The following is a 55,621-nucleotide window of genomic DNA, read 5'->3' as shown; positions in this document are numbered from 1 at the left end:
CCCCGACGGGGTGGCGGACGGAACGGCTAGCCGCGGAAGCCGAGCAGCCCGTGCAGGGTCGAACCGCGCGAGGACGTCGAAGCCGCCTTGGACTCCAGCGGCTTCGGGTCCGGCAGCGCCGGGCACACCGCGTCCGCCGCGCCGCCGTCGCCGTGCGGCACGGTGCCGTCGGCCAGGTAGGCGGCCAGGTGCTCGTCCAGGCAGTCGTTCCCGCTCAGCGTGATGCCGTGGTTCCCGCCGCCCTCCTCCACGACGAGGCCGGAGCCGCGCAGCAGGCGGTGCGCGGTGACACCGCCCTCGTACGGGGTGGCCGCGTCGCCGGTCGCCTGGAACAGCAGTACCGGGGGCAGCTCGCCGTTGGCGACGTCCACCGGCTGCCGGGACGCCGTGGGCCAGAACGCGCACGGTGCGTTGTACCAGGCGTTGTTCCACACCATGAAGGGCGCCTTCTCGTACAGGTCCCAGCTGTCGTCGCGCCACTCGTCCCAGTCGCGCGGCCAGCTCGCGTCGCGGCACTCGACGGCGGTGTAGACGCTGTACCCGTTGTCCCCGGAGGCGTCCAGGGCACCGAAGTTCTCGTACGCCTCGACGAGCGGGCCGGTGTCCTCGTCGTTGACGTACGCGGCGAACGCCTCGGCCAGGTAGGGCCAGTAGCCGTTGTAGTACCCGCCGGGCATGTAGGTGTCCTCCAGCTCGGAGGCGCCGACCTTCCCCGCGGCGGGCCGTTTCGCCAGCGCCGCCCGCATGGCGTACCAGGCGGCCTCGACCCGCTCGGGATCGGTGCCCAGCCCGTACGCCGCGTCGTGCTCGGCGATCCAGGCCAGGAACGCCCGGTGGCGGTCGTTGAAGGCGAGGTCCTGGTTGAGGTTGGCGTCGTACCAGACGTCGTCCGGGCCGACGACCGAGTCCAGGACCAGCCTCCGCACCCGGCCCGGGTAGAGCTTGGCGTAGACGGCGCCCAGGTAGGTGCCGTACGAGTAGCCGAAGTAGTTGACCTTCTCCGAGCCGAGCGCCGCGCGGATCGCGTCCACGTCCCGCGCGGCGCTGACCGTGTCGATGTACGGCAGTACGTCCGCGTACTTGTCGCCGCAGGCGTCGGCGAATGACTTGGCGCGCGTCAGGTTGGCCTGCTCGACGTCCGGCGTGTCCGGCAGCGAGTCGGGACGCACGGGGTCGAAGTGCCCCGGCAGGCAGTCCAGCGCGGGAGTGCTCCTGCCGACGCCGCGCGGGTCGAAGCCGACGACGTCGTACTGGGCGGCCACCTCCGCGGGCAGCGACGACGCCACGAACCCGGCGAGTGTCAGCCCGCTGCCGCCAGGACCGCCGGGATTCACCAGCAAGGGGCCCTGGTACGTCCCGGCGGTGTGCGGCACGCGGGACAGCGCCAGCGTGATCTGCCTCCCGCGCGGACGCGCGTGGTCGAGCGGCACCTCGAGGGACGCGCACTGGAGCGTCGGGTAGTCCTCCGTGGCGCACGTCTTCCAGTGCAGGTCCGCGGCGGGCGCGGCGGGCGGAGCGGGGCGCGCGGGCCAGGGGGTGCTCGCGTCGGCGGGGACGGCCGTGACGGTCCCGGCGGCGATGACGGCGGCGCCGCACAGCACGGCTGCGCGTTGTCTCATGGCGTTCTCCCAGGACTCCCAGGACGGAGAGGCTGCGGTCCGCGCGGGTCGCGGTCCTCGCCGGATCGTCCCGGGGAGCGCCTTCGGAAGAACGCGAGCTGTCCATAGTTGACCCAATTGGGCCGGAAGATGCCCTCCAATGCCCTTGCTCCGACGCTCCTGGTGGGCTCACGGTGCCGTCAGAGCCCCAGCCCGCCCGCGACCGACACCTCCTGCCTGGTGAACTCTCCCGTCAGCATCGGCCTGGCCCTGCCGATGGCGTCCCTCGCCTCGGGCAGTTCCAGCGAAGCGTCGTGATGTTCCCGGGTCCGCCATACCTCGGTCACCCAGATCGTCGTCTCGTCGTCGTCGGACAGACCCACGAGACAGAGGTCGCACCCGGCTTCCCGCAGCCCGCCGGCGGCGCTCAGGAGAAGGGTGACGACCTCGTCGCGGAAGCCGGGACGGGTCTTCATGGAGGCGATGCAGCCGTAGGTCACGGAGGATCCTTTCACCGGGGCGGGACCGACTTCTTCGACCGGAACTCGTACCCGCAGGCTGTCAGATGAGGGAAAGCTGCACCGGCTCGGTGGTCGCGGGCCCCGTCGAGTGGGAAGGCTCCGGCTCCGCGATCCTCCGGGGCATCCCCGCGCGCGTGGGACCGATGCCGTACTCGCGGGCCAGATCGTGCACCTGGCGGGTGATCCGGCGCTGGTACCACTTCGGGGCGTAGGCGCCGTCCGCGTACAGCCGCTCGTACCGGCGGACCAGGTGTGGGTGGTGCTGTCCGAGCCAGGCCATGAACCACTCGCGGGCGCCCGGGCGCAGATGCAGCACCAGGGGCGTCACCGAGGTGGCGCCGGCGGCGGCGATGGCGCGCACGGTGGCCCTCAGCTGGGCCGGCTCGTCGCCGAGGAAGGGGATGACCGGCGCCATCAGCACCCCGCAGCCGATGCCGCGCTCGCCGAGGGCCCGTACGACCTCCAGCCGTCGCTCCGGTGCCGGAGTGCCCGGCTCCACGGTGCGCCACAGCTCCGCGTCGGTGAAACCGACCGAGACCGATATCCCCACGTCCGTCACCCGGGCCGCCCGGGTCAGCAGGTCCAGGTCGCGCAGGATCAGCGTGCCCTTGGTGAGGATCGAGAAGGGGTTCGCCCGCTCGGTGAGGGCCTCGATGATGCCCGGCATCAGCCGGTAGCGGCCCTCCGCGCGCTGGTAGCAGTCGACGTTGGTGCCCATCGCGACGTGCTCGCCCTGCCAGCGGCGCGAGGCCAGCTGACGGCGCAGCAGCTCGGGCGCGTTCACCTTGACGACGATCTGGGAGTCGAAACCGAGCCCCGTGTCGAGGTCCAGGTAGCTGTGCGTCTTGCGCGCGAAACAGTAGACGCACGCGTGCGTGCAGCCCCGGTAGGGGTTCACCGTCCACTCGAACGGCATGCGCGAGGCCCCCGGCACCCGGTTCAGGATCGAGCGGGCCCGCACCTCGTGGAAGGTGATGCCTCTGAACTCGGGCGTGTCGAACGTGCGGGTGGTGACGGCGTCCGCGCCGAACAGCGCGGTGTCCGCTGCCCGGGCGTGGTCGGAGTCCGTGAGGTTCTCCCAGCGCATTGCGGCCTCCTCGGTAGCACTGGCCGACACAATAGAACACTTGTTCCCTTGATCGTGCGGGTGAGTCGCGCGGGGCCGCTTCGCGCCCCCCGATTTGGTGGCCGCGCGGTGGGGTGGTTGGCTTGCCCCGAACCCGAGAACCAGGCCCTGGAGGAACCCGATGGCGCAGGTCGAGGCGACGACGGAGCGGATCGTCGCAGCGGACGCGGAGACGGTGTTCGACACCCTCGCCGACTACAGCGGCACCCGCGAGAAGCTGCTGCCCGAGCACTTCAGCGAGTACGAGGTCCGTGAGGGCGGCGACGGCGAGGGCGCCCTCGTGCACTGGAAGCTGCAGGCCACCAGCAAGCGCATCCGTGACTGCCTGCTGGAGGTCACCGAGCCGACCGACGGCGAGCTGGTCGAGAAGGACCGCAACTCCTCCATGGTCACCACCTGGCGGGTCACCCCGGCGGGCGAGGGCAAGTCCCGGGTCGTCGTGGTCACCACCTGGCAGGGTGCCGGCGGTGTCGGCGGCTTCTTCGAGAAGACCTTCGCGCCCAAGGGCCTCGCCCGGATCTACGACGCCATGCTCACCAAGCTCGCCGCCGAGGTCGAGAAGTAGCCAAAGGGCAAGCGTGCGACGCCCGTTGGGCGCCTCACCGGTTCGAGTGATCTCCGCGCGAACCCGTCGTACTTCCGTAACTCGTCGCACTTGTTCGCAGTTGTCGCCTCAGGTGGCAAATGTGAGCAGGTGTGACGAGGGGAGCGGTACGTGGGCGGGATCACTCTGGTGCAGGATCCGGTGCAGGACGAACCGGTCGTCGCTCCCCAGGAGCCACCCGAACCTCCCGCTGCCGGACCGGAGCCGGAGCCGGATCGGGACCGGGACCCCGGGCTGAGCCCGCGCCGGGTCCGGCTGGTCTTCGTCGGGCTGATGCTGGCGCTGCTGCTCGCCGCCCTCGAGCAGATGATCGTCGCCACGGCGCTGCCGAAGATCGTCGGCGAGCTGCACGGCCTGGACCGGATGTCCTGGGCGATCACCGCGTACCTGCTCACCTCGACCGTCGGTCTGCCGATCTACGGCAAGCTCGGCGACCTCTTCGGCCGCAAGGGCGTCTTCCAGTTCGCCATCCTGGTCTTCGTCGTCGGCTCCGCGCTCGCCGGACGCGCGCAGAGCATGGACCAGCTGATCGCCTTCCGCGCGGTGCAGGGCGTCGGCGCCGGCGGCCTGATGATCGGCGTACAGGCGATCATCGCGGACATCGTGCCGCCCCGCGAGCGCGGCCGCTTCATGGGTCTGATCGGTGCCGCCTTCGGACTCGCCTCGGTCGCGGGCCCGTTGCTGGGCGGCTACTTCACCGACCACCTCTCCTGGCGCTGGTGCTTCTACATCAACGTGCCCTTCGGCCTGGTCACCATGGCCGTCGTCGCCGTCGTCCTCAAGCTGCCCAGGCCGCGGGTCAAGCCCCGCCTCGACATCCTCGGCGCCCTGCTGCTCGCCGCCGCCTCCACCTGCCTGGTGCTGCTCACCAGCTGGGGCGGCACCGAGTACGAGTGGGGGTCGAAGACGATCCTCGGTCTCGCCGCCGGAGCGGCCGGGACCACCCTGCTCTTCCTGGTCGCCGAGCGCTTCGCGCCCGAACCGCTGATCCCGCTGCGCCTGTTCCGGGACTCCATCTTCAACGTCACCGCCCTGGTAGGCCTCGTCATCGGCGTCGCCCTGTTCGGCGCCGCCAGCTACCTGCCGACCTTCCTCCAGATGGTCGACGGAGCCAGCGCCACGGAATCCGGCCTGCTGATGCTCCCGATGATGGGCGGCGTCGTCGGCGCCTCGATCATCTCCGGACAGCTCATCAGCCGCACCGGTCACTACCGGATCCACCCGATCCTCGGCAGCGCGCTGTCCGTCGTCGGCATGTGGCTGCTCTCCCGCCTCGACACCGACACGCCCCGGCTGCACTACAGCATCTGGATGGCCGTCCTCGGCGCCGGCATCGGCATGGTGATGCCCGTCCTCGTCCTCGCCGTCCAGAACTCCGTGCGCCCCGCCGACCTGGGCACCGCCACCAGCGCCAACAACTACTTCCGGCAGATCGGCGGCAGCGTCGGCGCGGCCGTGTTCGGCACCCTCTTCGCGGGCCGGCTCACCGACGCCCTGGCCGACCGGATCCCCGCCGAAGCGGGGGCCGAGCTCCCCGACGCCGAGGCCATCACCCCCCAGCTCGTCCACTCCCTGCCCCCGGCGCTGCGCGACGCCTACATCGGGGCGTACGCCGACGCCATGCCGCGGATCTTCCTCTACCTGGTGCCGGTGCTCGTCCTCGGGCTCCTCATCGCCCTCTTCCTCAAGGAGAAACCACTGGTGTCCCACAACGCCCCCGTCACCGAGCCGGAGACCGCGCAGCACGCGCAGTACGCACCGCAGGCGCAGCCGGCCGCCCAGGTCCCGCCGGCCCGGTCGCCCTACGCCGGCGGCATCCCCGTCTGCGGCACGGTGCAGCACCCCGACGGCACCGTCGTGCCGCGCGCGGCGCTCACCCTCATCGACGTCGGCGGCCAGCAGATCGGCCGGGGCGCCAGCGGCGACGACGGACGGTACGCGCTGGCCACACCCGGCTCCGGGGCGTACGTCCTGATCGCCGCGGCCGGCGGCCACCAGCCGCAGGCGGTCTCCGTCACCGTCGGCGAACGCCCGGTCGAACTGGACGTCGTCCTCGGCGGCGCCGGACGCCTGGCGGGCAGCGTGCTGACCGCCGACGGCAGCCCCGTGCGCGACGCGATCGTCACCCTCACCAACGTCCACGGCGAGGTCGTCTCCACCACCCGCAGCGGACGCGAGGGCGGCTACGTCATCACCGAGCTGGTGGCCGGCGAGTACACCCTCGCCGCCAGCGCCCCCGCCTTCCGCCCGGCCGCGCTGCCGGTCAGCGTCCAGGCCGCCCGGGAGACCCGCCAGGACGTCGAACTGGCAGGCGGCGCCGTGCTGCGCGGCACCGTGCGGGCCGGCGGCGGACGGGTCGTCGAGGACGCGCGCGTGACGCTGCTCGACGCGGCGGGCAACGTGGTGGACACCCTGACCACCGGGCCCGACGGCACGTTCCGGTTCGTGGACCTGTCGTCCGGCGAGTACACCGTCATCGCGGCCGGATACCCGCCCGTCGCGACCGTGCTCCAGGTGGCCGGCGGCGGCCGCACGGAACGCGACCTGCAGCTCGGACACGAGGACTGAGACCGGCCACCGGCGCGCGGGCGCGCGCCGGTGTGTTCGCGCGCCACCAATTCCCCCGTTGCCGCACATGGTCACCGGCCACCACCGTACGGTGGTGACGGCGACACAGATCTTGCGGAGCCGTGGGCAGAGAGGGCCTGACGCCATGGACCATGGCACCGAGCGGGACGCACCTCCCGGCCACCGGGCCGGACCCGACACCGTGCCGGCCGACCCCGTGACGGGCCGCGTCCCACTGGCCGTCGTCGTGGTGGACCGCGACGGACTGGTCTCCCACTGGAGCCGAGGCGCACGGCGGCTGTTCGGCCTGCCCAAGGAAGCGGCGATCGGCCGGCCCGCCCCCGACCTGCTGCCCGTCTCGGGCGTGCTCCCCGGGGACGGGACCGCGGCCGGGACCGGGGGCGACGACTTGGCCTACGGCTCGTACCCGGACCACGACGGCCTGGGGCCCGGCCTGGAGTCCTCCCTCGACGGGCGGCTGTCCTACCCGGCGGCAGGCCGCGCCCGGCTGACCGTGCCGGCCGACAACCGCGTCGACGTGCTCTGGTGGGCGTACCCCCTGGTGGGACCAGGTCCGGAGCGGCTGCTCGTGCTGGCCGCCGACGCGGACGGGCTGCGCCGGGACTACGCCGACGGGAGCGCCGGGGCGACCGTCGTCGAGCGGATCGCGCCCGGATTCGCCCTGCACACCGACTTCCCCGGCGCCGACGAACTCGCCCGCCGCCTCCCCGAGATCCTGCCCAGCACGAGCGTCGGCGAGAGCGCCCGCATCGTCGCGCAGGTCCTCGAACTGGGCTATCCCATCCTTGAGTTCAGCCAGAACGACCGGGTGCCCGTCACCCCCGACTGGGGCGTGCCCCGGCGTGCCGAGCGCCGGGCGCGCCGCGAGCGGGCCGCGCGGGCACTGGCGGCCGGTGAGCCAGTGCCGGAGGAGCTGCTGGACGAGGCCGAGGACCTGGAGTACGCCGCCGTCCGCGAACGCCTTGAGTTCCTCAACGAGGTCAGCGGCGCGATCGGCACCTCGCTGGACCTCTCGCGGACCATCCTCGAAGTCAGCCGGGCGGTCGTCCCCCGCTTCACCGACGTCGCCGGCACCTATCTGCGCGAACAGGTCGTCGCGGGGGAGGGCTTCCCCGACGGCGTGCCCGACACGACGACGATGTGGCACCGGGTCGCCCTGGAGCACACCGACGAACCCGGCCGCTGGGACGACGTCGTACCGGTCGGCGAGGCGATGCCCTTCCCGGCGCACACCCCCTTCTTCCAGTGCATGACCAGCGGCGAGCCGGTCCTGGTGCCCCGCATCACCGAGGAGATGGGCCACGCCATCGCCTCCCAGTTCGAGAAGCGGGACATCCGGCCGCTCATCACGGGCCGCTCGATGCTGCTGGTGCCGCTGAAGGCGCGCAACGTCGTCCTCGGCTTCATGGTCCTGCTCCGGCACCCGGAGCGGCCCGTCTTCAACGACATGGACCGCGTCACCGGCGCCGAACTCGCCGCCCGCGCGGGGCTCGTACTCGACAACGCGCGCATGTACACCCACCAGGAGAACGTCGCAGAGACGCTCCAGGACAGCATGCTGCCGCACATCCCCGCGCGCATGGCCGGCTGCGACATCGCCACCCGCTACCTGCCGGGCACGTTGCTCGGCCGGGTCGGCGGCGACTGGTTCGACTCGGTCAAGCTGCCCGGCGCCCGCACCGCCCTCGTCGTCGGCGACGTCATGGGTCACGGGCTGGGCTCGGCCGCGATGATGGGGCAACTGCGCACCGCCGTCCAGACCATGGCCGGCCTCGACCTGCCGCCCGCCCAGCTCCTGCGCAACCTCGACGACCTCGCCCAACGGCTCGGCGACACCCACCTCGCGACCTGCCTGTACGCCGTGTACGACCCCATCGCCGGGGAACTGCACCTCGCCAATGCCGGGCACATCCCGCCCGTCCTGGTCCGTGCCGAGGACGGCGCCAGCGAGCTGATCGACCTGCCGACGGGGGCGCCGATCGGCGTCGGAGGGGTGCCCTTCGAGTCGGTGCGCGTGCCGGTGGCACCCGGCGACCGGCTGGTGATGTGCACCGACGGCCTGGTGGAGGTGCGCGGCGAGGACATCGGCGTCGGCCTCGCCACCCTCTGCGAATCCGCCGCACACCCGGCCGCGTCCATGGACGACGCCTGCGACACCATCATCCGCGCCCTGGGCATCCGCGGCGGCCGCAAGGACGACGTCGCCCTGCTGATGGCCCGGCTGACCGGCATCGAGCCCGACGCCGTCGCCGAGTGGCGCCTCGCCCGCGACCCGGCCGAGGTGGGCCGCGCCCGCGCGGCGGTCCGCGAGCAACTCCACGACTGGGGGCTGCCGAAGCTGGCCGGTCCGGCGGAGCTGATGGTCAGCGAACTCGTCACCAACGCCGTCCGCCACGCGCACGCCCGCCCCGTCGAACTGCGCCTGGTCCGTGCCGACACGCTGCTGTGCGAGGTGGACGACGACGACCACGACCTGCCCGCCCTGAAGAGCGCCGGCCCGTCGGACGAGACCGGGCGCGGTCTGAGGGTCGTCAGCACCCTGGCCCGTGAATGGGGCGCCAGCCGCACCAACGCGGGCAAGACGGTGTGGTTCGAACTGACGCTGCCCGCGCGGTACCGCTAGCGCCGATGCGCCGGGCGTCCCCGCCCCGCCGCCGTTCACGTCGACCCTGTCCCGGCTCACCGCCGCAGCCCACCGGGCCCGCCCGCGGCCCGGATCCGCCCGGCGCGAACGACCGGTGAAGGAATGCGCCGGGCGCTTGTGGCCGTGCGCCGGGCGCGATACACCGTACGGACCCGTCGACGTCGGCGGGCTCGTACGTCGTCGCACCTGGGGAGCGGGCATGAGCGTGACGAGTCGGTACCGGGATGCCTGGGAAGGCTTCTGGAACGAGGCCGCCGAGGGCCAGGGGGCGGTGTTCTGGGACGCGGAGCCGACACTGACCGCCGGTCGCCACCTGGCTTACTTCGAGCCGCACCTGACCGACCCCGGCCTGCCGCTGATCGACCTGGGCTGCGGCAACGGCACCCAGACCCGCTACCTCGCCGAACGTTTTCCGCACGTCGTCGGCGCCGACCTCTCGACGGCCGCCCTCACCCACGCCCGCCACGCCGATCCGGCGGGTGTGGCCGCGTACCGTCAACTGGACGCCGCGGACAAGGCCGAGGCGGAGATCCTGCACGCGGAGCTGGGCGACGCCAACGTCTACGTCCGCGGCGTCCTGCACCAGTGCGAGCCCGACGACCGCCAGCCGCTGGCCGACGCCCTCGCCACGCTCCTCGGCGAACGCGGCCGCGCCTTCCTGGTCGAGCCCTCCCCGGCCGCCAAGACCGTCCTGATGGGCCTGGCCCGGGGTCCCGCCGGCCCGCCCGCCAAACTCGCCCCCGTGCTCCGCCACGGCCTGACCCCCGGCGCCGTCCCCGACGAGGCCGTGCCGGAGTACCTCCGCGCGGCCGGCCTCACCGTCCTGGCGAGCGGCGACCTTCCTCTGACCACCACGGAGTACACGCCGGACGGCACCCGCATCGAGCTGCCGTCGACGTGGGTGGTGGCGGGCCGGCGTGCGTGACGTGGGGCCTGACCAGGGCTGACCGATTATTGGTCTGGACCGGTGAGAGTTATCCACAGGCCTGGCTGAGGCTCGACGGGACCGCGTAACGTGACGCCACATGAAGATCCTCATCAGTGCCGACATGGAAGGCGCCACCGGTGTCACCTGGCCGGCCGACGTGTTGCCGGGGACGCCGCAGTGGGAGCGGTGCCGGTCGATGTTCACCTCGGACGTGAACGCGGCCGTGCTGGGATTCTTCGACGGCGGTGCCGACGAGGTGCTGGTCAACGAGGCGCACTGGACCATGCGCAACCTGCTCCTGGAGCGGCTCGACGAGCGCACGCAGATGCTCACCGGGCGGCACAAGGCGCTGTCCATGGTGGAGGGCGTCCAGCACGGGGACGTGGACGGCATCGCGTTCGTCGGCTACCACGCGGGCGCCGGCATGGAGGGCGTCCTCGCGCACACCTACCTCGCCAACCAGCTCACCGGCGTCTGGCTGAACGACGTACGGGCCAGCGAGGGTCTGCTCAACGCACACGTGGTCGCCGAGTACGGAGTGCCCGTGGTGCTGGTCACCGGGGACGACGTGGCCTGCGAGGACGCGCTCGGGTACGCGCCCGAGGCGCGCAAGGTCGCGGTCAAGGACCATGTGTCGCGGTACGCGGCCGTGTGCCGCACGCCCGCCAGGACCGCCGCCGACATCCGGGCCGCGGCCAAGGAGGCCGCCGCGCTCGCGGTGCGCCACGAGCCGGTCAGCGGCGGGCCCTTCACCCTCGCCCTGGAGTTCGACGCCGAGCATCTGGCTGCGGCCGCGACCGTCGTGCCCGGGGTGGCGCAGGTCGGCGAGCGGAAGGTGGCCTACACGCACGACACGATGTTCGAGGCGATCCGGACGTTCAAGGCGGTCACGACGATCGTCTCTGCGGCGGTGGAGGAGCAGTATGGCTGAGCAGACGGGCACCGGACCGGACACCGACGCGCAGGCGCTGGACGAGGTCGTCCGGTTCACCTCCGAGCTGATCCGGATCGACACCACGAACCGGGGCGGCGGCGACTGCCGGGAGCGGCCCGCCGCCGAGTACGCCGCCGCGCGGCTCGCCGAGGCCGGGATCGAGCCCACGCTGCTGGAGCGGACCGAGGGCCGCACCAACGTCGTGGCCCGCATCGAGGGCACCGACCCGTCGGCCGACGCGCTGCTGGTCCACGGTCACCTGGACGTGGTGCCCGCCGAGGCCGCCGACTGGAGCGTGCACCCCTTCTCCGGGGAGATCCGCGACGGCGTCGTCTGGGGGCGCGGCGCGGTCGACATGAAGAACATGGACGCGATGATCCTCGCGGTCGTGCGCGACTGGGCCCGGCAGGGGGTACGGCCCCGGCGGGACGTGGTGATCGCGTTCACCGCCGACGAGGAGGCCAGTGCCGAGGACGGCTCCGGCTTCCTCGCCGACCGGCACGCCGCGCTGTTCGAGGGCTGTACCGAGGGCGTGAGCGAGTCCGGGGCGTTCACCTTCCACGACGGGGCCGGGCGGCAGTTCTATCCCATCGCCGCCGGTGAGCGCGGTACGGGCTGGCTCAAGCTCACCGCGCGCGGACGGGCCGGGCACGGTTCGAAGGTGAACCGGGAGAACGCGGTCACCCGGCTCGCCGCCGCGATCACCCGCATCGGCGCTCACGAGTGGCCGCTGCGCCTCACCCCGACCGTGCGCGCCGCCCTGACCGAGATCGCCGCCGTCTACGGCATCGAGACCGACCTGAACGACGTCGACGCGCTGCTGGACAAGCTCGGCCCGGCCGCCAAGCTGGTCGAGGCCACCGTCCGCAACAGCGGCAACCCGACCATGCTGGACGCCGGGTACAAGGTCAACGTCATCCCCGCAGAGGCCGTCGCCCACGTCGACGGGCGGTTCCTGCACGGCGGCGAGGAGGAGTTCCGCAGCACCCTCGACCGGCTCACCGGGCCGGACGTGGACTGGGAGTTCGTCCACCGCGAGGTGGCCCTCCAGGCGCCGGTGGACTCGCCGACGTACGCCCGGATGCGCGCGGCGGTGGAGGAGTTCGCGCCCGAGGGGCACGTCGTGCCGTACTGCATGTCCGGGGGCACGGACGCCAAGCAGTTCTCCCGGCTAGGCATCACCGGCTACGGCTTCGCGCCGCTGAAGCTGCCCGAGGGCTTCGACTACCAGGCCCTCTTCCACGGCGTGGACGAACGGGTCCCCGTCGAGGCGCTGCACTTCGGAGCCCGCGTCCTGGACCGCTTCCTGCGCACCGCCTAGAGACAGACCCGGGGCCCGGTACCCGAGCGAACGAGCACTTGGAGGAGAACGTGGGGGAGTCAGTGCCGACTCTTTCGTACGGATCGTGGCCCTCGCCCGTCGACGCGGCCCTCGCCGCCGCGCACGACGGACGGCCCGACGACGTCGGCTTCGTCGGCGACGAGGTGTGGTGGACCGCGCCCCGGCCCACCGAGGGCGGGCGGCGGACCCTGGTGCGGCGGCACGCCGACGGCACCGAGGAGCCGGTGCTGCCCGCACCGTGGAACGTACGCAGCCGTGTCATCGAGTACGGCGGCCGTCCGTGGGGTGCGGTCACGACCGACGCCGGTCCGCTCGTGGTCTTCGTGAACTTCGCCGACCAGCGGCTGTACGCCTTCGCTCCGGGCGGCGGTGAGCCGCGCCCGCTGACGCCGCTGTCCGCGGTGGGCGGCGGGCTGCGCTGGATCGAGCCGGACCCGCGTCCCGAGCGCGGCGAGGTGTGGTGCGTCCTGGAGGAGTTCACCGGCGAGGGGCCCACCGACCTGCGCCGTCTCCTGGTGGCGGTGCCGCTGGACGGCTCCGCGGCCGACGACCGGGGCGCGGTCCGCGAACTCGCCCCCGAGCGGCACCGCTTCGTCACCGGCCCCCGCCTCTCGCCCGACGGGCACCGCGCGGCCTGGCTCGCCTGGGACCACCCGCGCATGCCCTGGGACGGCACCGAGCTGATCGTCGCCGAGGTCGGCCCCGAGGGCACGTTCCAGGAACCCCGGACCGTCGCCGGCGGGCCCGAGGAGTCGATCGCCCAGGTCGACTGGGCCCCGGACGGCACCCTGCTGTACGCCTCCGACCGCACCGGCTGGTGGAACCTCTACCGCGACGGGCAGCCCCTGTGCGCCCGCGAGGAGGAGTTCGGCGGGCCGCTGTGGAAGCTCGGGCAGCGCTGGTTCGCGCCCCTGGACAGCGGCCTGATCGCCGTCCTGCACGGCCGGGGCGCCGCGGTCCTCGGCATACTCGACCCCGAGACCGGCGAGGTCGCCGACGCGGCGGGCCCCTGGACCGAGTTCGCACCGGCCCTCGCCGCGCACGGGGAGCGGATCGTCGGCGTGGGCGCGAGCCCGCACAGCGGCTACGAGGTCGTCGAGCTGGACGCCCGCACCGGCCACGCCCGAGTGATCGGCGCCCCGCACGAGGACGCCACCGACCCGGCCTACTACCCGCAGCCGCGGATCCGCACCTTCCCGGGGCCGGGCGGACGCGAGATCCACGCCCACCTCTATCCGCCGCACAACCCCGGCTGCCGCGCCCCGGACGGCGAACTGCCGCCGTACGTCATCTGGGCGCACGGCGGCCCCACCAGCCGTTCCCCGCTCGTCCTCGACCTGGAGATCGCCTACTTCACCTCCCGCGGCATCGGCGTCGCCGAGGTCAACTACGGCGGCTCCAGCGGGCACGGCCGGGAATACCGCAACCGGCTGCGCGAGCAATGGGGAGTCGTCGACGTCGAGGACTGCGCGGCCGTCGCCGTCGCCCTCGCCGAGGAGGGCACCGCGGACCCGGAGCGGCTCGCCGTGCGCGGCGGCAGCGCGGGCGGCTGGACATCCGCCGCGTCGCTGGCCACCACCGACGTCTACGCCTGCGGCACGATCCTCTACCCGATCCTCGACCTGACCGGCTGGGGCACCGGCGAGACCCACGACTTCGAGTCGCAGTACCTGGAGAGCCTGATCGGCCCGTACGCCGAGGTCCCGGGCCGTTACACCGAGCGGTCGCCCGCCGAGCACGCCGAGAACGTCACCGCCCCCTTCCTGCTGCTCCAGGGACTCGACGACGTGATCTGCCCGCCCGTGCAGTGCGAGCGGTTCCTCGAACGCATGGCGGGCCGCGGAGTGCCGCACGCCTACCTCGCCTTCGAGGGCGAAGGGCACGGATTCCGTCGGGCGGAGACCATGGTGCGTGCTCTGGAGGCCGAACTCTCGCTCTACGCCCAGGCCTTCGGGCTGACCCCGCCCGGAGTGCCGACCCTGGAGCTGACCCGGTGAGCAAGGTGGAAGAGATGGTCCGGCCGGCCCGGCTCGCCCCCGGCGCCCGGGTGGCCGTCGTCGCGCCCAGCGGCCCCGTGCCCGAGGAGCGGCTCCAGGCGGGCCTGGACGTGCTGCGCGGCTGGGACCTGGACCCGGTCGTGGCACCGCACGTGCTGGACCGGCACGGCACCTTCGACTATCTCGCGGGCACCGACGCCGACCGGGCCGCCGACCTCCAGGCCGCCTGGTGCGACCCGTCCGTGGACGCGGTGCTGTGCGCCCGCGGCGGGTACGGCGTCCAGCGCATGGCCGACCTGCTCGACTGGGAGGCGATGCGGGCGGCCGGTCCCAAGGTGTTCGTCGGCTTCAGCGACATCACCGCGCTGCACGAGGCGTTCGCCACCCGCCTAGGCCTGGCCACCCTGCACGGTCCGATGGCGGCCGGGATCGACTTCGTCAAGAACGCCCGGGCGCAGGAACACCTGCGGGCCACCCTGTTCGCCCCGGAGACGGTCCGTGTGATCACCTCGGGCGGCACCCCGCTGGTGCCGGGCCGGGCCCGGGGCGTCACCCTGGGCGGCTGCCTCGCCCTGCTCGCCGCCGAACTGGGCACCCCGCACGCCCGTCCCTCCGCGCGCGGCGGGCTGCTGTGCCTGGAGGACGTGGGGGAGGAGACGTACCGCGTCGACCGCTACCTCACACAGTTGCTGCGCGCCGGCTGGCTCGACGGGGTCGGCGGCGTGCTGCTCGGCTCGTGGGTGGGATGCGAGCCCTACGAGCGGCTGCGGCCCCTGCTGGCCGACCGGCTCGGCGGCCTCGGCGTGCCGGTCGTCGAGGACTTCGGGTTCGGGCACTGCGAGGGCGCGCTGACCGTCCCGTTCGGCGTGCCGGCGGAACTCGACGCGGACGCGGGCACCTTGACCCTCGACCGGCCGGCGCTGCGCTGACCGTCGTAGGCTGACCCCATGCCGCACACCCCGTCCCGCCACCTCGCCGAGGGCCCGCGCGTGGGCATCCGGTACTTCACCTACGAGGACGGTGCCGAGTTCACCGCCCGGGCCCGGGAGAGCAAGGACCTGCACCAGCCCTGGCTCTTCCCGCCGGACAGCGCCCAGGCGTACGAGGCCTACGCGGGCCGGCTGATCGAGGACCGCACCAAGGCCGGGTTCCTGGTGTGCGAGAAGGACCCGGACGTGACCTCCGGGGGCGCACGCGGCAGCTCCATCGCCGGGTTCGTGAACATCAACAACATCGTCGAGGGCGGGTTCCTCAGCGGCGCGCTCGGCTACGGCGCCTTCGCGCACGCGGCGGGCCGCGGGCTGATGCGCGAAGGGCTGGACCTCGTGGTGCGGTACGCGTTCGGACCGATGCGGCTGCACCGGCTGGAGATCAACGTGCAGCCGGGCAACGCCGCCTCGATCGCGCTGGCCCGCGCCTGCGGCTTCCACCTGGAGGGCTTCTCGCCGAGGATGCTCTACATCGACGGCGCCTGGCGCGACCACCAGCGCTGGGCGATCACCGCCGAGTCCGTGACTTCCGGTTGATCTTCATCGTGTCCAGGTCCGTCACCGTCGCCTCGGCCGGCAACCGGGCACGGGCGTCCTCGGTCAGACCGTCCCAGGTGCCCCGGACGATCACCCGGTAGGTGTGCTGCTCACTCACGTGCCCGCTCTCCTTCGTCTGCGTGCGTACGCGCCGACCGCCCGACCGTAAGCCCTGTCCGCACCACCCCCACCGGATCAAACGTGAGCCACGTCGCCCCGGCCCGGCCGACGGAGCCCCTGTTCACCGCGCCGGTGAGCGGCTTCCATGGGGAACCGTGACGACGATCCGACGTGAGGTACTGACCCTGCCCGCCGCGCCGCTGGGTCCGGACAACCCCCTGCCGCCGCTGCGCCCCCTGGACGAGGCCCACCGCATCGACGACCGGGACCGGGCGGACCTGCCGCGCGACATGGCCCGCCAGGTCGACTACGAGCCACTGCGCAGCCTGCTGCCCGTCCAGGTCCGGGACGGTTACGGACGCGGGCGCGAACCGAGCGAGCTGGACGCGCTCGTCATCGAGAACGACCGGCTGCGGGCCACCGTCCTGCCGGCCCTCGGCGGCCGCATCGCCTCCCTCCGCCACAAGCCGACCGACCGCGAACTCCTCTACGTCAACCCCGTGCTCCAGCCCGCCAACTTCGCCCTCAACGGCGCCTGGTTCTCCGGCGGCGTCGAATGGAACATCGGCGCCACCGGCCACACCACCCTGTCCTGCTCACCCGTGCACGCCGCCCTCGTCCCCGCCCCCGACGGCGGACGGATGCTGCGCCTGTGGGAGTGGGAGCGGCTGCGCGACCTGCCCTTCCAGGTCGACCTGTGGCTGCCGGACGGCTCGGACTTCCTGTACGTCGGCGCCCGGATCCGCAACCCGCACGAACGCCCGGCGCCCACCTACTGGTGGTCCAACATCGCCGTCCCCGAGGACCGCCACGTCCTCGCCCCCGCCGACGAGGCCTGGCTCCCCCACTGCCTGAAGGGCGTGGGAGGTACCCCCATCGGCTACGAACGCCGACTGCGCCGCGTGCCCGTGCCGGAGTACGACGGCGTCGACCGGACGTACCCGCTGAACAGCACCTACGCCGCCGACTACTTCTACGAGGTGCCGGACCACCGGCGCCGCTGGATCGCCGCCCTCGACGAGCAGGGGCACGGGCTGGTGCAGACCTCGACCGACGTGCTGCGGGGCCGCAAGCTGTTCGTGTGGGGCACCGGACCCGGCGGCCGACGCTGGCAGGAGTGGCTCACCGAGCCCGGCACCGGCGGCTACTGCGAGATCCAGGCCGGCCTCGTCCGCACCCAGCTCGAACACGTCAGGCTGGAGGCGGAGAGCGAGGTGTCCTGGCTGGAGGCGTACGGGCCGCTCGACGCCTCGCCGGAGGGCGACTGGCACACCGTGCTGCGCGGGGCCGAGGACCGGCTCGAGGCCGCCCTGCCACGGGCCGACGTCGACGCCGCGTACGACGCCTGGCTGCCGTACGCCGACGCCGAGCCCGGCGAGCGCCTGGCCACCGGGTCGGGCTGGGGCGCGCTCGAAGTGCTGCGGGCCGGCTGGAAACTGCCCGGCACCCCCTTCGACGAGGACACCCTCGGCGAGGAACAGCGGCCCTGGCTGCACCTGCTGCGCGCCGGGGCACTGCCCGAGCCGGAACACCACGAGCCGCCCGGCGGGACGCTGGTCGCCCGGCCCTGGCGGGACATGCTGGAGACCACGGCCGCCACACCCCTCGCCGAGTACCACCTCGGAGTCGCCCAGTGGCACGGCGACGACCGCGCGCAGGCGGTGCGCAGCTGGGAGCGCGGACTCAAGACCGCCGCCGACCGCTGGCCGCTGCTGCGCTGCCTCGCCGTCGCCGACCAGGAGGACGGCCACCACGAGCGCGCCGCCGACCGGTACGCGGATGCCTTCGACGATCTGTGCGCACGCCGGCCGGACGGGCCGGACGGTGCCGGCGGGGACGAACGGTGGACGGCCGTCGCCGCCGCGCTCGGCCTGGAGGCGACCGGGGCGCTGCTCGCGGCCGGGCGCACGGCGGACGCCCGTGCCGTGTGGGAGCGACTGGATCCCGTGATCCGGGCCCGCGGCCGGTTCCGGCTGACGGAGGCGGAGCTGCTGGCCGCCGAGGGCCGGCGCGAGCGGGCGCGGGCCGTCTTCGACGAGGGCTTCGAGGTCGCCGACCTGAGGGAGGGCGCCGAGAGCATCGGTCTGCTGTGGGCGCGGCTCGACGACGCGCCGCTCCCGGCCCGCTACGACTTCCGGATGCGGCCGGACGGGGAGTGAGCCGCGCCCACCCCGCCCGGAACCCGCCTACTTCTGCTGCCGGTCCACGTACTCGTAGATCGCCCCGTCCGGGTGCCGGGCGATCAGGTTGCGGCCCGCCGGAGTGGGGACCGGGCCGGCGATGATGTCCGCGCCCAGTGAGCTGAGTACGCGGTGCGTCTCCTCGACGTCCGTCACGGCGATCGTCGCGGCCACCTTGCGCAGCACCTCGAGTTGGGACTCGGGCCCGCTCATCAGCAGGAAGCAGCCGACGGCGGCGACTTCGACGCCACCGCGTTCGAAACGGAGGGCCTCGCCACCGGCCAGGCCCTCGTAGAAGGGGATCGCCTTGTCCAGGTCGTCGACGTAGATGCGCAGTGTGGCTCCCAGAATGTCCATACGGAGGAGCCTAGTTGGGTCCACCGGCCGGCCACTCCCGCTCCGGCCATGGAAGTCGGGCCCGCGGGTACCCGCAACCCATGGAACGCATGGATCACTTGGAACACCTGGACAGGCAACTGGTCGACGAACTGGCGCAGGTGGCACGCGAGACCGTGCGCGACGAACTGCGCGAACAGACCCGCAGGCAGCGCCGCAAGGCCACGCTGTACGCCGCGTCCGGCACCGCCGCCCTGTACGCGGGCGCCGCCGTCGCGCTCGCCGTGGGACTGGCACTCGCCGTCGCACTGCCCGGCTGGGCCGCCGCGCTGATCACGGCCGCCCTCCTGGGCGTCGTGGCCCACCTGCTGCGCGGCGCGGCCCGGCCGCACGCCTCCGGGCCGGGCTCCGCCCACGGCGCCGGGCCCGCCCACGTCGTCGGCGGCGGTCCGCCCGGCGCGCCCCCGAGCGGACTCGGCATGCCGTATCCGCCGATGCCGCCCGTCGCGCCCGGCGGCGCGGGCGGAGCGACCGGGGCCCCGGGCGCGGGCACGCCCGCCCCGGGCGGCACCGGGCCGGCGGCCCCGCGCCAGGACGACATCGACCCCGAGGCCGGGCGGGAGCGCGGCTGACCGGCCGCGGGCAGAGGTACGCCCCGCACGGACAGGCGATCCGTGCGGGGCGTACCCCTGTGCCGTCCGGCCGTGACGTCCGTCAGGCGCTCTGCTGGAGCTGCGGCAGCACCTTGGTGCGGTAGAGGTCGAAGAAGCCGCGCAGGTCCGGGCCGATCTGGTTGACGTAGACGCGGTCGAAGCCGGCGTCCGCGAACTGCTTCAGCTCCGCGACGTGCTCGTCCACGTCGTCGCCGCACACCCGGTTGTCGCGGACCATGTCCTCGGTGACCAGGGTCTGCGCCTGCTCGAAGTGCTTCGGCGAGGGCAGCACCTGGCCCAGCTCGCCGGGCAGCTGTTCGTTGGCCCACAGCCGGTGCACCGTGCGTACGGCCGCGTCCTTGTCGGTGTCGTAGCAGACCTTCGTGCCCCCGCTGACCAGCTTCCCGCCGCCCCCGCCCTTGCGGTACTGCTCCACCATCGAGGTGTCCGGCATCATCGTGATGTAGCCGTCGCCGACCCTGGCCGCCAGTTTCGTCGCCGCCGGGCCGAAGCCCGAGATGTCGATCGGGACCGGCTCGTCCGGCACCGTGTACAGGCGGGCGTTCTCCACCGTGTAGTGGGTGCCGTGGTGGTTGACCTCCTCGCCGGTGAGCAGTCGGCGGATGATCAGGATGGCTTCCTCGAGCATCTCCAGGCGGACGTGCGCGGCGGGCCAGGCATCGCCGAAGATGTGCTCGTTCAGCGCTTCGCCGGTGCCGACGCCCAGCCGGAAGCGGCCGTCCGTCATCACCGCGCTGGTCGCCGCGGCCTGGGCCACCACCGCCGGGTGGATACGCACGGTCGGGCAGGTCACCGCCGTCTCCACCGGCAGGGACACGGCGTCGGACAGGGCGCCGATCACCGACCACACGAACGGGCTCTGGCCCTGTTCGCCGTTCCAGGGGTGGTAGTGGTCGGAGATCCACAGCGCCTGGAATCCGGCCTGCTCGGCCATCCGCGCCTGCTCGATGAGCTCCGCGGGACCGTACTGCTCGCACGAGAGGAAATAGCCGTACTCGGGCATGAGGGGGTGCCTCCGGACAGGGTGCGGGTGGGTCCGGGGCCGGGTACCCGGGCGCCGGGCCGGAAACCGGCGGCGCGGCGCTTCCTCGCCGGCGGGTCGCGGCTTCCCCGTGGACGTTTGGGCGCCCTGGTCAAGGGGACGCGGAAGGCTCACGAGGTACGCGACAGCCCGGAGGCGAACCGTGAGCCGACCCCGCATCGTGATCGTCGGTGCCGGCTTCGCCGGGTACCGGACGGCCCGCACCCTGTCCCGGCTCACCCGGCACCAGGCCGACATCACCCTGCTCAACCCGACCGACTACTTCCTCTACCTGCCCCTGCTGCCCCAGGTCGCCGCCGGAATCCTGGAACCGCGCCGGGTCAGCGTCTCCCTGTCGGGCACGCTGCCGCACGTACGGCTGGTGCTCGGCGAGGCCGACGGCATCGACCTCGACGGACGCGCCGTGCACTACACCGGCCCGGAGGGCGAGGAGGGCACCCTGTCCTTCGACCGGCTGGTGCTCGCCGCGGGCAGCGTCAACAAGCTGCTGCCCATCCCCGGCGTCGCCGAGCACGCCCACGGCTTCCGCGGGCTGCCGGAGGCGCTCTACCTGCGCGACCACGTGACCCGGCAGGTGGAACTCGCCGCGGCCTCCGACGACCGGGCGGAGTGCGCCGCGCGGTGCACCTTCGTCGTGGTCGGCGCGGGATACACCGGCACCGAGGTCGCCGCGCACGGCGCGATGTACACCGACGCGCAGGTCCGCAAGCACCCGATGCGCACCGGCATGCGGCCCCGCTGGATGCTGCTCGACGTGGCCCCCCGGGTCATGCCGGAGATGGACGAACGGCTCTCCCGTACCGCCGAGCGTGTCCTGCGGCAGCGGGGCGTCGACGTGCGGATGGGGACCTCCGTGAAGGAGGCCACGCACGACGGGGTCCTGCTGACCGACGGCACGAGCATCGACACCCGCACCCTGGTGTGGTGCGTGGGAGTGCGGCCCGACCCGCTGGTGGAGTCCCTGGGGCTGCCCATGGAACGCGGCCGGCTGCTCGTCGACCCCCACCTCCAGGTGCCGGGGCGGCCCGAGCTGTTCGCCTGCGGTGACGTGGCCGCCGTGCCGGACCTGAACCAGCCGGGCCAGTACACGCCGATGACCGCCCAGCACGCCTGGCGGCACGGCAAGGTCTGCGCGCAGAACGTCGTCGCCTCGCTCGGCAGGGGGCAGAGGCGGGCCTACCGCCACCGCGACATGGGGTTCGTCGTGGACCTCGGCGGTGCCAAGGCCGCCGCCAACCCGCTCGGCCTGCCGATGTCCGGCCCGGCGGCGGGTGCGGTCACCCGCGGGTACCACCTCGCGGCGATGCCGGGCAACCGCGTGCGGGTCGCCGCCGACTGGCTGCTCGACGCGGTGCTGCCCCGCCAGGCCGTGCAGCTCGGCCTCGTACGGTCCTGGTCCGTACCGCTGGAGTCGTCGTCGCCCGAGGTCGCGCGGGTACCGGGGCGTCCGGAACGGACCGGGACGGACACCGGGAGCGACATCAGCAAGGACAGCAAGGGCAGCAAGGACAGCGAGGACAGCAAGGACAGCAAGGACAGCAAGGACAGCAAGGACACCGAACAGGCCGGCGACAAGCCGGGCGGCGAGTCGGCGGAGGCCCAGCCGGGGGCCGAGCCCGCGAAGGCGCGCCCGGGTGTCGAGCCGGCCAGGAGCCAGCCGGGCGGCGAGCCCGCGAAGGCCCGCCCGGGTGGCGAGCCGGCCAAGAACCAGCCCGGTGGTGAACCGGCCAAGAACCAGCCGCACGGTGGGCACGCGAACAAGGGGCAGTCCGGCTCGCCCCGCGCGTCCGGCAAGCCCCGCCGCGCCGTCGAAGCCGCCGGACCACGTCCCGGCCGGGGAGGCTCCGGAAAGCCGGGCAAGGCCTCCCGCGCGGCCGGTGCGGGTTCCGTCGGCAAACGGCCCACCGCCCCGTCCGGACCGAGCCGGTCCGCGGGCCCGCCCACCGACCCCGGTCCCGAACCGCCGGCGAACCAGCCGCCCCCGGGACCCGACATCGCCCCCGGCCCCGTCAAGCGCACCGACGGCCGTGCCGCAGAAGGAGACTCATGAACACCGGTGAACTCGTCGACCTCGGACAGCAGTTGCGCGTCGACAGCGTACGGGCGTCCACCGCCGCGGGCTCCGGGCACCCGACGTCGTCGATGTCCGCCGCGGACCTGGTGGCCGTACTGCTGGCCAACCACCTCCGCTACGACTTCGAGCGCCCCGCCCACCCCGGCAACGACCGCTTCGTGCTCTCCAAGGGGCACGCCTCGCCCCTGCTCTACTCCGCCTTCAAGGCGGCCGGCGCCATCGACGACGAAGAGCTGCTCACCTTCCGCAAGCTCGGCAGCCGCCTGGAGGGGCACCCCACGCCGCAGCGGCTGCCGTGGGTCGAGACGGCCACCGGTTCGCTCGGGCAGGGGCTGCCCGTGGGTGTCGGCATCGCGCTGTCCGGCAAGCGGCTCGACCACAACGACTACCGCGTGTGGGTGCTGTGCGGCGACAGCGAGATGGCCGAGGGATCGGTGTGGGAGGCCGCCGAGCACGCCGGGCACGAGCACCTCGACAACCTCACCGTGATCGTCGACGTCAACCGCCTCGGCCAGCGCGGACCCACCCGGCACGGCCACGACCTCGACGCCTACGCGCGCCGTTTCCGGGCCTTCGAGTGGCACACGATCGAGATCGACGGCCACGACGTCGACGCCATCGACCGCGCCTACGGCGAGGCCCTGTCCACCAAGGGCCAGCCCACCGCGATCATCGCCCGCACCCTCAAGGGCAAGGGCGTCGAGGCCGTGGAGGACCGCGAGGGACAGCACGGCAAGCCGCTGCCCAAGGCCGAGGAGGCCGTCGCCGAACTCGGCGGCCCCCGCGACATCAGGCTGCGCGTGCACGAGCCCGAGGCCGCACGAGCCCTGCACTCCACAGGGACTGGGCAGACCGAGCTGCCCCGCTACGACAAGGGCGACGAGGTCGCCACCCGCAACGCCTTCGGCGAGGCGCTCGCCGCGGTCGGCACCGCGCGCGGGGACGTCGTCGCCCTCGACGGCGAGGTCGGTGACTCCACGCGGGCCGAGTTCTTCGCCAAGGAACACCCCGAGCGCTACTTCGAGTGCTACATCGCCGAGCAGCAGATGGTCGCCGCCGCGGTGGGGATGGCGGCGCGCGGCTGGGTGCCGTTCGCCACCACCTTCGCCGCCTTCCTGACCCGCGCCTACGACTTCGTGCGCATGGCCTCGATCAGCGGCTCCGGCATCAACCTCGTCGGCTCCCACGCGGGCGTCGCCATCGGCCAGGACGGGCCCAGCCAGATGGGTCTGGAGGACCTCGCGATGATGCGGGCCATCCACGGCTCGACCGTGCTGTACCCGTGCGACGCCAACCAGGCCGCGCGCCTGGTCGCCGAGATGGCCGGCCTGGAGGGCATCCGTTACCTGCGCACCTCGCGCGGCGAGAGCAAGGTGATCTACGGCCCCGACGAGGAGTTCCCCGTCGGCGGCAGCAAGGTGCTGCGCTCCTCCGACCGCGACCGGCTCACCGTCGTCGCGGCCGGCGTCACGCTGCACGAGGCGCTCGCCGCGGCCGACGCCCTCGAACGGGACGGCATCCCGGTCCGGGTGATCGACCTGTACTCGGTCAAGCCCGTGGACCGGGCCACGCTGCGCGCGGCCGCCGAGGAGACCGGCTGCCTGGTGACCGTGGAGGACCACCGGCGGGAGGGCGGCATCGGCGACGCCGTCCTCGACGCGTTCTCGGACGGACGGCCCGTGCCCCGGCTGGTGCGGCTCGCGGTCACGACGATGCCGGGCTCCGCCACCCCGGCGGAGGAACTGCACGGCGCGGGGATCGACGCCGAGTCCATCGAGGCGGCCGCACGGATGCTCGTGGAGCAGGCGATCGTTCCGTGAGCGTGAGCGTGAGTGGGAGCGGGAGCGGGAGCAAAAGCGGGAGCGGGAGCGGGAGCCGCAGCGGGAGCGGCGGCGGCTCCCGGACCGTGCGGGCCGGCCGGCACACGGTCGAGATCCACCGGCCGGACAAGGTGCTGTTCCCGGCCGGTGACGGCGGTAGCGAGGAGTACACCAAGGGCGATCTCGTCGACTACCACCGCGCCGTCGCCCCGTTCATGCTGCCCCACCTGCGGGGCCGCCCCCTGATGCTGGAGCGGCACCCGGACGGGATCGACGGACCGCGGTTCATGCAGAAGAACACCCCGGAGCACTACCCGGAGTGGATCGACCGGGTCGAGGTCGGCAAGGAGGGCGGCACGGTCTGCCACACCGTCTGCGACGACTCCGCCACCCTCGTCTACCTCGCCGACCAGGCCGCGCTCACCCTGCACCGCTGGCTGTCCCGGGCCGACCGGGTCGACCGGCCCGACCGCATGGTCTTCGACCTCGACCCGGCCGGAGACGACTTCGAGGCGGTCCGGACGGCGGCCCGGCTGCTGGGGGAACTGCTCGACGAGCTGAAGCTGCCCTCGGCGCCGATGACCACCGGCTCCCGGGGACTGCACGTCGTCGTCCCGCTGGACGGCCACCAGGACTTCGACGACGTACGGGAGTTCGCGCGGGCGGTCGCCGACGTCCTGGCCGCGGCCCACCCCGACCGGCTCACCACCGCCGCCCGCAAGAAGGACCGGGGCGACCGGCTCTACCTCGACATCCAGCGCAACGCCTACGCCCAGACCGCGGTCGCCCCCTTCACCGTGCGCGCCCGCCCCGGCGCCCCCGTGGCCACACCCATCTCCTGGGACCAGGTGGACGACCCCGCCCTGCACGCCCGCCGCTGGTCCGTCGCGGACGCCGTCGAGCAGGCCCGCACCCGGCCCTGGGCCGGACTCACGAACCGCGTCCGGGCCCTGGGCCCCGCCCGGCGGCGGCTGAACGCCCTGCGTGGCTGAGCGCGCCCTCAGCGGCTGAACACCCGTGCGGCTGAGCACCCCCCGTGAGGCTGAGCACCCCCCGCGCGGCACGGTGCGGCCTGACGAGGTTTGGCGAACACACATGCGGCCACCCGAGTGACGAGGTGGCCATGACCAACACCAAGAAGACGCCCGAATCGCAAGACTCGCACCAGAGTTCACGCGAGTCGCATGACTCACACGAGTCACACACACCACAGGAGTCGCGTCGTCCCAAGCCTATGGAGGTTCTGCGCGAGGCGCGAGCCCAGTTGGCGGAGCTCACCGGTATGACCGCCGAGTCCGTGTCGTCCTTCGAGCAGACGGAGGAGGGCTGGGCGCTGGAGGTCGAGGTCCTGGAGCTGGAGCGGGTGCCCGACACCATGAGCCTGATGGCGAGCTACCAGGTGGAACTGGACGCCGAGGGGCAGCTCACGGGCTATCGGCGCGTGCGGCGCTACGAGCGCGGTCGGGCCGACTCCCGCGGCAGCCGCTAGGCCGTGGACGAGACAGACAAGACGATCGAGACAGACAAGACGATCAAGACAGATAAGACGGACTAGACGGAGGAATAGCTGGCATGACTGTCGTACCGGCACAACAGACCGGCGGCGGAGGCGGCAGCAGCGGCCTTTACGACGTGCTTGAGCTTGTTCTGGACAGGGGGCTCGTCATCGACGCATTCGTGCGTGTCTCCCTGGTCGGCATCGAGATCCTGAAGATCGACGTCCGTGTCGTCGTCGCCAGCGTGGACACCTATCTGCGCTTCGCCGAGGCATGCAACCGGCTCGACCTGGAGGCCGGCCCGCGCAAGGACCCGGGGCTGCCCGACCTGGTCGGCGAGATGACCGAGTCCGGCGCCCGCGGCAAGTCCAAGGGGGCGCTGTCCGGCGCCGCCGAGACCATCTCCGACGCGTTCAAGCAGGCCCGTGACGAGGGCGGCTCCGAGCGCGAGACCTCATCGCGTCCGCGCGCCCGCAAGGCCGCGCCCTCGCGCCGGAAGGAGGAGCAGGAGTGAGTACGTACGTCTACGGCATCACCGCCGCCGCGCATCCCTCGCTCCCCGAGGGCACGGGCGGAGTCGGTGACCCGCCGCGCGAGGTGCGGATCCTCAAGGAGGGCGACCTGGCGGCCGTCGTCAGCGACGCGCCCGAGGGACTGCGCCCCAAGCGCAGGGAACTGCTCGCCCACCAGAATGTGCTGAGCGAGGTCGGCGCGGACGGCTGTGTGCTGCCCATGCGCTTCGGCAGCGTCGCCCCGGACGACAAGGCGGTCACCGGGGTGCTCGCCGAGCGTGCCGAACACTACGCGGAACGTCTGGGGGCGCTGGACGGCCGGGTCGAGTACAACATCAAGGCCACCCACGTCGAAGAGGCCGTGCTGCACCACGTGATGGCCCAGAACCCCGAGATCCGCGCCCTCGCGGAGTCCAACAGGCAGGCGGGGGGCGGAACGTACGAGACGAAGATCCGGCTCGGCGAGATGGTCGCGGCCGCGGTCAAGGGCAAGGAGGCCGAGGACGCCACCACGCTGGAACGCGCCCTGGAACCGGCCGCCGACGCCGTGAGCGTGGGTCCCGAGTCCACCGGCTGGCTGGCCAACGTCTCGTTCCTGGTCAAGCGGGAGGCGGCTGACGAGTTCCTGGCCGCCGTCGAGCGGGCCCGCGGCCGGATGCCGCACCTGGAGGTCCGCGTGAACGGCCCGCTGCCGCCGTACAGCTTCGTCGAGCCCGGCCCCGCCGAGCCCGCGGGCACGGCGGCCGGCGGGGTGGACGCCGGAGTGGGGTGACGTCATGGGACTGATCTCGGAGGTCCTGCTGCTGCCGTTCGCACCGGTGCGCGGCAGCGCCTGGGCCATCAGACAGGTGCTGGACGAGGCCGAGCGGATCTACTACGACCCCGCCACGGTACGGGCCGAACTTGCCCGCTTGGAAGAGCAGTTGGAGGCCGGCGAGATCACCGAGGAGGAGTTCGACCGACAGGAGGACGAGCTTCTGGACCGGCTGGAGATCGCTACGCGCACAAGCGCGGGATTGGGCAACGGGACGGCACCATGAATCGAGTGGGACTGGGCCTCGCGGTAGGGGCCGGCTATCTGCTGGGACGCACGAAGAAACTGAAACTCGCGGTCGCCGTGGGCACCATGGTGGCCGGCAAGAAGATGAACCTGACCCCGAAGGGCATCGCCGAACTGGTCTCCGGGCAACTGCAGAACAACCCCCAGTTCAAGGAGATAGGGGACCAGCTGCGCACTGACCTGCGGGGCGTGGGCAAGGCGGCCTCGGGCGCCATGGTCGAGCGACAGATCGACGCGCTGGCCGACCGGCTGCACGGACGCACCGCCGAGGTGCGCGACCAGCTCTCCGGCGTGGCGTCCAAGGCGCCCGGCGTCGGATCCGACGACTCCCACGACTCCGAGGCCTCGGAGGACTCGGAGCAGGACGCGGAGCACGAGGAACAGCAGGACCAGCAGGAACAGCAGGACCAGCAGGGCGAGCAGGACCAGCAGGGCCAACAGGACGAGCGGCGTGCGCCTCGGCGCGAGCGGCCCGCGAAGAAGGCTCCGCCCGAGGCGCGGAAGACCGCGAAGCAGGCGCCCGCCAAGAAGGCCGCCGCCAAGGCCCCCGCGAAGAAGGCGGCGGCGAAGCGCGCCCAGCCCGCCAAGAAGGCGGTCGGCAAGAAGACCGCCGGTGCCCGGCGCTCGAAGGACGGTGGTGAGCGATGAGCGACACCGCAGGCTCCGCGGCCTCCACGGCAGGAAAGGCCGCCAAGAAGAACCCGCTGACCGACGTGGCGCAGAGCGAGGCGGCCGACCGCCTCAAGTCCGAGGTGCAGGACTACCTCGCCGCCCAGGCCACTCGGCTGCTGACCGGCTTCGGCACCAAGCTCGGCGAGACCACCGGCAAGCTCAACGACATCGCCGAGGGCAACAGCCCCGGATTCGGCAAGCTCGCCCTCGACGGCGGACGCAAGCTCGCCGAGGGCAAGGGCCCGATGCGGGCCGCCCTCGAGGTCGGCGCCGGCAAGGTGAAGGACAACGTGGTCGGTGCCTTCAAGAACCTCACCGGCGGCAAGGGCGGGAAGAAGGGCGGCGGCGGTCAGAAGCCGACGGTCATCATCGAGTACGTCGACGTCGGCGTACCGCTGCGCACGGCCTACGACCAGTGGACCCAGTACCAGGACTTCAGCACCTTCGCCAAGGGCGTCAAGAGCGCGAACCGCGCCGACGACACGGCCTCCGACTGGCAGCTGAAGGTCTTCTGGTCCAACCGCAGCTGGAAGGCGACGACCACCGAGCAGGTGCCCGACGACCGGATCTCCTGGACGTCGGAGGGCGCCAAGGGCTCCACCAAGGGAGTCGTCAGCTTCCACGAGCTGGCCCACAATCTGACCCGCGTGGTCCTGGTCATCGAGTACTACCCGAAGGGCCTGTTCGAGAAGACCGGCAACATCTGGCGCGCCCAGGGCCGCCGGGCCCGGCTCGACCTGAAGAATTACGTCCGCCACATCACCCTCAAGGGCGAGGCCGACGACGGCTGGCGCGGCGAGATCCGCGACGGCGAGGTTGTCCGCAGCCACGAGGACGCGGTCGCGGAGGAGGAAGAGCAGCAGGAGCAGGACCGGGAGCAAGGACAGGAGTCCGAGGGCGAGGCGGACACCGAGGGCGAGCAGGAGCCCGAGGGTGAGCAGGAGTCCGAAGGTGAGCAGGAGTCCGAGGGCGAGTACGAGGAAGAGCCCGAGGGCGGGGACGAGTACGAAGAAGAGCCCGAGGGCGAGTACGAGGAAGCGCCGGAGGGCGAGCCCGAGGAGGGGTACGAGGAGGAACCGGAGGGCGAGTACGAGGAACCCGAGGCGGACAAGGAAGCCGGGGAGGACGAGTACGCGCCCCGTGAGGAGTACGAGGACGCCGAGGGCGGGAGCCGTCGATGACCACCCCCAGCCGGCTGCCCGATCCCTACGGCCAGGGACAGAGCGCCAACCTCGCCGACATCCTGGAGCGGGTGCTCGACAAGGGTGTCGTCATCGCGGGCGACATAAAGATCAACCTGCTCGACATCGAGTTGCTGACCATCAAGCTGCGGCTCGTCGTCGCCTCCGTCGACAAGGCCAAGGAGATGGGCATCGACTGGTGGGAAAGCGACCCCGCACTGTCCTCGCGCGCCCGGCAGGACGAACTCACCCGGGAGAACGCGGCGCTGCGCGAACGCCTGCGTGAGCTGGACCCGGGCCGCGTACCGAGGGAGGCGCCGTGACCGGACTGCGCTACGTCTACGCCGTCTGCCGCCCGTTCGACGCGGCCCTCCAGGCCCAGCTCACGGGGGTGGCGGGCGACCCGCCCCGGCTGCTGCCGCACGGCGACCTGGTCGCCGTCGTCAGCCATGTGCCCGAGGCCGACTTCAGCGAGGAGGCGCTGCGCGACCACTTGGAGGACCTGGACTGGCTGACCGCCACCGCACGCGCGCACCAGCAGGTCGTCGACGCGCTCACCGCCGTGACCACCCCGCTGCCGCTCCGGCTGGCCACCGTCTTCCGGGACGACAGCGGCGTACGCGTGATGCTGCAGGAGCGTGAGGCGGCCTTCCGGCGCACGCTCGACCGGCTGGACGGGCGGGTGGAGTGGGGCGTGAAGGTGTACGTCGAAACGGAGCAGGCGGAGCAGGCGGAGCAGGCGGGGACCGAACGGCCGGCCGCATCGGCCCGGCCCGCACCGAAGCCCGTCTCGGGCCGGGACTACCTGCGGCAGCGGCGCCGGCAGTCCCGGGCGAACGAAGACCAATGGAGCAGGGCCGAGGAGTTCGCCACGGGTCTGCACACGGCGCTGTCCGGCCGGGCCGACGACGCGCGGCTCCACGCGCCGCAGAATCCGCGCCTTTCCGGGGCCGCCGGACGGAACGTCCTCAATGCCGCCTATCTGGTGGGCCGCGACGCATCCGAGGAATTCGTCGAAATGGTGGACCGCACGAAGGACGACGCCCCCGGAATTCGCGTGGAACTCACCGGACCATGGGCGGCCTATTCCTTCGCCGGAGACGAGACCGGTGGGGGAGAGACCGCCGGAGAGAAAGCGGGGGAGGAATCGTGACCGTCGTGGAGCGCCGTGAGATCGCGCTCGTGGACCTGCTCGACCGGCTGCTCGCCGGCGGAGTCGTCATCACCGGCGACGTCACGCTGCGCATCGCGGACGTCGACCTGGTCCGCATCGACCTGAACGCGCTGATCAGCTCGGTCAACCGCAACGTTCCCTCACCGTTCGGGGACTGACGTGAGCGAACATCCCGGACCCCCCGAGCCCCGCAAGCGCCGCCTCGACCTCGAACCGGACACGGTCGAGCGCGACCTGGTCAAACTGGTGCTGACGGTCGTCGAGCTGCTGCGCCAGCTCATGGAACGCCAGGCGCTGCGCCGCGTCGACGAGGGCGACCTGAGTGAGGATCAGGAGGAGCGGATCGGGCTCACCCTGATGCTCCTCGACGACCGCATGACCGAACTGCGCGACCGCTACGGACTGCGGCCCGAGGACCTGAACCTGGACCTCGGGCCGCTGGGACCGCTACTGCCCCGGGAGTGAGATCTCCCGGGGCAGCAGCCTCGTCACCTGTCGTTCGTCATCTGTTGTCCGTCACCGGTGGTTCACCACCGGTACCAGCGGCCCCTGCCGCCGCCGGTCTTCGTCCCGCGGGCCAGGAAACCCAGCAGCCACAGGACCAGGACCGCCAGGGCGATCCACCAGAGAACCTTCACCGCGAATCCGAAACCGAAAAGGACGATCGCGAGAAGCAGTACGAGCAGAAGCGGAACCATAATGTTTGAACCTCCTGCCGTACTGGTTTCCCGAAATTCGCCGAACAGGCGTCGGTCATGCTTTCTTTCGGCACAGAATCTCTCCGTGCAGGACGCTGAACCAGCTTTCAGGCCGCTTTCCCCACTCCCGCCAGGCCGCCGAGACGGCGCGCAGTTCCTCCGGGGTCGCATGGCCGCCGTCGGTGGCGCGTTCCGCGTACGCCGACGCCAGGGTGCGGTCCGCCCACAGACCGCTCCACCACTCCCGCTCCTCGGGCGTGGCGAAGGTCCAGGTGGCCGAGGTCGCCGTGATGTCGGTGAACCCGGCCTCGAGCGCCCAGGCCTTCAGCCGGCGCCCGGCGTCCGGCTCGCCCCCGTTGGCGCGGGCCACCCGGCGGTACAGGTCCAGCCAGTCGTCCATGCCGGGGGAGGCGGGGAACCACGTCATGGCGCCGTAGTCGGAGTCACGGACGGCGATGATGCCGTTCGGCCGGGCGACCCTCTTCATCTCACGCAGCGCCCGCACCGGGTCGCCCACGTGCTGGAGCACCTGATGGGCGTGGACGACGCAGAAGGTGTCGTCCGGGTAGTCCAGCGCGTGCACGTCCGCGACCGCGAAGTCGGTGTTGCCCAGCCCGCGCTCGGCGGCCGTGGCCCGGGCCCGCTCCACGATCTCCGGAGCCCGGTCCACGCCGGTGACGTGGCCGTCCGGGACCAGTTCCGCCAGGTCCGCGGTGATGGTGCCGGGTCCGCAGCCGATGTCCAGGACCCGCATGTGCGGCCGCAGGGATCCGAGCAGGTAGGCGGCGGAGTTCTCGGCGGTGCGCCAGGTGTGCGAGCGGAGCACGGACTCGTGGTGCCCGTGCGTGTAGACGGCGGTCTCATGCGGCTTCGGCATGGTGGATCCCCTCTCCCGACAGTGTGATCACGGTACGCCCGTCAGCCGCATGGTGAGATGGGTGTATCGCTATATGGACCGACGGTACGTCAGGATCGTCGGGAGAGCGGGTGGAGGGCCGGCAGAGTCGGCAGAGCCAGCAGAGTCGGCAGAGTCGGCGTCAGGGCAGCAGTCCGCCGCCGGGCAGCGGCCGGTACACCGTGAGCGCCTCGGGCAGCTTCTCCAGCGTCAGGTCGCCCTCGGTCTCCGTCAGCTCACCGTCGAACGCCATCAGCGTGCCCGGCGCGACCCCCGACAGGCGCAGCCGGGGCACCTGCACCGCCGCGTGGGCGGGGGAGCGGGTCAGCGGTCCAGCGATGGCCGCCGAGAGCAGCCGCAGGGCCGGCCGGCGGCCCCCGTGCACCACCCGCACGTCCAACTGGCCGTCCGCCAGGTCGAGTCGGCGGCCCGAGGCGAGACCCCGGCGGTGGTACGTGCCGTTGCCCGCGAACAGCATCCACAGCGGCCGCCTGCGGCCCCGCACCTCGGCCTCCAGCGGGTGCCGGTCGGCACGCAGCACCCGCACGGCCGCCAGCACCCCGGCCGGCCAGCCGCCTATCCGGGGCGACCAGCGCTCCCGCTCGTTCACCAGCTCCGGGTACGCCCCGAGGCTGAAGGTGTTCAGGAAGACGCCGCGCCGCCCGCCGGAAGCGAATCGGCCCACGTCCACCCGCACTCCTTCGCCCCGCTCCAGCGCCCCGCACAGGTCCCTTACGTCCTCCACGCCCAGGTCGTAGGCGAAGTGGTTGAGCGTGCCGCCGGGCAGTACCGCGAGGGGCAGCCCGTGGCGGAGCGCGATCTCGGCCGCGGCGTTCACGGTGCCGTCGCCGCCGCACACGCCGAGCACGCGGGCGTGGCCGGCCGCCTTCTCGAGCTCGGCCCGGACGTCCCCCGGCTCGCACTCCACGACCTCGGCGTCGGGCAGCGCGTCGCACAGGGCCCGCACCCGGTCCGAGGTGCCCGAGCCGACGTTGGCGACCATGACGAGACCCTCGCCGCCGGGCAGCGCGGGCACCTCCGCACGCGGCCGGGCCGGCGGGGTGTGCTGGGCCCGCGTCGGCACCATCCCCCGTACGGCGAACGCGGCCCCCGCCCCGAGCGCCGCACCGGCCAGTACGTCGCTGGGGAAGTGGACGCCGGTGTAGACCCGGGACAGGGCGACCGCGGCGGCCACCGGGGCCACGGCCGCACCCCACGCCGGGGACTCCAGCGCGACGCCGGTCGCGAACGCGGCGGCCGACGCGGCGTGTCCGGACGGGAAGGACGTCGTGATCGGCTGCCGCTTCAGCTGCCGCACCAGCGGCACCGGGTCCAGGACCGGCCGGGGCCGGCGCACCGAGCGCTTGCCGAGGGTGTTGATCGTCAGCGAGGCCAGGCTCAGCGAGGCCAGGCCCCGGGCGGCGGCGCGCCGGGCCCTCGGGGTACGCGACGCCGCCAGCGCGGCCCCCGCCGCGAACCACAGCACCCCGTGGTTGGCACTGCGGCTCAACCGGGGCAGCAGGGGATCGGCGCCGGGCCAGGTGCGGGCGGCGACGGCCTCGAACACCCGCTGGTCCAGCCGCAGGAAGCCGTTGCGGAGGGGATGCGGGCCGGGCGTGGGGGCGGTGAGGTCTACGTCGGGGCTCATGGGTCCCGCCTACCCTGCGGACGGAGTTTCCTGCCGGTGGTCCGCGCCACGTACCCTCGGCGGGCGGCCGAAAACGGTTTGCCCGAAGCACGGCCGGAGCTGCAGAATCCGGTCCCATGGGTCACCTCGAAGCCGCGCACCTGGAGTACTGCCTCCCCGACGGGAGGACACTCCTCGGCGACGTCTCCTTCCGGGTGGGGGAGGGGGCCGTCGTGTCCCTCGTCGGACCCAACGGCGCGGGCAAGACCACCCTGCTGCGCCTGCTGGCCGGCGAGCTGAAGCCGCACGGCGGCTCCGTCACCGTCACCGGCGGCCTCGGCGTCATGCGCCAGTTCGTCGGCTCCGTACGGGACGAGACGACCGTGCGCGACCTGCTGGTGTCCGTGGCACAGCCCCGGATCCGCGAGGCCGCCCGCGCCGTCGACGCCGCCGAACACGCGATCATGACGGTCGACGACGAGGCCGCCCAGCTGACGTACGCGCAGGCACTCGCCGACTGGGCCGAGGCGCGCGGGTACGAGGCCGAGACCCTGTGGGACATCTGCACCACCGCCGCGCTCGGGATGCCGTACGAGAAGGCTCAGTGGCGGCAGGTGGGCACGCTCTCCGGGGGCGAGCAGAAACGCCTGGTCCTGGAGGCGCTGCTGCGCGGCACCGACGAGGTGCTGCTGCTCGACGAGCCGGACAACTACCTCGACGTACCCGGCAAGCGCTGGCTGGAGGAGCGGCTCGCCGAGACCCGCAAGACCGTCCTGTTCGTCTCCCACGACCGGGAACTGCTCGCCCGCGCCGCCCAGAAGATCGTCTCCGTCGAACCCGGCCCCGCGGGCGCCGACGCCTGGGTGCACGGCGGCGGTTTCGACACCTTCCACGAGGCCCGCCGCGAACGCTTCGCCCGCTTCGAGGAACTGCGCCGCCGCTGGGACGAGAAGCACGCGCAGCTGAAGAAGCTGGTGCTGGCGCTGCGTCAGGCCGCCGAGAACAGCCCCGACATGGCGTCCCGCTACCGGGCCGCCCAGACCAGGCTGCGCAAGTTCGAGGAGGCCGGACCGCCGCCCGAGCCGCCGCGCGAGCAGGACATCAGGATGCGCCTGAAGGGCGGCCGCACCGGCGTCCGCGCCGTCACCTGCGAGCAACTGGAACTCACGGGGCTGATGAAACCCTTCGACCTGGAGGTCTTCTACGGCGAACGGGTCGCCGTCCTCGGCTCCAACGGCTCCGGCAAGTCGCACTTCCTGCGGCTGCTGGCCGGCGACGACGTGGCGCACACCGGGAACTGGAAACTCGGGGCGCGCGTGGTGCCCGGCCACTTCGCGCAGACCCACGCCCACCCCGAGCTGCTGGGCCGCACCCTCCTGGACATCCTGTGGACCGAGCACTCCCAGGACCGGGGCGCCGCCATGTCCCGGCTGCGCCGCTACGAGCTGACCCAGCAGGCCGAGCAGTCCTTCGACCGGCTCTCCGGCGGTCAGCAGGCCCGCTTCCAAATCCTGCTGCTCGAACTCCAGGGCGTCACCGCCCTGCTCCTCGACGAGCCCACCGACAACCTCGACCTGGAATCGGCCGAAGCCCTCCAGGAGGGCCTGGAGGGCTTCGAGGGCACGGTCCTCGCGGTCACCCACGACCGCTGGTTCGCCCGCTCCTTCGACCGGTACCTGGTCTTCGGCAGCGACGGGCGGGTGCGCGAGACGCCGGAGCCGGTCTGGGACGAACGGCGGGTGGAGCGGGCGCGCTGACGTCCGCGGAGATCACTTCCAGCGCAGCAGCGCCCCGAGGCCGCCCACCGGCGCCTTGTCGGCGGTCTCCGGCGGCAGCACCGGCGTCACCGAGATCGCCGGGGCGCCGGTCATCACCGCCGAGCGCAGCAGGGCGTCGTCCGCCCGCGCCGACCAGGAGTTCTGCTCGCCGAGCGTCTTCAGCTCGGTACGGCGCACCGCCACCTGGTCGGCGTCCTCGCCGATCCACACCTCGCGGTGCGTGTCGGGGGCGTCCGGGATGACCAGCAGTTCGTCGATGCGGTGCTCCCGGGCGGCCTCGACCAGCGCGGGCACGCCCTCCGCCGCGCCGGACCGGCCCTCGTCGTCCGGTGACCGGGCGGCCAGGAACCGGTCCAGGTCCTCCCGGGCGCGGCTGCGGACGTGGTCCTCGCGCAGCCCCTCCACCTCGTCGTCCAGCAGCCTGCTGCCGGCGCCGCGGGAGGCCTCGGCGACGCGCTCCTGGAGACGCGAGGGCAGCCGCTCGTGCACCGAGCGCCGCTCCCGGTCGTCGCCCACCAGGATCAGCAGGTCGGCGCCCGTCTCCTCCTGGCACACCGCGAGCGCGTCCGCGATCTCCGCCGCGTTGTGCTCCCAGGTGTTCTCCACCCGGAGCTGGAAGTGACGCTCCGACCAGTCCACGCTGCTCGTGCGGTGCACCGGCCACTGCCGGCCGGTGACGCCGCCCGCGTCGGAGCTGCCCAGCGCACTGCGCAGCTCGAAGTCGGCGCCCTTGCGGTCGATGTACGCCACCACGCACACCGGGTCCTCGCCGGCCAGATCGAGCAGCGGCGTGACGTGCGGCAGCGGGGCCCAGTCGGCGGTGGTCCCGCCGTACGGGGGCCGGGCCAGCGGCGGATCGAGGATCACCTGCCCGGCACACGCGAACAGAGCCCGTCCGTGCGGGTCGGTGGCGTGCCGCAGTCCGGCGACCGCCTCCCGCACCGCCTGGCAGGTGGCGTCGTCGGCGCCCTGCTCCGCCAGCTCCCGGGCCACCGCGGCGGCCGTCAGCTCGCGCTCGTGGGGGGTGTCCTCCGTGTGCCGGGAGAGGTCGACGTAGACGGAGGCCCAGGGCCCCTGATGTTCGTAGAGGGGGTGCAGAAACGCGAGATCCATGTGGCTGCCCTCCCGGGTGCCGCTCGGGGGTGGTAGTGCTCCGGGGCGGGTACCCGGGACGCATGAACGAACACGACACGCGGGACGACACCATGACCGGAGTGGACCCGGGCCGCCTGGACGACCAGCAGCTGATGAAAGAGCTGGAGACCATCCACCGCACGCGCCACGACACCCTCCTGTACGGCTCGAACGACGCGCTGCGGGCCCACAACGACCGCATGGCCCGGCTGGAGGGCGAGTGGCTGCGCCGCAATCCACGGCGCCCGGTGGCCCCGGGCCGCACCCGTGAGGGCGCCCGGGAACGCGGCGGCTGCGGCCAGACCGCCACGCCCGGTGGCTGAACGTGACGGCGGGCCACCGGCAATCCATCGCCGATGGCCCGTCCGCCGTTCCGTCAGTCGCCCGTTCCGTCAGCCGCCCGCCTTGGCGAACTCCGCGAGGTAGGTCTCGCAGAACGCCTTGAGGTCGTCCGGCTTGCGGCTGGTGATCAGCGTGTTGCCGCCCGCGTCGCAGACCTTGACCTGTTCGTCGACCCAGGTGGCGCCCGCGTTGCGCAGGTCGGTCTGCAGGCTGGGCCACGAGGTCAGGGTCCGGCCGCGGACGACGTCCGCCTCGACGAGCGTCCACGGTGCGTGGCAGATGGCGGCCACCGGCCGGCCCTGCTCGAAGAAGTCCCTGACGAACGCCACGGCCTTCTCGTCCGTCCGCAGGAAGTCGGGGTTGGCCACCCCGCCGGGCAGGACGAGACCGCCGAAGGAGTCGGCGGACGTGTCGCCCACCACCTCGTCGACCGGGAACGTGTCCGCCTTGTCGAGGTGGTTGAAGCCCTGGATCTCGCCGGACTGCGTGGAGACGAGCACGGGGTCGTGACCCGCGTCCTTCGCCGCCTTCCACGGCTCGGTCAGTTCGACCTGTTCCACGCCCTCGGGCGCGGTGAGAAATGCGATGCGCATGGAGTTCCGATTCCCTTCCTTCACGTACCGGACGGACCGGACCGGCCGCTCTCGGTGAGGGCCACCGCCAGCTCCTGGACGTTCTCGTATCGCGCCTTGTCCGGCAGTCGGTCCAGCCCCTCGACGAGGGCGTCCGGCGCGTTGCCGCGGCGCAGTGCGCGGGTCAGTTCCCGCGGTCCCGCGGGGAAGCTGCCCCGCGTCAGGTTCCGGGCCAGCTCGAGCCGCAGGGCCTCCAGGTACGTCGGTCCACGGCCCGGTGTCACGGGTCCGTACATGACGTCCGGATCGTCCTCGGCGGCCGGCTCCGGGTCGTTCCACTCCTCGCTGCGGGTGGGGTGCCCGGACCTGAGCAGACCCTGCAGTTCATGCTTCATTTCGTCGTCGCGGTGGACGCTCATCCGGTCGCTGCCTCGCTGCATGTCTCCCTCCACATCCTCAGGGGGTGCGGACCGCGTACCCGGACGCCGGGGGCCGACACGGATTCACCCGGACGGGTCCGTTCCGATTTCCGGCGGATCAGTGATCGAGTTTCCGACGGATCAGTAATCGAGAAGCGCGGGCCGTCGTGCCCCCTCTAGCGTGTGACCACCGAGGCACTGAGGGCGTCACCTTCACCGAGCCCCCGACAGATGGAGACACGATGAGCAGCGCCAGGAGGCCGGGCACGCGGGAGCCCGGATCGCACGTCGCCGACAGCCACGACCTGATCCGTGTGCACGGCGCCCGCGAGAACAACCTCAAGGACGTCAGCATCGAGATCCCCAAGCGGCGGCTGACGGTGTTCACCGGTGTCTCCGGTTCGGGCAAGAGCTCGCTGGTGTTCAACACGATCGCCGCCGAGTCGCAGCGGCTGATCAACGAGACCTACAGCGCCTTCGTCCAGGGCTTCATGCCCACGCTCGCGCGGCCCGAGGTGGACGTCCTGGACGGCCTCACCACCGCGATCATCGTGGACCAGCAGCGGATGGGCGCCGACCCCCGCTCCACCGTCGGCACCGCCACCGACGTCAACGCGATGCTGCGCATCCTCTTCAGCCGCCTCGGCGAGCCGCACATCGGCCCGCCCAGCGCGTACTCCTTCAACACCGCCTCGGTCCGGGCCAGCGGCGCGATCACCGTCGAGCGGGGCAACAAGAAGGCGGTGAAGGCGACCTTCCAGCGCACCGGCGGCATGTGCACCCAGTGCGAGGGCCGCGGCACCGTCTCCGACATCGACCTCACCCAGCTCTACGACGACTCCAAGTCGCTCGCCGAGGGCGCCTTCACCATCCCCGGCTGGAAGTCGGACAGCCAGTGGACCGTGCAGGTCTACGCCCAGTCCGGCTTCGTCGATCCGGACAAGCCCATCCGCGACTACACCGACAAGGAGCTGCGCGACTTCCTCTACGGCGAGCCGGTCAAGGTCAAGGTCAACGGCGTCAACCTCACCTACGAAGGTCTCATCCCGAAGATCCAGAAGTCCTTCCTGTCCAAGGACAAGGAGGCGATGCAACCGCACATCCGGGCGTTCGTGGAGCGGGCCGTCACCTTCACCACCTGCCCCGAGTGCGAGGGCACCCGGCTCAGCGAGGGCGCCCGCTCGTCGAAGATCGGGAAGATCAGCATCGCCGACGCCTGTGCGATGGAGATCCGGGACCTGGCCGAGTGGGTCCGCGACCTCGACGAGCCGTCGGTGGCGCCGCTGCTCACCGCGCTGCGGGACACCCTCGAGTCCTTCGTGGAGATCGGCCTCGGCTACCTCTCCCTCGACCGGCCCGCGGGCACCCTGTCCGGAGGTGAGGCACAGCGCGTCAAGATGATCCGGCACCTCGGCTCGTCGCTCACCGACACCACGTACGTCTTCGACGAGCCCACCGTCGGACTGCACCCCCACGACATCCAGCGGATGAACGACCTGCTGCTGCGCCTGCGGGACAAGGGCAACACCGTCCTCGTCGTCGAGCACAAGCCGGAGGCCATCGCGATCGCCGACCACGTGGTCGACCTCGGCCCCGGCGCCGGCACCGCGGGCGGCACCGTCTGCTTCGAGGGGACCGTCGAGGAGCTGCGGGCCGCCGACACCGTCACCGGCCGCCACCTCGACGACCGGGCCGTCCTCAAGGAGTCGGTCCGCAAGCCCACCGGAGCCCTCGAGATCCGCGGCGCGAACACGCACAACCTCCAGGACGTCGACGTCGACGTCCCGCTCGGCGTGCTCTGCGTGGTCACCGGCGTGGCGGGCTCCGGCAAGAGTTCCCTGATCCACGGCTCGGTCCCGGCCGGCGCCGACGTCGTCTCGGTCGACCAGAGCCCCATCAAGGGCTCGCGGCGCAGCAACCCGGCGACGTACACCGGACTGCTCGACCCGATCCGCAAGGCCTTCGCCAAGGCCAACGGCGTGAAGCCGGCCCTGTTCAGCGCCAACTCCGAGGGCGCCTGCCCCACCTGCAACGGCGCCGGTGTCATCTACACCGACCTCGCGATGATGGCCGGCGTCGCCACCCCCTGCGAGGACTGCGAGGGCAAGCGGTTCCAGCCCGCCGTGCTGGAGTACCGTTTCGGCGGCCGGGACATCAGCGAGGTGCTCGCGATGTCGGTGGACCGGGCCGAGGAGTTCTTCGGCGCCGGGGACGCGCGCCTGCCCGCCGCGCACAAGATCCTCGAGCGGCTCGACGACGTCGGCCTCGGCTACCTCACCCTGGGCCAGCCGCTCACCACCCTCTCCGGCGGCGAGCGGCAGCGGCTCAAGCTGGCCACCCACATGGGCGAGAAGGGCGGCGTGTACGTCCTCGACGAGCCCACCACCGGCCTGCACCTCGCCGACGTCGAGCAACTGCTCGGCCTGCTCGACCGCCTCGTCGACGCCGGGAAGTCCGTCGTCGTCATCGAGCACCACCAGGCCGTCATGGCGCACGCCGACTGGATCATCGACCTCGGTCCCGGTGCGGGTCACGACGGCGGCCGGATCGTCTTCGAGGGCACCCCCGCCGACCTCGTCGCCGACCGCTCCACCCTCACCGGCGAGCACCTCGCCGCCTACGTCGGCGCCTGAGGGCGGCAGCGGCCCACGGCGCCGGAACCGCTACCGGTGGTGTCCGGCGCTGTGGGATCGTGGTCGGGTGACGACGCTGGAGGATCTGGCCCGGCTGCGCCGGGCCCGCGACCTGATGGACCGCGAGTACGCCGAGCCGCTCGACGTACCGGCCCTGGCGCGCGTCGCCCTCATGTCGGCGGGCCACTTCTCCCGCAGCTTCCGCGCCGCCTACGGGGAGACGCCGTACAGCTACCTCATGACGCGCCGCATCGAGCGCGCCAAGGCGCTGCTGCGGCGCGGAGACATGAGCGTCACCGAGGTCTGCTTCGCGGTCGGCTGTACCTCGCTGGGGTCGTTCAGTTCGCGGTTCACCGAACTGGTCGGCGAGAGCCCGAGCGCCTACCGGGACCGCGACCACTCCGACGGCGCCGCCGTCCCGGCCTGCGTCGCCAAGGTCTGCACCCGGCCGGTCAGGAACGGGGCGTCGGGCCGCAGCGGCGAGCCGGGCACGAGCGGCGAGCCGGTCAGGAATGGCGAGCCGGTCAGGAACGGCGAGTCCGTCAGGAACGGCGAGTCCGTCAGGAATGGCGAGTCCGTCAGGAACGGCGAGTCCGTCAGGAACGGAGAAGCGACGCCCGCGTCACCGCCCGTAGCGTGACGCACATGGACATCAGCCTCTCGCAGTGCTTCATAGCCGTCGACGACCACGACAAGGCGCTCGCCTTCTACCGGGACGCGCTCGGCATGGAGGTCCGCAACGACGTCGGGTTCGAAGGGATGCGCTGGGTGACCGTCGGCTTCCCGGCCCAGCCCGACGTGGACATCGTGCTCGAACCTCCGCTCGCGGACCCCAACGCGTCGGCCACCGACAAGGAAGCCATGGCCGAGCTCCTGGCCAAGGGCCACCTGCGCGGCGTCATCCTCGCCACCGACGACGTCGACGCCACCTTCGAGCACATTCGCGCCGCGGGCGCCGAAGTCCTCCAGGAGCCCGTCGACCAGCCCTACGGCGTCCGCGACTGCGCCTTCCGCGACCCGGCCGGCAACATGCTGCGCTTCAACCAGCCGCGCAAGGGCTGAAAACCCGGGTGTTTGCCGTGGGAGGCAGGGGGCAGGCGCAAGTTCAGTGCTTCGGACAGGAGGCACGTCCGTGGGAGCGGCGCGACGCCGCCACGGATGCGTCCGAGCGGGGCCGGACGCCCTCCCACGGTGACCGCCCGACCCAAGGGCCGCGTCGTCGTACCGGTGCCGCCCGCATCGCGAGCCGGAGGCCGTCCGGATCCCGGTCGCCTCCCGTGCGGGCCGCGCCGACCGGACTGCCGTCCGGCGCGACGGCGGGACCCCGCGCTCCGAGGGAGTTGCGACGCACCATGCCGATCCACGCCAGTGTGAAGCACCCGCACGACGACGCCCCCGACACAGCCGACGCGTTCCGTCGGCTCGCCACCCTTCCCGACGGTCCCGAGCGTGACGCGGTCCGTGACCGGATCGTCGAGGCATGGCTGCCCATGGCCGAACGGCTGGCGGGACGGTTCCGCAGCCGCGGCGAGAGCTACGAGGACCTGCGCCAGGTCGCGGCCCTCGGCCTCGTCAAGGCCGTCGACCGGTACGACCCCGAGCGCGGCAACGCCTTCGAGAGCTACGCCGTGCCGACCATCACCGGCGAGATCAAGCGCCACTTCCGCGACCACATGTGGACCCTGCACGTACCGCGCCGGGTCCAGGAACTGCGCAACCGCGTGCGCTTCGCCGGCCAGGACCTGTCCCAGAGCATCTCGGGCCGCAGGCCCACCGTCACCGAGATCGCCGAGCACACCGACCTGAGCGAGGAGGACGTCCGGATCGGTCTCGAGGCCCTGGAGAGCTTCACGGCCCTGTCCCTGGACGCCGAGCTCCCGGGCAGCGAGGACGGCTACTCGCTGGGCGACGCGCTCGGCGCTCCCGACCCGGCCCTCGACACGGTCGTCGACCGCGAGGCCGTCAAGGACCGGCTGGCCGCCCTGCCCCCGCGTGAACGCGCCATCCTCTACATGCGCTTCTTCGACGACATGACGCAGAGCCGCATCGCCGAACAACTCGGCATCTCCCAGATGCACGTCTCCCGGCTGATCACCCGCTGCTGCGACCGGGTGCGGGAGCAGGTCATGCGGGACCCGGGTCCGGGGGCGTGAAACCTCGGGCTCACCCGCCCGGGCGCTCCGTTCGCGCGAACGGCGCACGGTGACGAGCGTCCACCCACCCGGCGGGCTGTGATGGCCGAGGGGCACGAGTGCCGTGCCCCCGCAGCCGTCGCTCGAAGGAGCCCGCCCCATGCGCCGCACCGCCCGCGCCCTGTCCGTCGCCGTCCTGGCCAGTGCCGCCCTGGGTGTCTCAGCGGGGGCGGGCGTCGCCGGCCCGGGCGTCCCTCCGCCCCCCGCCGACGCGGGGGAACCCGTCGCCCCGCCGTCCGCCGACGACTCGGCAGCCGTGCCCCCGCCGCCTGCAGGGGACGCCCTCCCGCCGTCCGCCGGGCGGGCCGCCGCGCAGGTCAGCCCGGCGGACGCCGCCCCGGGCGACACCGTCACCGTCTCGGTCTCGTGCGGCCCGACCGGCGGGGCCGCGGCGCCCGCGAGCCTCGACGCCACCTCGGCGGCCTTCGAGGAGGGCACCGTCGCGCTGCGCAAGGTGGCGGACGACGGGGGGACGGCGTCCGGACCGGCCTACCGCGGCACCGCGCACATAGCCGCCACCGAGGACGTCGCGCCCGAGCGGGGCGCGGAGGGTGCGGAGGACGCCGCGGCCCCGGGAGACGCCGCGGACGCCGAGGGCCCGGCGGATACGGAGGACTCGGCGGAGACCGAGGGCTGGGCGGACACCGAGGAGTCCGCCGCGGCCATCGACGACTGGACCGTCGACGGCGCCTGCCCGGACGCCTCGGGCGGCGAGGGCGGCGACCCCTGGAGCGCGACCATGAGCGTCCCGGAGGAGAACGGCGCCGGCGCCGGCGCCGGCGCAGGTGCCGCCCAGCCGGCGTGCCGGGAATCCGCCGCCCCGCGCGCGGGGACCTCCACGCACGGCACGCCCTGCGCCCCCACCAAGCCCGCGTGCCCCGAACCCACCGCGCCGCGCGGTGAGCCCGCCACGCAGGGCACGTCCTGCGGCGGTGCGAAGGCGGAGCACGGGGTGCAGGCCGGCACCGGCGGGACCTTCGGCGACTCGGTGCCCGCCCTGGTCGCCGGTGGCCTGCTGATCGCGGGCGCGTGCGGAGCGGCCGCGCACCGGCTGCGGCTGCGCCTGCGTGGGGAGGACGGGGAACGCTGACCCGCGCGGGCGCCGGCCCGGCTGTGACACGTACAACCGGAACCACAGCCATGGCGGGGCCGCACGGTGGGTACTGGCATCAACGAACGGCGAGCGAGCACAGGGATCGACAGCGAGCACAGGAATCGACAGCGAGCACAGGGATCGACGGAGACAGGGCACGGCACGGACAGGCGGCACGGACCGCGCGGAGGTACGCATGCGGCGCACGGACCCCGAAGGCCCGGCCACGGGACACGGAGGCCACGACGCCGCAGGCCGTTCCGGAGCGGGCCCCGACCCCGTGGGGCACGGCCCCGTCCGGTACGGCCCGCACTTTCCCGACGACGGGCTGCCGGTGCTGCCCGAACTGTCCGCCGTGCTCGCCGCCGCCGCGGGCCGCTCACGCGGGGAACCGGCCGGCGGTGCCCCCGCCCTCCTGGAGGCCGCGAGCGGCTACTGGGACCGGCGCGGCCTGACCACCGGCCCCGGTCACCTCGCCGCCGCCCCCGGCGCGGGCGCCCTGCTGCTCGCGCTGACCGCAGCACTGGGCGGCGACGTCCTGGTGCCCCGCCCCTGCGCCGCCTGGTGGGCACCGTACGCGCGGCTGCTGGGTCGGCCCGTCTTCCACGTACCGACGCCGGCCGAGTCCGGCGGCGTACCCGACCCGTACGCCCTCCTGGAAACCGTCCGCCGGGTCCGCGCCGAGGGCGGCGATCCCCGCCTGCTCGTGCTGTCCGTCGCCGACGACCCGACCGGCACCGTCGCGCCGCCCGAGCTGCTGCACGAGACCGTCGAGGCCGCCGTCGGCGAGGGACTGCACCTGGTCAGCGACGAGACCTGGCGCGACACCCTGCACGACCCGCACGCCACCGTGATCCTCAGCCCCGCCGAGATGCTGCCCGAGCGGGTCACCGTCGTCACCGACCTGGCCGGCGCGCTGCTGCCGCCGGCCTGGCCGGCCGCCGTCGCCCGTTTCCCCGCCTCCGCCGCCGGGAACGGCCTGCACGCGCGCGTGCTCGACGTGCTCACCGCGCTCGGCGCCCGCATCGCGGCCCCCGTCGCCGCCGCGGCCGGGTACGCGCTCGACGAGCCCGAGCCGGTCGCCGCCCGCCGGGCCGCCGCCGTACGCCTGCACGCGCGCGTGGCCGCCGCCGTGCACGCGGCCGTCGTCGCCGCGGGCGCCACCGCCCGGCCCCCGCAGGCCGGCCGCCACCTGTACGCAGACCTCGGTCCGCTGCGCGACGCGCTCGGCGCCGAGGGCGTAGGCGACGCCCAGGAACTGGAGGACTTCCTCACCGCCCGGCTCGGCATGCCCGCCCCCGGCGGCCACCGCTTCGGCGACGACCTGCCGGCCCTGCGCGTCCGGCTCGCCACCGGCCCCCTGCTCGACGCGGGCACCGACGAGCGGCGGGCGGAATGCCTCCTGTCCTCGGACCCGTTGGAACTGCCACACGTGCAACGCGCGTTGACCGGTCTGAAGTCGGTTTTCGACGGTCTCCGCGACGCTCAGCGATGGGAGCCCCCTCGATGACGCAGCAGCCCCGGTCGACCACGAGCACCCCCACGTCCGCCGAGGACACCGACGCGGCCCCCGCCCACCCGCCGCTCGCCGCACCCCGGCCGCCGGCCGAGCACCGGGTGTGGCCGCGGACGTTCCACGACCGGCTGACCGCGCCGCTGCCCGGCCTGAAGGCCCTGGCCAGATTCGCCCGCGAGGGAGCGGTGAGACCCGGCCCCGCCGGACTCGCCGACATCCCGCGGCTGCCCTACGTCCCCGGCCCGCTGCCCCGCGTGGACGCGCGCACCGTCGCCGTCACCTGGGCCGGACACGCCAGCTGGGTGGTGCGGATCGGCGGCCTCACCGTGCTCACCGACCCGGTCTGGTCCCGCCGGATCCTCGGCACCCCGGCCCGGATCACGCCCGTCGGCGTCGCCTGGAGCGCCCTGCCCCGCGTCGACGCCGTCGTCATCAGCCACAACCACTACGACCACCTGGACGCCCCCACCCTGCGCAGGCTCCCGCGCGACACCCCCGTGCTCGTGCCCGCCGGTCTGGGCCGCTGGTTCCACCGCCGCCGCTTCACCCGCGTCACCGAGCTGGACTGGTGGGAGGCGACCGAGCTGCATCCAAGGGGTGGCGCCGAAGGCGCCTTGGGCACGGGTGGTGGTGGGCGACGGGCGGGCGTCCGGTTCGACTTCGTCCCGGCCCACCACTGGTCCAAGCGCAGCCTCACCGACACGTGCCGCACCCTGTGGGGAGGCTGGGTGCTCACCGACCCCGACGGCCGGCGCGTCTACTTCGCCGGCGACACGGGATACGGCCACTGGTTCACCCGTATCGGCCGCCGCTACCCCGGCATCGACCTCGCCCTGCTCCCCATCGGCGCCTACGACCCCCGCTGGTGGCTCAGCGACGTGCACTGCGACCCGGAGGAGGCGGTACGGGCCGCCCAGGACGTCGGGGCGCGCCACATGGCACCGATGCACTGGGGCACCTTCGTCCTCTCCGCGGAACCGGTACTGGAACCCCTCACCCGCGTACGCGCCGCCTGGCAGCAGGCGGGCCTGCCCCGCGAGCGTCTGTGGGACCTGCCGGTCGGCGGCTCCCGGGTGCTGGAGTAACGCTCCCCGCCCCGGCACCTGCCGACCGCCGGACGCCTACGCCTTCGCCGGTCCCCGCAAGCGCCGCCACACTCCCGGCGCCACGCTGACCAGCACGGTGAGGGCGATCGCCGCGGCCACACCCTCCCAGGGCCTGCTGAACAGCGCGCCGCTGAGGATCCCGATCAGCTGGTACGTCAGCGCCCAGGCCAGACAGGCCGGCAGGTTGCCCCGGGCGAAGCGGCGCAGCGGCCACTTCGCCAGCAGGCAGGCCAGCATCACCGGGATCCGGCCGGCCGGCACCAGCCGGGAGAGCACCAGCACCGCCACGTCGTGCTCGGCGAGTTTCCCCTGCGCCTGCTCCAGCCGGTCCTCCGGCGCCCGGGACCGGATCGCCTCCAGCCAGCGCGAGCCGTTCTTCGAGCCGACCCCGCGCCGGCCCAGCCAGTACAGCGCCATGTCCCCGCAGAACGCCGCCAGCGACGCCGTCGCGAACACCATCAGCATCGCGAACGGCAGCGTCTGGTGCATCGCGACCACCGCCGCCGAACTGACCAGCGCGCCCGTCGGCACCACCGGCACCAGCGCACCGATCAGCACCAGCAGGAACAGCGACGGATAGCCGAGCGCCTGCTGCGTCGGCTCCGTCGGTATGTTCAGCGTCGCGGCCCCCAGCCAGCTCACCGCGCGACCTCCACCCGCACACTCTCGCCGTGCCCCAGCCGGTGCACCGCGACCCCCGGCGCGCGCAGCGCCGACAGGCGCACGAACTCCTCGCCCGGCGTGTGGAACTCGTGGGGGCGCACGGCGTCCATCCCGATCGGCCAGTACGTGCCGTAGTGCACCGGCACCGCCGTGCGCGGCGCCAGCCGGGCCAGCGCCTCGGCCGCCCTCCCCGCGTCCAGGTGCTCCGCACCCAGGTACGGGCCCCAGCCGCCCACCGGCAGCAGCGCCGCGTCGACCGGCCCGACCTCCTTCTCCATGCCGTCGAACAGACCGGTGTCCCCCGCGAAGTACGTCCGCGCCTCGCCCTCGACGACGTACCCGAGCGCGGGGGCGCGGTGCCGTCCGACCGGCAGCCGCCGCCCGTCGTGCCGCGCAGGCACCGCCCGTACGCGCAGGTCACCGACGGTCGCCTCGTCACCCGGCGCCACCTCGGTCAGCTCCAGGTGCCCGAGCCGGCGCAGCCCCGGCACCGCCCGTCGTGCGCCCCGGGGCACGAGCAGGCGCGTGCCCGGCGCGAGCCGCGCGAGCGACGGCACATGCAGGTGGTCGGCGTGCAGGTGGGACACGAGGGCCACGTCCGCACGCCACGCGTCCGGCGGCGGTACCGCGCCCCGCCTGCGGCGCAGGTGGGCGAGCCGGCGGACGAACAGGGGATCGGTGAGCACGCGAACGTCCGAGTCCTCGACCGTGCAGGTGGCGTGACCCCACCACGTGAGCTCCACCGGCACCTCTTTGCCTCCTTCGCGCGACTCCCCGAAGCCTACGTCCAGGAGTAGGGTCGGCGGCGAAAACGGGAGGTGACAGGAGGTGAGGGGGGACACCATGGGGCCGGTGCGGGTGACGGCGATCGCGAGTCTGACGCCACTGGAACAGCTGGACGACGACCCCTTCCTGGTCGACTCCCGCAGCCAGCACGCCATGTGCGCCCGCTGGGCCGCCGAGCACGGCTACGTCGTCGCCAGACAGCTCCTGGTGCGCGGTCTGCGGCACGACCACGACGCCCTGTGGGACGGAGTGCGCTCCGGGCAGGACCTGTTCGTGGCGCCGAGCCGCCGGGTGCTGGAGAGCGCGCTGTCCTCCGTCGACGACTTCACCGCGGAGTGCGCGCGGCGCGGCGTCCGCGTCGAGACGGTCGGCCACGCGGAACCGTCCTACGACGCCCGGATGAAGGCGTGCGTGCACCGCAGGCTGTCGATGCCGACGGCCGGGTACGACGGCCGCTGACCACCGCCCCGGGGTGTGAACCGGACCCGGGGGGACAAACGGGCACGCCCGGGCGTTGTGGCAGGGTGGGAAGGCCCGCACGGACGACGGGCCGGGGACGTGAGGTGTGCGGAGCGTGAGTGGAGGCCGTTGGCGCCGGGTCGCCAGCCAGATCGGGCGGAGTGTCGCGGTGTGGGCCGTGTCGACCCTCACCATGCTCGTGCTCGCCGGGATCCTGCCGGACTTCCGGCTCCAGTCGCCCGACGGGGACAGCGCGACCGACATCGCGATGACCGCCGCGGTCGGCGCCGGCGCCTTCGGCCTGCTCTCCGCCCTGGTCTGGCCGCTCATGGTCCGCCTGCTGCTCCTGGTGCCGGCCCTCGTCCTCGGCCTGTTGGTCTTCTTCCTCAACGGCGGGCTGCTGCTCCTGGCCATCGACGTGAACCCGGCCGGACGCGGCGGCGTCGCCCCCGAGACCGCGGTCGTGGTGGCCGCCGTCATGTCCGCCGTCGCCTCCGCCACCGGCGGCGCCCTGGCCGTGCGCGACGACGACGCCTACCGGCGCCGCCTCTACCGCCTTGCCGACCGCCGCCGCAGATCCGGCCCGCCCTGCCCGGCCGGTCCCGGCACCGTCTTCCTGCAACTGGACGGCGTCGGCCACGACGTCCTGCTGGACGCGGTCGACCGCGGCGCCATGCCCACCGTCGCCCGCTGGCTCGGCCGCGACGGCACCTCCGCCACCCACCGGCTCGCCCCGTGGCGCACCGACTGGTCCAGCCAGACCGGCGCCAGCCAGCTCGGCATACTGCACGGCAGCAACCACGACGTCCCCGCCTTCCGCTGGTACGAGAAGGACAGCGGCGAGGTCATGGTCTGCAACCGCCCGACCAGCGCCGCCGAACTCCAGCACCGCGCCGTCCGGCGCACCGGCGACGGCGGACTGCTCAGCCTCGACGGCGCCAGCCGCGGCAACCTGTTCGGCGGCGGCGCCGACGAACAGGCCCTCGTGCTGTCCATAGCCACCCGTCGCCGCAGCCGCGAGACCCGCTCCAGGTCCGGCTACTTCGCCTACTTCTCCGACCCCGCCAACGCCGTGCGCACCGCGATGTCCTTCGTCGCCGAGGTGTGCCGGGAGATCGGCCAGTCCACCCGCGCCCGCGTCCACAAGGTCCGCCCCCGCGTCTCCCGCGGCGGTCTCTACCCCTTCGTGCGCGCCTTCGCGACCGTCGTCGAACGCGACGTCGTCGTCGCCGCGGTCATGGGCGACATGCTCGCCGGCCGCACCGCCGTCTACGCCGACCTGGTGGCCTACGACGAGGTGGCGCACCACTCCGGGCCGGCCGGCCGGGACGCCGCCAAGGTCCTCCAGCGGCTCGACCGGGCCCTCGCCCTGATCGAGAAGGTCGCCGAGCACGCCCCCCGCTCGTACCGGATCGTGCTCCTGTCCGACCACGGCCAGAGCCCCGGCGAGACCTTCCGCGCCCGCTACGGCCTGACCCTCGCCGACCTGGTGCGGGCCGGCTGCGGACTGCCCGTGCCGCGCCGTGCCCAACGCACCCGCAGCGGCGCCGAGGCACGCAACACCGTACGGGCCGCCCTCCACCGCCCTGTCGAGGAGGGCGCCGAGCAGCAGCGGCCCGCCGACACCCCCACCGGGCGCCGCTCCGAGCCGATCGTGCTGGCCTCCGGCAACCTGGGCCTGGTCTCCTTCCCGGACGTGCCGCACCGGATGACCCGGGAGGAGATCGACGCCCGCCACCCCGCCCTGCTGCCGACCCTCGCCAACCACCCCGGCATCGGCTTCCTGCTGGTGCGCAGCGAGGAACACGGCGGTGTCGTGCTCGGCGCGCGCGGCGCCGAGGTGCCCCTGGACCGGCTCGACGAGGACCCCGGGCCGCTCACCCCCTTCGGCCCCGGCGCCGCCGACGCCGTACGCCGCACCCACTCCTTCCCGCACACCGCGGACATCATGGTCAACTCCTTCCACGACCCGGCCGACGGCGAGGTCCTCGCCTTCGAGGAGCAGATCGGCTCCCACGGCGGACTCGGCGGCGCCCAGTCGCGCGCCTTCCTGCTGTCGCCGGTCGTCCTGTCCGCGCCGGTCGGCGAGGGCGCGGAGATCCTCGGCGCCGAACACGTCCACCGGGTGCTGCGCCGCTGGCTGCGCGAGTCGAACGGCCCGCAGGTGCCCGTGGACGATTCACGGTCGAACGTCGTGGACAGCGCACCTTTTCCCGTCGCCGAGGGGTTCGTACAGGACAAAAGCGCCTGATTTGGAACGATGCGGGACTGTGCCCGACCATGGGTGGGTCCGGCGATCCCGGGCCCCGTTCCATGAGAGGCGCACCACCCCATGCACGTCACCGGGACCGTCCCCCCACCGGCTCCGGAACCGCAGGAGACCCCCGCGGCCCCCGACACCGGCCACACCGCCCCCGCCGACCCCGCATCCGGCAACGGCCGGCACGCCCGCCGCTTCGGGCTCCCCGTCGCCACCGCCCTGGTCATGGGCAACATCATCGGCGGCGGCATCTTCCTGCTCCCGGCCTCCGTCGCCCCCTTCGGCACCATCAGCCTGCTCGCCTTCGGCGTCCTGACCGTCGGCGCCATCGCGCTGGCCCTGGTCTTCGGCCGCCTCGCCGCCCGCGACCCGCGCACCGGCGGCCCCTACGTCTACGCCCGCGAGGCCTTCGGTGACTTCGCCGGGTTCCTCGCCGCCTGGGCGTACTGGATCACCACCTGGGTGTCCAACGCGGCGCTCGCCGTCGCCGCCGTCGGCTACCTCGACGTCCTGATCCCGGTGAACGGCCACCGCTGGACCGCGTGCCTGGCCGCGCTCGTCATCCAGTGGCTGCCCGCGCTCGCCAACTTCGCCGGCACCCGCTGGGTGGGCGCCGTCCAGCTGGTCTCCACCGTGCTGAAGTTCGCGCCGCTGCTGCTCGTCGCGGTCGGCGGGCTGTTCTTCTTCGACGCCGACAACCTCGGCCCGTTCAACGCGAGCGGCTCCAGCGGCATCGGCGCGGTCTCCGCCGCCGCCGCGATCCTGCTCTTCTCCTACCTCGGCGTGGAGTCCGCCGCCGTCAGCGCCGGGGAGGTCAAGGACCCCCGTCGCACGGTCGGCCGGGCCACGGTCATCGGCACCGCGGGCGCCGCCCTCGTCTACCTCCTCGGCACCCTCTCGGTCTTCGGCACCGTCACCCACGACCGCCTGGTCACCTCGGACGCCCCCTTCTCGGACGCCGTGAACGCCATGTTCGGCGGCGCCTGGGGCGGCTGGGCCGTCGCGCTGGCCGCCCTGGTCTCGATGACCGGCTGCCTCAACGGCTGGACTCTGCTCAGCGCCCAGACACCGTACGCGGCGGCCAAGGACGGCCTCTTCCCGGCCGCGTTCGCCCGCAAGCGGCGCGGGGTGCCCACCGTCGGCGTCGGCGTCACCGTCGTCCTCGCCTCGCTGCTCACCGTCTACAACTACACGTCCGGCTCGGCGAAGGTCTTCGAGGTCCTGGTCCTCGTCACCACCTTCACCGCCACCGTGCCCTACCTGCTGGCCACGGCCGCCCAGCTCTTCCACCTGCTCTCCGGACAGGGCGAGAAGGTCGACCGGGCGCGCCTGGTCCGGGACGGCGTCATCGCGGCGGTCGCGGCGGCCTTCTCCCTGTGGCTCGTCGCGGGCGCCGGCTACGCGGCGGTCTACCAGGGCGTGCTGTTCCTCTTCGCGGGCGTGCTCGTGTACGCGGTGATGGCGGCCCGCCGGCGCCGCGCGGAAGGACCCACCGCACCGTAATTGGGCTGCGCGGCGACGCAGGGGGCACGCACACTGGGCCGGTCACCCCCGACCCGTCCTCCCCTCCAAGGAGCCCCTGCGTACAGGCAGCCGTCACCGTCACTCCCGCCCGTCTCCCGGAGCTGCTGCTCGGCCTCGCCACCGTGCGGCCGGTCTTCCTGTGGGGCGCACCCGGCATCGGCAAGTCCTCCCTGGTGAGGAACTTCGCCGACTCGCTGGGCCTGGAGTGTGTGAGCCTGCTCGGCACCCAGCTCGCGCCGGAGGACCTGATCGGCGTCCCGCAGATCCGGGACGGCCGCTCGGTGTTCTGCCCGCCCGAGTCCATCGCCCGCGACGAGCCGTACTGCCTCTTCCTCGACGAGCTGAACGCGGCCACCCCGGACGTGCAGAAGGCGTTCTACTCGCTCATCCTGGACCGCCGCATCGGCAGCTACGAACTCCCCAAGGGCTCCGTCGTCATCGGCGCCGGAAACCGCGCCACCGGCCGCCACTCCTGACATCCCGCGGGCCGGACTGTACTTCCCGCCCGAGGAGATCGCCCGCTGCACCTTCGGCGTCGTCCTGGACACCTCCGGCTCCATGGACCGCACCCTGCTCGGCAAGGCGCTCGGCGCCATCGCCTCCTACGCCGAGGCCCGCGACGTGCCCGCCGCCCGGGTCGTGTTCTGCGACGCCGCGCCGCACGACGCCGGCTACCTGCCCGTGACGGACATCGCCGGCCGGGTCCGGGTGCACGGCCGCGGCGGCACCGTCCTGCAGCCCGGCCTGGACCTGCTGCTGCGCGCCGACGACTTCCCGCCCACCGCGCCGGTCCTCGTCATCACCGACGGCTGGTGCGACGTCCTGCGGGTGCGGCGCGAGCACGCCTACCTGATTCCGCAGGGCGCGCGGCTGCCGTTCACGGCCCGGGGGCCGGTCTTCCGGGTGAGCTGAGCCGGAGTGTGATCGGATGGGGGTGGGAACCCGGCTGCCGGGCTCCCACCACCCAGGTACAGCAAGAGAATTCGAGAGGACCCGCCGTGGCAACCACGCGCTCCGCACACACCGTCTGGGAAGGCAACCTGCTCGAGGGCAACGGTGTCGTCACCTTCGACTCGTCCGGCATCGGCGAGCAGCCGGTGTCGTGGCCGTCGCGCGCCGAGCAGGCGAACGGCAAGACCAGCCCGGAAGAGCTGATCGCCGGCGCCCACTCCAGCTGCTTCTCCATGGCGCTGTCGCACGGCCTGGCCGGCGCCGGCACCCCGCCCACCAGGCTCACCACCTCCGCCGACGTCACCTTCCAGCCCGGCGAGGGCATCAAGGGCATCCACCTCACCGTGGAGGGCACCGTCCCCGGCCTCACCGAGGACGCGTTCGTCGCCGCCGCCGAGGACGCCAAGAAGAACTGCCCGGTCAGCCAGGCCCTGACCGGCACCACCATCACCCTGACGGCCAAGCTGGCGTAGCACCGACCCCGGCTAGGAGCCCGCGCGCTCCCAGCCCCGCCGGTCCGGGCGCGGCCCCAGCTGCCTGGGGTCGCGCGACCGGTAGACCACGTAGGGCCGGGTCAGGTACTGCAGGGGCGCGCTGAACATGTGCACCAGACGCGTGTAGGGCACCAGGGCGATCAGCACCATCCCGACCACCGCGTGCACGTGGTACAGCACCGGCACGCCCTCCATCAGTTCCGTCCTCGGGTTCAGCGTGAACAGGCTGCGCGACCAGGGGGCGATGGTGCTGCGGTAGTCGTAACCGTTGCCGGAGGTGTCGGAGAGCTTGGCGATCATGCCCAGCAGAAGGGCGCCGACCAGGAAGACGTACATGACCTTGTCGTTGGCCGTAGTGGCGCGGAAGACCGGCGCCTTGGTGCGGCGCCGGTAGACCAGCATGCCGATGCCGGCGACCGCGAGGACCCCGGAGACGGTGCCGCCGTACAGCGAGAACAGGTGGTACGCGTGCTCGCTGATGCCGATCGACTGCGTCCAGGACGCCGGAACGAACAGGCCGATCAGATGCCCGGCCAGCACGAAGAGGATGCCGTAGTGGAAGACCGGCGAGGCGATGTTGAGCAGCTTCGACTCGTAGACCTGCGAGGAGCGCGTCGTCCAGCCGAAGCGGTCGTAGCGGTGCCGCCAGACGAGGCCCGCGACCAGCAGCGCGAAGGCGGCGTAGGGCAGGACGCCCCACAGGAAGACGTTCATCGGCGGGCTCCGGTGAGTGCGGGCGGCAGGGTGGCGCACACGGCGTCCAGGACGCACGCGTAGGGCGTGCCGAAGGCGGTGAGCCGGGAGCGCAGCTGGTCCAGGGCGTCGCGGTGCTCGGTGAGCATGGTCATGTCCCCGGTGCGGGAGACGAACTCCAGCACCGCCGGCAGGAAGTCCGGCAGCTCCTCGCCGGTGAACTCCAGGCCGTGCGCGCGGTACAGCTCCTTGAAGCGGACCAGGGACATCCCCCGGTTGCGGGTGTCGCCGTCGGTCCACCAGCTCAGGTAGAGGCTGTGCCGGTTCTTGAAGTCGAAGACCTCCACGTAGTGCGCCTGCAGCTCGCCCTGCTCGGTCGTGGCCGCGTGGTCGGTGAAGCCGCGCAGTTGCGGCGCGGCCTCGCGCAGCAGGGGCAGCCGGGTGCGGAAGTCGTCGTCGGGATACGTCAGACAGAGCGCCGCCGCCTGGTACAGCACCTCGAAGCCGGGCATCGGATCAGACCTCCCTCTCGTCGTCCGCAGTCTGCCGCCTGCGCAGGATGTGGAAGTTCTCCACCGGCACCAGCGGCAGCCGCTTGCGTCCCGAGTCCTGGCCGAACGGCCCGTCGCCGCCCATGCCCGGTCCGCCGTCGGTGTCCAGGCTGCACGTGTCCGGGAGCCCCTGAAGCGCCGACGCCTCCAGCCGGTGCGCGTCCCCGACGGCCGCCGTCGGGATCACGTACCGCTCCTCGTACTTGGCGATCGCCAGCAGCCGGTACATCTCCTCGACCTCCTCGGGGCGCATGCCGACGCCCGCGCACACGGCCGGGTCCGGGTCCTCGCCGAGGTTGACCGACCGCATGTGGGCGCGCATCGCCGCCAGCTTCTCCAGCGACGCCCGCACCGGACCGGTGTCACCGGCCGTGAACAACTCGGCCAGGTATTCCAGCGGAATGCGCAGCGTGTCGATCGCGCCGAACAGGTTGTCCGCGTCCTCGCCGTCGTACCCGGTCTCCGTCAGCGCGTCCACGACCGGGGAGAGCGGCGGGATGTACCAGACCATCGGCATCGTGCGGTACTCCGGATGCAGGGGCAGGGCGACGCGGTACCTGCTGACCAGTGCGTGCACGGGGGAGCGCCGGGCCGCCTCGATCCAGTCGAACGGGATTCCCGCCTCCTCGGCGGCCCGCCGCACCTCCGGGTCCTCAGGGTCCAGGAAAACGCCCAACTGCGCCTCGTACAGGTCGCGTTCGTTCGGCGTCTCGGCGGCCTCGGTCACCTTGTCGGCGTCGTAGAGGACCACCCCCAGGTACCTGAGCCGCCCCACGCAGGTCTCCGAACAGACCGTGGGCTGGCCCACCTCGATGCGCGGGTAGCAGAAGGTGCACTTCTCCGCCTTGCCGGTGCGGTGGTTGAAGTACACCTTCTTGTACGGGCAGCCGGTCACGCACATCCGCCAGCCCCGGCAGCGGTCCTGGTCGACCAGGACGATGCCGTCCTCCGAGCGCTTGTACATCGCCCCGGACGGGCACGACGCCACGCACGACGGGTTCAGGCAGTGCTCGCAGATGCGCGGCAGGTAGAACATGAACGTCTCTTCGTACGCGAACCGCACCTTCTCCGAGGCCTGTTGCCGG

General features: G+C 73.0%; 53 protein-coding genes and 3 pseudogenes (1 of these 56 cut by a window edge). 39 read left to right on the top strand and 17 right to left on the bottom strand.

Going from position 1 to position 55,621, the window contains the following annotated elements; all coding sequences use genetic code 11:
- Nucleotides 1–26 precede the first annotated feature (26 nt).
- The 3 genes from ABS735_RS24725 to ABS735_RS24715 all read right to left on the bottom strand — a co-directional run bounded on the left by ABS735_RS24725 (nt 27) and on the right by ABS735_RS24715 (nt 3,206).
- Entirely contained in the window at nt 27–1,619 is a 1,593-nt protein-coding gene (locus ABS735_RS24725) for an alpha/beta hydrolase (RefSeq protein WP_373900371.1), read from the bottom strand.
- A 179-nt stretch (nt 1,620–1,798) separates the two neighbouring features.
- Nucleotides 1,799–2,098, bottom strand: a complete 300-nt coding sequence (locus ABS735_RS24720; protein ID WP_373900372.1) for a putative quinol monooxygenase — start codon at nt 2,096–2,098, stop codon at nt 1,799–1,801.
- Nucleotides 2,099–2,159: 61 nt separating this feature from the next.
- Nucleotides 2,160–3,206, bottom strand: a complete 1,047-nt coding sequence (locus tag ABS735_RS24715; RefSeq protein ID WP_373900373.1) for an Rv2578c family radical SAM protein — start codon at nt 3,204–3,206, stop codon at nt 2,160–2,162.
- 160 nt (nt 3,207–3,366) lie between these two features.
- Here ABS735_RS24715 and ABS735_RS24710 point away from each other — a divergent pair, with 160 nt between their 5' ends.
- The 9 genes from ABS735_RS24710 (at nt 3,367) to ABS735_RS24670 (ending at nt 15,809) form a co-directional block, all read left to right on the top strand.
- The gene (locus ABS735_RS24710; RefSeq protein ID WP_373900374.1) at nt 3,367–3,810 is read left to right on the top strand and encodes an SRPBCC family protein; all 444 of its coding nucleotides are present in this window, start codon (nt 3,367–3,369) and stop codon (nt 3,808–3,810) included.
- 150 nt (nt 3,811–3,960) lie between these two features.
- The gene (locus ABS735_RS24705; RefSeq protein WP_373900375.1) at nt 3,961–6,417 is read left to right on the top strand and encodes an MFS transporter; all 2,457 of its coding nucleotides are present in this window, start codon (nt 3,961–3,963) and stop codon (nt 6,415–6,417) included.
- Between the two features lie 145 nt (nt 6,418–6,562).
- The gene (locus ABS735_RS24700) at nt 6,563–9,061 is read left to right on the top strand and encodes a SpoIIE family protein phosphatase (protein WP_373900376.1); all 2,499 of its coding nucleotides are present in this window, start codon (nt 6,563–6,565) and stop codon (nt 9,059–9,061) included.
- Between the two features lie 220 nt (nt 9,062–9,281).
- A complete protein-coding gene (locus tag ABS735_RS24695) occupies nt 9,282–10,007 on the top strand; it encodes a class I SAM-dependent methyltransferase (RefSeq protein ID WP_373900378.1) in 726 nt (241 codons plus the stop codon).
- A gap of 100 nt (nt 10,008–10,107) precedes the next feature.
- Complete coding sequence (locus ABS735_RS24690) at nt 10,108–10,941, top strand: M55 family metallopeptidase (protein WP_373900379.1); 834 nt, start codon at nt 10,108–10,110, stop codon at nt 10,939–10,941.
- The gene (locus ABS735_RS24685) at nt 10,934–12,265 is read left to right on the top strand and encodes a M20/M25/M40 family metallo-hydrolase (protein WP_373900380.1); all 1,332 of its coding nucleotides are present in this window, start codon (nt 10,934–10,936) and stop codon (nt 12,263–12,265) included. The genes ABS735_RS24690 and ABS735_RS24685 overlap by 8 nt, the downstream gene beginning before the upstream one ends.
- A gap of 50 nt (nt 12,266–12,315) precedes the next feature.
- On the top strand, nt 12,316–14,283 hold the full coding sequence (locus tag ABS735_RS24680) for a prolyl oligopeptidase family serine peptidase (RefSeq protein WP_373900381.1): 1,968 nt from the start codon (nt 12,316–12,318) through the stop codon (nt 14,281–14,283).
- 5 nt (nt 14,284–14,288) lie between these two features.
- Complete coding sequence (locus ABS735_RS24675; protein WP_373901256.1) at nt 14,289–15,212, top strand: S66 peptidase family protein; 924 nt, start codon at nt 14,289–14,291, stop codon at nt 15,210–15,212.
- A gap of 18 nt (nt 15,213–15,230) precedes the next feature.
- Nucleotides 15,231–15,809, top strand: a complete 579-nt coding sequence (locus tag ABS735_RS24670; protein WP_373900382.1) for a GNAT family N-acetyltransferase — start codon at nt 15,231–15,233, stop codon at nt 15,807–15,809.
- Here ABS735_RS24670 and ABS735_RS24665 read toward each other — a convergent pair.
- Complete coding sequence (locus tag ABS735_RS24665; RefSeq protein ID WP_373900383.1) at nt 15,781–15,927, bottom strand: DUF6204 family protein; 147 nt, start codon at nt 15,925–15,927, stop codon at nt 15,781–15,783. The two genes, ABS735_RS24670 and ABS735_RS24665, sit on opposite strands and share 29 nt — an antisense overlap.
- A 157-nt stretch (nt 15,928–16,084) precedes the next feature.
- On the opposite strand from ABS735_RS24665, the gene ABS735_RS24660 reads away from it, so the two are divergent.
- Nucleotides 16,085–18,088 (top strand): DUF5107 domain-containing protein, encoded by a 2,004-nt coding sequence (locus tag ABS735_RS24660; RefSeq protein WP_373900384.1) that lies wholly within the window; start codon nt 16,085–16,087, stop codon nt 18,086–18,088.
- Nucleotides 18,089–18,115: 27 nt separating this feature from the next.
- On the opposite strand, the gene ABS735_RS24655 is transcribed toward ABS735_RS24660, so the two are convergent.
- Nucleotides 18,116–18,466: a VOC family protein gene (locus tag ABS735_RS24655; protein WP_373900385.1), complete on the bottom strand. Its 351-nt coding sequence runs from the start codon at nt 18,464–18,466 to the stop codon at nt 18,116–18,118.
- Nucleotides 18,467–18,546: 80 nt separating this feature from the next.
- On the opposite strand from ABS735_RS24655, the gene ABS735_RS24650 reads away from it, so the two are divergent.
- Nucleotides 18,547–19,077 (top strand): phage holin family protein, encoded by a 531-nt coding sequence (locus ABS735_RS24650; RefSeq protein WP_373900386.1) that lies wholly within the window; start codon nt 18,547–18,549, stop codon nt 19,075–19,077.
- Nucleotides 19,078–19,159: 82 nt separating this feature from the next.
- Here the strand turns inward: ABS735_RS24650 and ABS735_RS24645 are convergent, their stop codons facing one another.
- Nucleotides 19,160–20,122, bottom strand: coding sequence for an LLM class F420-dependent oxidoreductase (locus tag ABS735_RS24645; protein WP_373900387.1), 963 nt, complete (start codon nt 20,120–20,122; stop codon nt 19,160–19,162).
- 181 nt (nt 20,123–20,303) lie between these two features.
- Here ABS735_RS24645 and ABS735_RS24640 point away from each other — a divergent pair, with 181 nt between their 5' ends.
- From ABS735_RS24640 to ABS735_RS24580, 13 genes are all read left to right on the top strand, one after another.
- Complete coding sequence (locus ABS735_RS24640; protein WP_373900388.1) at nt 20,304–22,211, top strand: NAD(P)/FAD-dependent oxidoreductase; 1,908 nt, start codon at nt 20,304–20,306, stop codon at nt 22,209–22,211.
- Nucleotides 22,208–24,055, top strand: coding sequence for a transketolase (locus tag ABS735_RS24635; RefSeq protein WP_373900389.1), 1,848 nt, complete (start codon nt 22,208–22,210; stop codon nt 24,053–24,055). Before ABS735_RS24640 ends, ABS735_RS24635 begins: the two co-directional genes overlap by 4 nt.
- An 86-nt stretch (nt 24,056–24,141) precedes the next feature.
- Nucleotides 24,142–25,047 carry a non-homologous end-joining DNA ligase gene (gene ligD / locus ABS735_RS24630; RefSeq protein WP_373901257.1) on the top strand — a complete coding sequence of 302 codons (906 nt, stop codon included), beginning with the start codon at nt 24,142–24,144 and terminating at the stop codon, nt 25,045–25,047.
- Nucleotides 25,048–25,178: 131 nt separating this feature from the next.
- A complete protein-coding gene (locus ABS735_RS24625) occupies nt 25,179–25,544 on the top strand; it encodes a gas vesicle protein GvpO (RefSeq protein WP_373900390.1) in 366 nt (121 codons plus the stop codon).
- An 83-nt stretch (nt 25,545–25,627) separates the two neighbouring features.
- Nucleotides 25,628–26,065 carry a gas vesicle structural protein GvpA gene (locus ABS735_RS24620; RefSeq protein ID WP_030178468.1) on the top strand — a complete coding sequence of 146 codons (438 nt, stop codon included), beginning with the start codon at nt 25,628–25,630 and terminating at the stop codon, nt 26,063–26,065.
- Nucleotides 26,062–26,835 carry a GvpL/GvpF family gas vesicle protein gene (locus ABS735_RS24615; RefSeq protein WP_373900391.1) on the top strand — a complete coding sequence of 258 codons (774 nt, stop codon included), beginning with the start codon at nt 26,062–26,064 and terminating at the stop codon, nt 26,833–26,835. The genes ABS735_RS24620 and ABS735_RS24615 overlap by 4 nt, the downstream gene beginning before the upstream one ends.
- A 4-nt stretch (nt 26,836–26,839) precedes the next feature.
- Entirely contained in the window at nt 26,840–27,103 is a 264-nt protein-coding gene (locus ABS735_RS24610; RefSeq protein WP_127894903.1) for a gas vesicle protein GvpG, read from the top strand.
- Entirely contained in the window at nt 27,100–27,771 is a 672-nt protein-coding gene (locus ABS735_RS24605; protein ID WP_373900393.1) for a DNA primase, read from the top strand. Before ABS735_RS24610 ends, ABS735_RS24605 begins: the two co-directional genes overlap by 4 nt.
- Entirely contained in the window at nt 27,768–28,976 is a 1,209-nt protein-coding gene (locus ABS735_RS24600) for an SRPBCC family protein (protein ID WP_373900394.1), read from the top strand. The genes ABS735_RS24605 and ABS735_RS24600 overlap by 4 nt, the downstream gene beginning before the upstream one ends.
- A complete protein-coding gene (locus ABS735_RS24595; protein WP_007445598.1) occupies nt 28,973–29,299 on the top strand; it encodes a gas vesicle protein in 327 nt (108 codons plus the stop codon). Before ABS735_RS24600 ends, ABS735_RS24595 begins: the two co-directional genes overlap by 4 nt.
- Nucleotides 29,296–30,129: a GvpL/GvpF family gas vesicle protein gene (locus ABS735_RS24590; protein ID WP_373900395.1), complete on the top strand. Its 834-nt coding sequence runs from the start codon at nt 29,296–29,298 to the stop codon at nt 30,127–30,129. The genes ABS735_RS24595 and ABS735_RS24590 overlap by 4 nt, the downstream gene beginning before the upstream one ends.
- A complete protein-coding gene (locus ABS735_RS24585; RefSeq protein ID WP_003972471.1) occupies nt 30,126–30,308 on the top strand; it encodes a gas vesicle protein in 183 nt (60 codons plus the stop codon). Before ABS735_RS24590 ends, ABS735_RS24585 begins: the two co-directional genes overlap by 4 nt.
- A 1-nt stretch (nt 30,309) precedes the next feature.
- Nucleotides 30,310–30,615 carry a gas vesicle protein K gene (locus ABS735_RS24580; protein WP_373900396.1) on the top strand — a complete coding sequence of 102 codons (306 nt, stop codon included), beginning with the start codon at nt 30,310–30,312 and terminating at the stop codon, nt 30,613–30,615.
- Between the two features lie 62 nt (nt 30,616–30,677).
- Here ABS735_RS24580 and ABS735_RS24575 read toward each other — a convergent pair whose 3' ends face one another.
- The 3 genes from ABS735_RS24575 to ABS735_RS24565 all read right to left on the bottom strand — a co-directional run bounded on the left by ABS735_RS24575 (nt 30,678) and on the right by ABS735_RS24565 (nt 33,391).
- Entirely contained in the window at nt 30,678–30,848 is a 171-nt protein-coding gene (locus ABS735_RS24575; protein ID WP_373900397.1) for a hydrophobic protein, read from the bottom strand.
- 55 nt (nt 30,849–30,903) lie between these two features.
- The gene (locus ABS735_RS24570; RefSeq protein ID WP_373900398.1) at nt 30,904–31,725 is read right to left on the bottom strand and encodes a class I SAM-dependent methyltransferase; all 822 of its coding nucleotides are present in this window, start codon (nt 31,723–31,725) and stop codon (nt 30,904–30,906) included.
- 160 nt (nt 31,726–31,885) lie between these two features.
- Nucleotides 31,886–33,391: a bifunctional phosphatase PAP2/diacylglycerol kinase family protein gene (locus ABS735_RS24565; RefSeq protein ID WP_373900399.1), complete on the bottom strand. Its 1,506-nt coding sequence runs from the start codon at nt 33,389–33,391 to the stop codon at nt 31,886–31,888.
- Nucleotides 33,392–33,507: 116 nt separating this feature from the next.
- On the opposite strand from ABS735_RS24565, the gene ABS735_RS24560 reads away from it, so the two are divergent.
- Nucleotides 33,508–35,127 carry an ABC-F family ATP-binding cassette domain-containing protein gene (locus ABS735_RS24560; RefSeq protein ID WP_373900400.1) on the top strand — a complete coding sequence of 540 codons (1,620 nt, stop codon included), beginning with the start codon at nt 33,508–33,510 and terminating at the stop codon, nt 35,125–35,127.
- Nucleotides 35,128–35,139: 12 nt separating this feature from the next.
- On the opposite strand, the gene ABS735_RS24555 is transcribed toward ABS735_RS24560, so the two are convergent.
- Nucleotides 35,140–36,261 (bottom strand): baeRF2 domain-containing protein, encoded by a 1,122-nt coding sequence (locus ABS735_RS24555; RefSeq protein WP_373900401.1) that lies wholly within the window; start codon nt 36,259–36,261, stop codon nt 35,140–35,142.
- A gap of 62 nt (nt 36,262–36,323) precedes the next feature.
- Here ABS735_RS24555 and ABS735_RS24550 point away from each other — a divergent pair, with 62 nt between their 5' ends.
- Nucleotides 36,324–36,605: a DUF6158 family protein gene (locus ABS735_RS24550; RefSeq protein WP_373900402.1), complete on the top strand. Its 282-nt coding sequence runs from the start codon at nt 36,324–36,326 to the stop codon at nt 36,603–36,605.
- 69 nt (nt 36,606–36,674) lie between these two features.
- Here ABS735_RS24550 and ABS735_RS24545 read toward each other — a convergent pair whose 3' ends face one another.
- The gene (locus ABS735_RS24545; protein ID WP_373900403.1) at nt 36,675–37,217 is read right to left on the bottom strand and encodes a type 1 glutamine amidotransferase domain-containing protein; all 543 of its coding nucleotides are present in this window, start codon (nt 37,215–37,217) and stop codon (nt 36,675–36,677) included.
- A gap of 20 nt (nt 37,218–37,237) precedes the next feature.
- Nucleotides 37,238–37,636 carry a DUF2795 domain-containing protein gene (locus ABS735_RS24540; protein ID WP_373900404.1) on the bottom strand — a complete coding sequence of 133 codons (399 nt, stop codon included), beginning with the start codon at nt 37,634–37,636 and terminating at the stop codon, nt 37,238–37,240.
- A gap of 221 nt (nt 37,637–37,857) precedes the next feature.
- Here ABS735_RS24540 and ABS735_RS24535 point away from each other — a divergent pair, with 221 nt between their 5' ends.
- From ABS735_RS24535 to ABS735_RS24505, 7 genes and pseudogenes are all read left to right on the top strand, one after another.
- Complete coding sequence (locus ABS735_RS24535) at nt 37,858–40,248, top strand: ATP-binding cassette domain-containing protein (protein WP_373900405.1); 2,391 nt, start codon at nt 37,858–37,860, stop codon at nt 40,246–40,248.
- A 67-nt stretch (nt 40,249–40,315) separates the two neighbouring features.
- Nucleotides 40,316–40,735: pseudogene (locus tag ABS735_RS24530) on the top strand (helix-turn-helix transcriptional regulator); the annotation flags it as partial.
- A 158-nt stretch (nt 40,736–40,893) separates the two neighbouring features.
- Nucleotides 40,894–41,310 (top strand): VOC family protein, encoded by a 417-nt coding sequence (locus ABS735_RS24525; RefSeq protein WP_373900406.1) that lies wholly within the window; start codon nt 40,894–40,896, stop codon nt 41,308–41,310.
- 290 nt (nt 41,311–41,600) lie between these two features.
- A complete protein-coding gene (locus ABS735_RS24520; RefSeq protein ID WP_373900407.1) occupies nt 41,601–42,401 on the top strand; it encodes an RNA polymerase sigma factor SigF in 801 nt (266 codons plus the stop codon).
- Nucleotides 42,402–42,540: 139 nt separating this feature from the next.
- Entirely contained in the window at nt 42,541–43,530 is a 990-nt protein-coding gene (locus ABS735_RS24515; RefSeq protein ID WP_373900408.1) for a hypothetical protein, read from the top strand.
- Between the two features lie 199 nt (nt 43,531–43,729).
- Nucleotides 43,730–45,043 carry an aminotransferase class I/II-fold pyridoxal phosphate-dependent enzyme gene (locus ABS735_RS24510; RefSeq protein WP_373900409.1) on the top strand — a complete coding sequence of 438 codons (1,314 nt, stop codon included), beginning with the start codon at nt 43,730–43,732 and terminating at the stop codon, nt 45,041–45,043.
- Nucleotides 45,040–46,134, top strand: coding sequence for an MBL fold metallo-hydrolase (locus ABS735_RS24505; RefSeq protein ID WP_373900410.1), 1,095 nt, complete (start codon nt 45,040–45,042; stop codon nt 46,132–46,134). The genes ABS735_RS24510 and ABS735_RS24505 overlap by 4 nt, the downstream gene beginning before the upstream one ends.
- A gap of 36 nt (nt 46,135–46,170) precedes the next feature.
- On the opposite strand, the gene ABS735_RS24500 is transcribed toward ABS735_RS24505, so the two are convergent.
- The gene (locus tag ABS735_RS24500; protein WP_373900411.1) at nt 46,171–46,797 is read right to left on the bottom strand and encodes a DedA family protein; all 627 of its coding nucleotides are present in this window, start codon (nt 46,795–46,797) and stop codon (nt 46,171–46,173) included.
- A complete protein-coding gene (locus ABS735_RS24495; RefSeq protein ID WP_373900412.1) occupies nt 46,794–47,567 on the bottom strand; it encodes an MBL fold metallo-hydrolase in 774 nt (257 codons plus the stop codon). The genes ABS735_RS24500 and ABS735_RS24495 overlap by 4 nt, the downstream gene beginning before the upstream one ends.
- 94 nt (nt 47,568–47,661) lie before the next feature.
- Here ABS735_RS24495 and ABS735_RS24490 point away from each other — a divergent pair, with 94 nt between their 5' ends.
- The 6 genes and pseudogenes from ABS735_RS24490 (at nt 47,662) to ABS735_RS24465 (ending at nt 53,271) form a co-directional block, all read left to right on the top strand.
- The gene (locus ABS735_RS24490) at nt 47,662–48,063 is read left to right on the top strand and encodes a hypothetical protein (RefSeq protein ID WP_373901258.1); all 402 of its coding nucleotides are present in this window, start codon (nt 47,662–47,664) and stop codon (nt 48,061–48,063) included.
- A 115-nt stretch (nt 48,064–48,178) separates the two neighbouring features.
- Nucleotides 48,179–50,314 carry a phage holin family protein gene (locus ABS735_RS24485; protein WP_373900413.1) on the top strand — a complete coding sequence of 712 codons (2,136 nt, stop codon included), beginning with the start codon at nt 48,179–48,181 and terminating at the stop codon, nt 50,312–50,314.
- 81 nt (nt 50,315–50,395) lie between these two features.
- Nucleotides 50,396–51,826: an amino acid permease gene (locus tag ABS735_RS24480; protein WP_373900414.1), complete on the top strand. Its 1,431-nt coding sequence runs from the start codon at nt 50,396–50,398 to the stop codon at nt 51,824–51,826.
- A 122-nt stretch (nt 51,827–51,948) separates the two neighbouring features.
- Nucleotides 51,949–52,308, top strand: a pseudogene (locus tag ABS735_RS24475) (AAA family ATPase); the annotation flags it as partial.
- A gap of 1 nt (nt 52,309) precedes the next feature.
- Nucleotides 52,310–52,759 (top strand): annotated as a pseudogene (locus ABS735_RS24470) (DUF2201 family putative metallopeptidase); the annotation flags it as partial.
- Between the two features lie 86 nt (nt 52,760–52,845).
- Nucleotides 52,846–53,271: an OsmC family protein gene (locus tag ABS735_RS24465; protein WP_373900415.1), complete on the top strand. Its 426-nt coding sequence runs from the start codon at nt 52,846–52,848 to the stop codon at nt 53,269–53,271.
- Nucleotides 53,272–53,283: 12 nt separating this feature from the next.
- Here the strand turns inward: ABS735_RS24465 and narI are convergent, their stop codons facing one another.
- The 3 genes in view from narI to narH are tightly spaced (at most 4 nt apart) and all read right to left on the bottom strand, a layout consistent with a single transcriptional unit that may run on beyond the window.
- Nucleotides 53,284–54,006 carry a respiratory nitrate reductase subunit gamma gene (gene narI, locus ABS735_RS24460; protein WP_373900416.1) on the bottom strand — a complete coding sequence of 241 codons (723 nt, stop codon included), beginning with the start codon at nt 54,004–54,006 and terminating at the stop codon, nt 53,284–53,286.
- Nucleotides 54,003–54,497 carry a nitrate reductase molybdenum cofactor assembly chaperone gene (gene narJ / locus ABS735_RS24455; RefSeq protein ID WP_373900417.1) on the bottom strand — a complete coding sequence of 165 codons (495 nt, stop codon included), beginning with the start codon at nt 54,495–54,497 and terminating at the stop codon, nt 54,003–54,005. The genes narI and narJ overlap by 4 nt, the downstream gene beginning before the upstream one ends.
- Nucleotides 54,498–54,501: 4 nt before the next feature.
- Nucleotides 54,502–55,621: the 3' portion of a nitrate reductase subunit beta gene (narH, locus tag ABS735_RS24450; RefSeq protein WP_373900419.1), read on the bottom strand. It continues 485 nt past the right edge of the window; 1,120 of the gene's 1,605 nt are visible here — the last part of the coding sequence; the start codon falls outside the window, past its right edge — the gene reads right to left on this strand; its stop codon occupies nt 54,502–54,504.

Origin of the sequence: Streptomyces sp. MMCC 100 (assembly GCF_041538145.2) — a bacterium.
Taxonomy (GTDB): domain Bacteria; phylum Actinomycetota; class Actinomycetes; order Streptomycetales; family Streptomycetaceae; genus Streptomyces.
The sequence above is the reverse complement of the archived record's forward strand: the minus strand, read 5'-3'. Positions and strand labels throughout refer to the sequence as shown.

What these genes read in the sequence shown, in the direction of transcription:
- ABS735_RS24725 (WP_373900371.1), bottom strand. Translation starts at nt 1,619, where the DNA reads ATGAGACAACGCGCAGCCGTGCTGTGCGGCGCCGCCGTCATCGCCGCC.
- ABS735_RS24715 (WP_373900373.1), bottom strand. Translation starts at nt 3,206, where the DNA reads ATGCGCTGGGAGAACCTCACGGACTCCGACCACGCCCGGGCAGCGGAC.
- ABS735_RS24710 (WP_373900374.1), top strand. Translation starts at nt 3,367, where the DNA reads ATGGCGCAGGTCGAGGCGACGACGGAGCGGATCGTCGCAGCGGACGCG.
- ABS735_RS24700 (WP_373900376.1), top strand. Translation starts at nt 6,563, where the DNA reads ATGGACCATGGCACCGAGCGGGACGCACCTCCCGGCCACCGGGCCGGA.
- ABS735_RS24695 (WP_373900378.1), top strand. Translation starts at nt 9,282, where the DNA reads ATGAGCGTGACGAGTCGGTACCGGGATGCCTGGGAAGGCTTCTGGAAC.
- ABS735_RS24690 (WP_373900379.1), top strand. Translation starts at nt 10,108, where the DNA reads ATGAAGATCCTCATCAGTGCCGACATGGAAGGCGCCACCGGTGTCACC.
- ABS735_RS24685 (WP_373900380.1), top strand. Translation starts at nt 10,934, where the DNA reads ATGGCTGAGCAGACGGGCACCGGACCGGACACCGACGCGCAGGCGCTG.
- ABS735_RS24670 (WP_373900382.1), top strand. Translation starts at nt 15,231, where the DNA reads ATGCCGCACACCCCGTCCCGCCACCTCGCCGAGGGCCCGCGCGTGGGC.
- ABS735_RS24655 (WP_373900385.1), bottom strand. Translation starts at nt 18,466, where the DNA reads ATGGACATTCTGGGAGCCACACTGCGCATCTACGTCGACGACCTGGAC.
- ABS735_RS24650 (WP_373900386.1), top strand. Translation starts at nt 18,547, where the DNA reads ATGGAACGCATGGATCACTTGGAACACCTGGACAGGCAACTGGTCGAC.
- ABS735_RS24645 (WP_373900387.1), bottom strand. Translation starts at nt 20,122, where the DNA reads ATGCCCGAGTACGGCTATTTCCTCTCGTGCGAGCAGTACGGTCCCGCG.
- ABS735_RS24635 (WP_373900389.1), top strand. Translation starts at nt 22,208, where the DNA reads ATGAACACCGGTGAACTCGTCGACCTCGGACAGCAGTTGCGCGTCGAC.
- ABS735_RS24625 (WP_373900390.1), top strand. Translation starts at nt 25,179, where the DNA reads ATGACCAACACCAAGAAGACGCCCGAATCGCAAGACTCGCACCAGAGT.
- ABS735_RS24620 (WP_030178468.1), top strand. Translation starts at nt 25,628, where the DNA reads ATGACTGTCGTACCGGCACAACAGACCGGCGGCGGAGGCGGCAGCAGC.
- ABS735_RS24610 (WP_127894903.1), top strand. Translation starts at nt 26,840, where the DNA reads ATGGGACTGATCTCGGAGGTCCTGCTGCTGCCGTTCGCACCGGTGCGC.
- ABS735_RS24605 (WP_373900393.1), top strand. Translation starts at nt 27,100, where the DNA reads ATGAATCGAGTGGGACTGGGCCTCGCGGTAGGGGCCGGCTATCTGCTG.
- ABS735_RS24600 (WP_373900394.1), top strand. Translation starts at nt 27,768, where the DNA reads ATGAGCGACACCGCAGGCTCCGCGGCCTCCACGGCAGGAAAGGCCGCC.
- ABS735_RS24595 (WP_007445598.1), top strand. Translation starts at nt 28,973, where the DNA reads ATGACCACCCCCAGCCGGCTGCCCGATCCCTACGGCCAGGGACAGAGC.
- ABS735_RS24575 (WP_373900397.1), bottom strand. Translation starts at nt 30,848, where the DNA reads ATGGTTCCGCTTCTGCTCGTACTGCTTCTCGCGATCGTCCTTTTCGGT.
- ABS735_RS24570 (WP_373900398.1), bottom strand. Translation starts at nt 31,725, where the DNA reads ATGCCGAAGCCGCATGAGACCGCCGTCTACACGCACGGGCACCACGAG.
- ABS735_RS24565 (WP_373900399.1), bottom strand. Translation starts at nt 33,391, where the DNA reads ATGAGCCCCGACGTAGACCTCACCGCCCCCACGCCCGGCCCGCATCCC.
- ABS735_RS24560 (WP_373900400.1), top strand. Translation starts at nt 33,508, where the DNA reads ATGGGTCACCTCGAAGCCGCGCACCTGGAGTACTGCCTCCCCGACGGG.
- ABS735_RS24555 (WP_373900401.1), bottom strand. Translation starts at nt 36,261, where the DNA reads ATGGATCTCGCGTTTCTGCACCCCCTCTACGAACATCAGGGGCCCTGG.
- ABS735_RS24550 (WP_373900402.1), top strand. Translation starts at nt 36,324, where the DNA reads ATGAACGAACACGACACGCGGGACGACACCATGACCGGAGTGGACCCG.
- ABS735_RS24545 (WP_373900403.1), bottom strand. Translation starts at nt 37,217, where the DNA reads ATGCGCATCGCATTTCTCACCGCGCCCGAGGGCGTGGAACAGGTCGAA.
- ABS735_RS24540 (WP_373900404.1), bottom strand. Translation starts at nt 37,636, where the DNA reads ATGCAGCGAGGCAGCGACCGGATGAGCGTCCACCGCGACGACGAAATG.
- ABS735_RS24535 (WP_373900405.1), top strand. Translation starts at nt 37,858, where the DNA reads ATGAGCAGCGCCAGGAGGCCGGGCACGCGGGAGCCCGGATCGCACGTC.
- ABS735_RS24525 (WP_373900406.1), top strand. Translation starts at nt 40,894, where the DNA reads ATGGACATCAGCCTCTCGCAGTGCTTCATAGCCGTCGACGACCACGAC.
- ABS735_RS24520 (WP_373900407.1), top strand. Translation starts at nt 41,601, where the DNA reads ATGCCGATCCACGCCAGTGTGAAGCACCCGCACGACGACGCCCCCGAC.
- ABS735_RS24515 (WP_373900408.1), top strand. Translation starts at nt 42,541, where the DNA reads ATGCGCCGCACCGCCCGCGCCCTGTCCGTCGCCGTCCTGGCCAGTGCC.
- ABS735_RS24510 (WP_373900409.1), top strand. Translation starts at nt 43,730, where the DNA reads ATGCGGCGCACGGACCCCGAAGGCCCGGCCACGGGACACGGAGGCCAC.
- ABS735_RS24505 (WP_373900410.1), top strand. Translation starts at nt 45,040, where the DNA reads ATGACGCAGCAGCCCCGGTCGACCACGAGCACCCCCACGTCCGCCGAG.
- ABS735_RS24490 (WP_373901258.1), top strand. Translation starts at nt 47,662, where the DNA reads ATGGGGCCGGTGCGGGTGACGGCGATCGCGAGTCTGACGCCACTGGAA.
- ABS735_RS24480 (WP_373900414.1), top strand. Translation starts at nt 50,396, where the DNA reads ATGCACGTCACCGGGACCGTCCCCCCACCGGCTCCGGAACCGCAGGAG.
- narI (WP_373900416.1), bottom strand. Translation starts at nt 54,006, where the DNA reads ATGAACGTCTTCCTGTGGGGCGTCCTGCCCTACGCCGCCTTCGCGCTG.
- narJ (WP_373900417.1), bottom strand. Translation starts at nt 54,497, where the DNA reads ATGCCCGGCTTCGAGGTGCTGTACCAGGCGGCGGCGCTCTGTCTGACG.